Here is a 57,671-nt window from a genome sequence, read left to right as displayed (position 1 = left end):
GCATGTGAAGATTGGAGTACAATGGAAAAACTGGCTAAAGAAAAAGAGGTTGTCGGAATCTACATTTCTGGACATCCGCTTGACGATTTTAGATTTGAAATGAAATACTTCTGCAATGCTCGATTGGAAGCTTTAAAGAGTATGAATGAATATGTTGGAAAGAATTTGCACTTTGCCGGAATTATCAATAACGTACAGCATCGTGTAGCCAAAAACGGAAAAGGATGGGCGGCTTTCAACTTAGAAGGGTATGATGAAAGTTACGAGTTTAAGATTTTTGGAGAGGAATATTTAAAATTCCGCCACTTCTTAATTCAGAACAATTTTGCCTTTTTAAAAATATTGATCAAAGACGGATGGGTAAACCATGATACAGGTAAAAAGTCAGATCCTAGAATGCAATTTGTGGAGATTCGACAATTGCAGGATATTTTAGAAGCTTTCGCTAAGAAATTAATAGTTCTGTTAAATATCAAAGATCTTCATCCTGAATTTATTCATAAGCTGAGTCATTTGTTTGCTGAATACAAAGGAGAGAATTCTGTGACTTTTGAAATCATGGAATTAGAAAAAATAAAAAAATTGGTTGAGGTTGAAACTCCAACAGATTTTGATTCAGATGATGCTGTTTTTGAGGGAGAAAATGAAAATGAAGATAGTGCGATGGAAGACACTAAGATTCAAGAGGTAAATGAGGTCGAAGAGATAAAAGTAGTCACCAAATTAACCATGCCGAGTCGTCGTTTGAAGGTTAAAATTTCTGCTGAATTACTGCAGGAGTTGGAGAAAATGCAGATTAATTTTAAATTGAACTAAAAAATTAACAGTTAAAATTTAAACACATGTTAATTTTTTATGTTAAAAATATGCATGCATAATAGTTTTTTAGTAATATTGCCCCAAATTACAACGTTTTCGTTCCAAGTCTAACTTTACAAACTGTAAGAATGTGTTAAAATATTCTATGTTTGTACTAATCAATAAATCAAAATTATGAAAAAGAACCTATTTTTATTAGGGTTATTAGTTTGCTCTATGGCCACAATGGCGCAAACAGAAAAGGCAGAGAAACCAGAAAGCTGGTATTTTAAATTGGGTGGATCTTATTTCAACCAAACTGCTTCAACTGAGTTTCCAACTGTTGGGGGGAATGCAGCATTAGACAGAACTTATGTAGGAGGAAAATTGGTTTCTGAAAAAAGCATTACAGGTTCTTTTGGACAAGGTTTTAGAACTGGTATAACTGCTGGTTACCGTTTTTCTACACGTATTGGAGTGGAGTTAGGAGTTAATTACTATTCTAGTAATGATAAAAAGATGGCTCAAACAACTACAGATACGCCAATTACTCCAACAGGAGAGTATAGCTTTAAATCTGTAGGTCAAATTACAGCTTTTGATTTAGCGCCTGCAATCGTGATGTTTTTAGGAGAATCTAATGGTTTTGAGCCATATACTAAAGTGGGAGTTTTAGTTCCAGTTCATGGAGATTTGGAGATAACTTCTGATGCATATGCTCCAGTTGCCTTCAATCCAACGACAGGTGTTCCAGTTGCTTTTGGAAATGTTCATAGTGTAGACAAAGTAAAACCAAATCCAACAATAGGATTTACTGCTGCAGTTGGTACAACTTACAGACTTACTAAACACCTTTCTGCTTTTGCCGAATTAGAATACCGCAACTTTACAGTTCATGGAAAAACAAAAGAAACAACTGAATTTACAGTAAATGGACAAGATGCGTTAGCTACAAGATCTACTTCGCAAATTCACACTATTTACAGAGATCAATTAGATATTAATTCTAATAATGCTTTGTTTAACCCTAATACAGCTACCCCAGATAAGAGAGATACAACTAGACCAAATGATAAAATGGATGAATTAAGTTCTTATGTTGGAATTTCTGGATTAGGATTAACTTTAGGTATCAAATACAGCCTATAATTTTCCAATTTTTTTTATAGTTTACAAAAAGAGGATATTCGAAAGAATATCCTCTTTTTTTTGACGCATTTTTTGTCATTTCGAGGAACGAGAAATCTCCATAAGTAGCTCTACAAAGATTGGTGACAATTGGAAAGGAGTTTCTCGCGAAGATTTCTCGTTCCTCGAAATGACAAACTGTCCACTTTTATCTTTGTCAAAGTTTTAAACTTTGACAAAGATTTTTAATGTATTCCTACAACCAAAGCTGTAGGCAATTCAATTAAATACTATTTCGCATTCTCTCTAAACTCCTTCAAAACTTGATCAATAACCCAAGTGGTCCTAGCGCCAGAAGTACCTTTTGATGGAGAAGCATTTTCATTTCCTAAAAGTTCAGCAATAACAGTTTCAATAAACGGCTGTTGAATGTGAAGCGGGTTTTCTATTGTAATGCTTTCTTTTTCTCCATCGGTATATTGAATATGAACGGGATCATTTCCAAAAGTAGAAAACGAGATTTTACCTTTATCGCCTACAATTTCAGTATTATCATAACGTTCAAAACTCGCAAAATTCCATAGACCAGATCCGTGAATTCCGTTTTCAAATAAAAATGACATTGAAACAGTATCTTCGGCAGGATAAGCCATTAACTGAGAAGTGGCATGTCCGCGAACTGATTTTATCGGACCTAAAACAAAATCTAGGAAATCTAGAGTATGACAGGCAAGATCAACAAAAATTCCACCTCCAGAAATATGTGGCAGAACCGTCCAAGGAAGATTGATTTCGTCATCATAACGTGCTTCAAAAGGATGATACAAAACACAATTTACGTGTCTAATAGTTCCTAATTTTCCCTGATCGATTATTTCTTTAATTTTTAAAAAACGAGGCAAAGCCCTTCTATAATAAGCAACAAACAAAGGAACATTATGCTCTTTGCAAGCGCTAATCATTTCGTTGCATTCTTCAAATGTCAAAGCCATTGGTTTTTCTACGTAAACAGGTTTTCCAGCTTTGGCGCATAAAATAGTGTATTCTTTATGAGAAGATGGAGGAGTAGCTATGTAAACAGCATCAACTTCTGGATCATTTATTAAATCTTCAGCGTTAGAATACCATTTCGGAACATTATGGCGTTTGGCGTAATCTTCGGCAAGAGCCGCATCTCTTCGCATAACCGCAACTAAAGCCGAATTTGGAGCTTTCTGAAAAGCTGGTCCGCTTTTAACTTCGGTTACATTTCCACAGCCAATAATTCCCCATTTTATAATTTTCATGGTTTAGGTTTTAAGTTTCTCAAATTTAAAAAAGGTTTGCCACGAATTCTACTAATTTCCACGAATTTATTTTTCCTGCAGATTTAGTAGATTTAATTTTACCGCAAAGCACGCAAAGTTTTTATACTTAGAATATTTATAGAAAAACAAAGTTCGCAAAGCTGGTTCAATATAAAGCTTTGCGAACTTTGCTTTTTTTTTACAAAATCAAACTGATAAAAAAACTTTGCGTGCTTTGCGGTAAAATTCTCAAACTCAATCAAAATAAAAAGCCACAAATTCACAAAATTAAATTCGTGAATTCGTGGCTAAAAAAATTAAGCTTAAAGTCTTACTTTTTAGGCAAAGCTTTGAAACCCATATTGTAAAGCGTGAAAGCTTGAATGTCTACATTTTCCTGAATTGTAGCTGCAACAGATTTTCCTGCTCCGTGTCCTGCTTTAACATCAATTCTAATTAAAACCGGATTTTCTCCTGTTTGTTTTTCCTGTAACTCAGAAGCAAATTTGAAACTATGCGCAGGAACAACACGATCGTCATGATCTCCAGTAGTTACCATTGTAGCAGGATAATGAGTTCCTTTTTTTACATTGTGTACTGGCGAATATCCTTTTAAGTATTCAAACATTTCTTTGCTGTCTTGAGCAGTTCCGTAGTCAAAAGCCCATCCTGCACCTGCTGTAAAAGCATTGTAACGAAGCATATCCATAACCCCAACAGCTGGTAAAGCTACTTTCATTAAATCTGGACGCTGTGTCATAGTTGCGCCAACTAATAAACCTCCATTAGATCCTCCGCGAATAGCTAGATAATCAGAAGAAGTATATTTTTGAGCAATTAAATATTCTGCAGCAGCAATAAAATCATCAAATACGTTTTGCTTTTGAAGTTTTGTTCCCGCATCGTGCCATTTTTTACCATATTCACCGCCTCCTCTTAAGTTCGCTACAGCATATATACCTCCGTTTTCCAACCAAACCGCATTTGCAATGTTGAAACTTGGAGTTAAAGAAATATTGAATCCGCCATAACCATAAAGAATAGTTGGATTTTTACCGTCTAATTTTGTTCCTTTTTTATATGTAATAATCATAGGAACTTTTGTACCGTCTTTTGACGTATAGAAAACCTGTTTAGATTCGTAATCTTCGCTTTTGAAATCTACTTTTGGTTTTTGATACACTTCAGATTTACCAGATTTTGGCTCCAAAGCATAGATGCTTCCTGGGGTTATATAGTTAGTAAAGCTGTAGTATAAAATTTTATCTTCTTTTTTACCGCCAAATCCGCCTGCGGTTCCAACAGCAGGAAGTTTTATTTCACGAATTAATTTTCCGTTGTAATCATATTGCTGTACAAATGAAACAGCATCTTTTGTGTAATTAGCAAAGAAATAGCCAGCACCAGTTGAAGGAGATAAGATATCTTTGGTTTCTTTAATAAAATCTTTCCAGTTTTCTGGTTTCGGATTTGCTGCATCAACCGTTACAACACGTTTGTTAGGAGCGTTAAAATCGGTTTCTATAAACAATTTGCTTCCTTCGTTTTCGATAACATTGCTATCGCTGTTAAAGTTGTCTACGATTGTAACAATTGGACTGTTCGGTTTTGTCAAATCTTTAATGTACAATTCATTTCCGTAAGTTGAGTTAGCAGCTGTAATTACCAAATAACGATTGTCTTGAGTAACATATCCGCCCACATATCTTCTTTTTTGATCTGCTCCAAAAATTACTTTATCGTCTTTTTGAGGAGTTCCCAGTTTATGGAAATATAATTTGTGCTGATCTGTTTTAGCAGATAATTCACTTCCCTTTGGTTTGTCATAACTAGAATAGTAGAAACCTTCATTTTTGTACCATGAAACACCACTAAATTTCACATCTACCAAAGTATCTTCTACAACTTTTTTAGAAAGCGCATCTATGATGATTACTTTTCTCCAGTCGCTTCCACCTTCAGAAATTGCATAAGCCGCTTTGTTTCCGTCTTCAGAAAAGTCAAGACCGCCAAGAGAAGTTGTTCCGTCTTTAGAAAAAGTATTCGGATCTAAGAAAACTTCTTCTTTCCCATTTGCATCTTTTCTGTAAACAACAGATTGATTCTGAAGTCCATTGTTTTTAGAGTAATAAGTAAATTTTCCTTCTTTAGATGGAGCTCCAATCTTTTCGTAGTTCCAAAGTTTTTCCATTCGCTTTTTAAGTTCTTCGCGAAACGGAATTTTATCTAAATACGCATAAGTAACTTCATTTTCAGCTTTTACCCAAGCACCGGTTTCGGCAGACTTATCATCTTCTAGCCAACGGTACGGATCGCTTATTTTAGTATCAAAATAAACATCAACAGTTTCTCCTTTTTTGGTTTCGGGATATTTAGTTTGGGCAAACGAAACCCCTGCAGTTGTAAGTGCCATTAATAAAAATGTTTTCTTCATAATTAGTTTTTATCTGTTGTAACAAAAATAAAGCTTTTTGTTAGATATTAGGTTTTAACCGCAAAGTACGCAATGTTTTTAATCTCGCAAAGGCGCGAATTCACAAAGAATTTTAAAACTTTGCGTCTTTGCGGTTAAATTTAAAATTATAAATTGAAATTAACTCCCAAAACGATATTTCTTCCAATATTTGGAATACCGTCTGTTTTTAATCTAGAAAGGTGTGCAATATATTTTTTATCAAACAAATTGTTTCCATTAAGGTTAAGGTCGAAAGCCGTTTTTCCTAGTTTGACAGTTCCTCCAAAACCTAAATTCACCAAAGTGTAACCTTTAGAAGCCGTTTCGAAACCGCTTACATTATCTTGATTGAAAGTAGAAGAAACATTCAAAGAGGCAAAACCTTCACTTAACCAATTTTTGATATTGAATTCGGTTCTAAGCGTATTGTTCCAATTGTTTGCAGGAATCAAAGGAAGATAATCTTTGTTGTCTTTTTTACCAGTAACCGTTTCAAAGCTCGTTTCAAAATGCAACCAATCTAATGGATGAGGGTGAAAATGAAGACCAACTTCTCCACCGTACAACTGTGCATTATCCTGAATATAAGCAAAAACATCATTGTCTTCTAAAACCTCTCCTGTTGGCGAAGTGTAAATATAGTTGTTTACGTGATTGTAAAATCCGTTTACGAAGAACTCAAAATGCGAGTTTTTATATTCTAAATTCAAATCAGTCTGAACGTTTTGTTCTGTTTTCAGATTTGCATTTCCAATTTCGTAACGATTGGTTCCTTCATGAACACCGTTTGAAGTCAATTCTGCCAAATTCGGCGCTCTAAATCCTGTTGCTACATTCAAACGAAAAGTTAGAGGCTCAGCAAATTTTGTTTTGTAACCTAAAGAAGCGTTAAAGCTATCAAAAGAGCGATCTAAAGCTTGAAAATAGCCTTCTTCGCCTTCAATTCCGTGTGCTATCGAAGTAATGTTTCTGTTGTCAAAACGCAATCCGGCTTGAATAACGCTATTGTCCCATTCGTAATTGGCAGTTCCAAAAACTCCAAAATCATTCGTTGTGGCATCTGGAATTAAATATTCTTCTCCAGAATTTTTGTTGGTCTGGTGCATTCCTTGAACACCAAAAATAGTTTCAATTTTTCCGAATTTAGGAAAATGATATTTCGCATTATAATTGAAAGTATTCAATTTCATGTGAAGAGAAGCTTCGTTGCTATCTTCAAATTCGCTTCTATCATTGGCGATATATCCTAAATCGACATCTAGTTTTGAATTTTCAAAGAAAATCACATTATTCAAACTTAATAAATGATTGTAAATTCCTTGTCTCGGAAATTGAGTGTCTTTGCTGGAAGATTGGTCTGCAATTCCATCTTCTGGAATTCCAATGTCAAGTTTGTTAAAATTATATCTTACAACACTAGAAAAAGTAGAATTGCTGTACCCGATTCCCGTTTTAAAATCAGTTTCGTTATAGCGTGAATTGGTTACGCGATCGCCGTCAGCAATTTTGTAATCAGAATGCGTGTTGTAGCTTCCTCGTGCTAAGAATTTCCAGTTATCGGTAGAAGTTTTCAATCCGATAGACGAATTGCTTCCTTGTGTATTTGTAAAATATTTTTGACTGAAATTAGCTTTAAAATCGCCTGCATCTGCAAATTTTTCAGGATTGAAATATAAAACACCTCCCAAAGCATCAGAACCGTACAATAAAGAAGCAGGGCCTTTAATCACTTCAACACTTTCTATTCCTGCATCGTTTAAACCTAAACCATGTTCGTCTCCAAACTGCTGGTTTTCTATACGAACGCCTTGAGAGTAAACCAAAACACGATTACCGCTAAGCCCGCGAATTACAGGTTTTCCGATAGAAGTTCCTGTAGAAATCTGAGAAACTCCAGGAATTGTTGCCAAACCTTCAATTAAAGTAGAAGTTCCTTTTTGCTGTAATGTTTTAATGCTTTCGTGCTCAATCTTCATTACGTTTTGCGATTGCAGTTTGTTAAAAGGCGTTGAAACCACTACTTCATCCATTTCTAAAATAGATTCTTCAAGAACAATATCTAGTGTGTTTTGTTTCAATAATTTAGCAATCGTTTTGTTTTGATTGGCATATCCAACATAAGTAAAAGCAATACGTAGAGTTCCATTTGGAAGATTATTCAATTCGTATTTTCCGTTTGCGTCTGTTGTAGTTCCTTTATGTAATTCTGGAGCATAAACAGAAACTCCAGGCAGTGGATTATTCTGATTGTCGGTTACGGTTCCAGAAACCGAATTTTGAGCAGTAAGTATGCTCGAAAACCCTAAAATAAGGGCTATTATAAATTTTTTCATTTGAAAATGATGCTATAGTTAAATGGATTTTTTTCTTCGAATGAAAAACCAAAAGCCAACAATAAAGCATTCTGATCCCAATTGATAAAATAGGATTAGGAAACTCAATGTTATTTGAATTTTAAATTAAAAGAAATGTGCTGTTTTTTCGAATAATCGAAACTTAAGAAACTATAGTGGCAGGAGGCCCCCGTAAGAAATACGAAGTGGTCGAAATTGAAAAAATCTTCTCCGAAAATGGGAAGAAATAAGGGGTTTCTCTATCAAATGAACGAAATTCAAAAGAGAAATCTTGCGGAAGAATAAAAGATTCAAAAGCAAAATGGCAAACAAAACAAACGTCATAATCATGATGCTGATGCGTTATTTCGCCGTTCGGATCATTATAATTATGATGGCACTGTTTTTCTGAAAGCTGCCTTACAATATGCTCATAACTATGTATAGACTGAAACAATATTGAGAACAATATCGTGACAGCAAAAGATAAACTTAGTATGAGCTGTTTTTTCTTCATTTACTGCAAAGGTATAAAACATAAAAAGATAATTCATTTATTTTTGGTTTTTCCAGCCGATTTATTGAAAAATATGCAGCAATTAATTTTATTAGCAGGTAAAATAAGAATATTTGCATTTCTTAGTGTTGCTAAAAGCATTGTATTATATTTGTATATGAAATAAATAAACACATAAAAACGTTTATTTTAAAATCCTCTTTTTAAACCCAATTTACGATATGCGAATTATTTTTAGCTGCTTATTTTTACTCACTTTTTTTAACTCTTTTGCACAAGAAGACGTTAAGCCTGAGATAAAACCAGTTGTAAAAATAGATTCTTTGTATCGAGAAGATCAGTTTTATTTTTCGGTTACTTATAATATGTTTACTGATATTCCAGTTAATTTCAAACAGAATAAGTTTTCTCTTGGGCTTTCGGGAGGTTTCTTACGCGATATGCCGGTTAATAAATCGAGAACTATTGCTATTGCTACGGGTTTGGGATTGAGTTATCAGAATTATTATCAAAATTTAACGATTTCTGAGGATGCTTCAGGTGCAATTATATATGGAGTTAACAGTTATGGAGAATTTGTTTCTAATCGTTACCGACAATATTCTGTAGATCTTCCAATAGAATTTAGATGGCGTAATTCGACTTTCGAGAGCACTAAATTCTGGCGTATTTATGGTGGTATAAAATTGAGTTATGTGTTTTCAAGTTCCTCTATTCTTGATGATGGAGAAACGACATATAGAATTAAGAATAACGATAATATCAATAAATTTCAGTACGGCCCATATCTTTCGGCGGGATACAACACTTGGAATGTTTACATCTATTATGGTTTAAGCCCTTTGTTTAATTCGGCAACTACTTTGTCTGGCGAAAAAATCAATATGAAAACCTTAAATGCAGGATTGATCTTTTACATTTTATAGCCACAAATATAAAAATAGAAGCTGCGGCATTATTCCAACAAACAATCCAATTAATATTTCTCTAGAAGTATGTGCATTCATTTCTAAACGGGATGAGGCCACAATTCCCGATAATAAAATAAGTAAAGCGGGCCAATACGGATTATGAAGCTGAAGATGAATATTTAATCCAATAACAAAAATCGTTAAACCTGAGATAGCAACCATATGTAAGCTTGCTTTTGTCTTGAACAGTACACATACCAGTGCTAAAATAGTACTGAATAATGCTGCAAGAAAAAAGAAATGAAGCTCTGGATAACGCGTAATTATGATGCTTCTTTTAACTAATAAAATATACAGGAAGCATTGCAGAATAAGCGGAATCGTTCGTTCTGAAGTCTGACTTAGCATTATTGATTTTACATGCCCAGTCGATTTTAACAATAGATAAAACAAGACAGGAACAATGACGTTAATGACCAAAATCTGAATTAAGACAAAATACTTTTCGTTTGTACTGAAAATATCGTCTTTGTAAAATAGGTAAAACAAAGTTGCATATAACGATATAAAAATCGGATGTAATATATAGGAGAATATCGGAAGTACTTTTTTCAAAACATGGAAATTTGTAGTGTAAAAACAAATATAATCAATAAATTTTTTCTGCCACGAATTACACGAATCCACAAATTATTTTTTTTGCCACAGATTTTTAGGATTAAAAAGGATTATAATCAGTGATAATCTTTTAATCTGTGGCTAAAAATTTTCACGCAGATTCTGCAGATTTAGGCAGATCTAAGCCAATTTAATTAATAAAAAAATCTGCGCGCATCTGCTTAATTTTTTTTAAATCTGCGTGAAATTAATTTGTAAAAATTTGGGACATTCGTGGCAAACCTTTTTTTAAATTTGAAAAAAAGAAATTTCTAAATGAGTCTAAATTTAAAAAGCCTTGTTTCAGTTCTCAACGCCAAATGGATTGGCTCAGATGCTGATGTTTTAATCGATCATATCTCAATTGACAGCCGTTCGCTTCAAAACGGATCGCAAACATTATTTTTTGCTCTGGCTGGGGTTAACAATGATGCTCATTTGTTTATTCCAGATTTAATAGAAAACAAGGTTCAAAATTTTGTTGTGCAATATATTCCAGAAGGTTATGCCGATAAAGCTAATTTTTTGATTGTTGAAAATACGCTTTTTGCACTTCAGGAATTTGCTGCTTACTATAGAAACTTATTCCATTTTCCAGTTATTGGATTAACAGGGAGCAATGGTAAAACGATTGTAAAAGAATGGCTTAATTTCTTATTGAGTCCGGATTATAATATTATTAGAAGTCCAAAGAGTTATAATTCTCAAGTAGGGGTTCCACTTTCGGTAATTGCAATTAATGAAAAGCATAATTTAGGCATTTTCGAAGCTGGAATTTCGACGGTTAACGAAATGACTCATCTGGAAAAAATAATTAAACCTACAATAGGTGTGCTCACTAATATTGGAAGCGCGCACGATGAAGGGTTTCTAAATTTGGTGCAAAAGATTGATGAAAAATTACTTTTGTTTAAAGATTGTCCGATCATTATCTATCAAAAAAACGAAGTTGTCGAATCTTGTTTAACGCAGTTTGCAGCAGAATACATGGTGCATCCACGAAAACTTTTCTCATGGAGTTTTACCGATCAAAATGCAGATGTTTTTATTGAAAAACGAGAACATAAAAATGACCATACTTTTATTCAATATCGATACAAAAACGAAATTTTCAGTTTAGAAATTCCCTTTAACGATTCGGCTTCGGTAGAAAATGCGATTTCTTGTTTATTAGTTTTATTAAACTTTAATTACGATCAAGAAACGATTCAGAATCGAATTGAGATGCTATATCCTGTTCGTATGCGTTTGGAAGTAAAAAACGGAATCAATAATTGCAGTATTATTGACGATAGCTACAGTTCCGATTTTCAATCGCTTAAAATTGCTTTAGACTTTTTAGAAAGTCAGAAGAAAAAAGGTGCTTCAAAAACGGTTATTTTATCAGATATTTTTCAAAGCGGATTCAGCAATGAAGAATTGTATTCTAAAGTTGCTCAGTTAATCTCAGATAATAAAATAAACCGCGTAATTGGTATAGGGCCCACAATTTCTTCTTTTAAAGCGAAGTTTCCAAACAGTACAATGTTTGAAAACACGACCGATTTTATAGCCGAAATCGATAATCTGAATTTCAATAATGAAACGATTCTAGTAAAGGGAGCAAGATCTTTTCAATTTGAAGAAATTGTTTCGCTTCTAGAAGAAAAAACACATGAAACCGTTCTTGAAATTAATCTCGATGCGATCACGCATAACTTCAATTATTATAAGTCAAAACTAGCGCCAAATGTCAAAATGATGGTGATGGTAAAAGCATTTGGTTATGGAAACGGCGGATTAGAAATTGCAAAATTACTAGAACATCAAAAAGTAGATTATTTGGGTGTCGCTTTCGCGGATGAAGGAATTGCGTTGAAAAACGGAGGAATAAAACTTCCCATTATGGTTTTAAATCCAGAATCGACCAGTTTCCCATCTATTATTCAATACCAATTAGAGCCTGAGATTTATAGTCTGAAAGGACTAAATGCCTTTTTGAAAATAGCTCGCGAAAAGAACTTAAAAGAGTATCCAATTCATATCAAAATAGATACAGGAATGCATCGTCTGGGTTTTGAAAACAATACGATCGACGAATTGATTGCAACTTTAAAAGGAAATTCAACGGTTCGTGTTCAAAGTATTTTATCGCATTTGGCAACAAGCGATGATCCAAAACATTTTGATTTTGTGCGACAGCAGATTGCATTGTTTGAGAAATTATCTTCAAGACTAAGAAGCGAATTAAATATTAATCCAATCCGACATATTTTGAATACTTCCGGAATCAGTAATTTTCCTGATGCACAATACAGCATGGTGCGTTTAGGGATTGGATTGTACGGAGTTTCAAATGATCCTGCAGAGCAAAAGTATTTAGAAAATGTTGGAACATTAAAATCAATAATTTCTCAAGTCAGAACCATTCCTGCTGGCGATAGCGTGGGATACGGACGCCGTTTTATGGCCGATGTAGCAACTAAAATTGCCACAATTCCGATTGGATATGCAGACGGAATTGCGAGATTATGGGGAAATGAAGTGGGTTTTGTCACCATCAAAAATCAAAAAGCCAAAATAGTCGGAAGCGTCTGCATGGATATGTTGATGGTCAATGTAACCGATATAGATTGCAAAGAAGGCGATTCGGTAATTATTTTTGGCGAAAGCCCGACTGTGATAGAGATGGCTGTAGCCTTGAAAACGATTCCATACGAGATAATGACCAGTATTTCGCAGCGAGTAAAAAGGGTATTTTTCAGATAATTTTAAGAAATTCCAATAAAATTGCGTATTTTCGATAATCATTTATTATTCAACTAAACAGATCAAATATGGGATTTTTTTCAGAATTTAAGGAATTTGCAATGAAAGGCAACGTGGTTGACCTGGCTGTCGGGGTGATCATTGGAGCTGCATTTGGTAAAATTGTAAGCTCATTTATTGAAGATGTAATTACGCCATTATTGTTGAAACCAGCTTTAGATGCTGCGCATTTATCGACTATCGAAGAATTAACTGCTTTTGGAGGTGTAAAGTATGGAATCTTCATATCGGCAGTAATTAACTTTGTAATTGTGGCTTTTGTTTTATTCCTGATAATTAAGGCGATGAATCATGCTAAAAAGAAAGATGTTGCACCACCGCCTCCAGCTGGACCAACTCAAGAAGAATTATTGACACAGATTAGAGATTTGTTGAAAAATAAATAAAAATATAATACCGCTACACTAAGTCTAACTTAACCGCCTTTTAACGAGGCGGTTTTTTTAAACGATAAGGAAGCTTATAAATAAACAAAGATTGGAAAGTTTAAATTTAAATGATTTATGGCAAGTGGATTTATAGTATTTAAGGACGGTAGATGTTTTGGAAGAAGATGGACAGGTTATGATGAAATTTTAAAAATTGTGATCAAAGAATTGCTGTTGATTGAAGATGGAAAAGATCTAGCGAAATGGTTAGAGACTCAAATTCCAGATTTAGATGATGAGAGCGGAGAGTGTGGCTGGGGATTTTATAAAACAAGTACAGACGAATTTGTAAATAGACATTTAGACTTAAGAAGTCTTACAGTAGAGAATCAACAATTATTTGGGGAGTCAATTATAATAGGAAGAGCTAAACTATTAGATTTGAGAGAAGAATATTCATGCTTAAATATCGATTATTTTGAAATATTTTACACAATGTTTATATTATCTGAAAATGGTGAGCCACCTTTGGAGTTTTCTGATTGGGGAGCTATTAAGCCTTGTATAGAAAAAAATGGTCCAGGATGGAATTGAAAAAACTTAAATTTAACCGCCTTCTAAAGAGGCGGTTTTTTTACAAAATGTTTATTTTGTAACATTTTGTTATTTTTTGTGAATCACCTTGCGGAGACTTTTATTATACTTACTTTTGCGTAACAAAATAGATTAATTGATTATTTAAAAATATAAAAATGAGAATTGCAGTTGTAGGCGCTACTGGAATGGTAGGCGAAGTAATGCTTAAAGTATTAGCAGAAAGAAATTTTCCTGTTACAGAATTAATTCCTGTTGCATCAGAAAGATCAGTTGGAAAAGAAATCGAATATAAAGGAACGAAATATAAAGTAGTAGGTTTACAAACAGCTGTTGATATGAAAGCAGATATCGCTGTTTTCTCTGCTGGAGGAGATACTTCATTAGAATGGGCTCCAAAATTTGCTGCGGCCGGAACAACTGTTATCGACAACTCATCTGCATGGAGAATGGATCCTACTAAAAAATTAGTAGTTCCAGAAATCAACGCTTCTGTTTTAACTAAAGAAGATAAAATTATTGCAAATCCAAACTGCTCTACTATTCAAATGGTAATGACTTTGGCTCCTTTGCACAAAAAATACAACATTAAAAGAATCATTGTTTCTACTTACCAATCTATTACAGGAACTGGTGTAAAAGCGGTTAAACAATTAGAAAACGAGTACGCTGGAGTTCAAGGTGAAATGGCTTACAAATATCCAATTCACAGAAATGCAATTCCACATTGCGATAGTTTTGAAGAAAACGGGTACACTAAAGAAGAAATGAAATTAGTTCGCGAAACTCAAAAAATCTTAGGAGATAACACTATTAGAGTTACTGCAACTGCTGTTCGTGTTCCAGTTGTAGGCGGACATAGTGAGGCTGTAAACGTTGAGTTTACTAATGATTTTGATGTAAATGAAGTTCGTGAAATCTTACACAATACAGACGGAGTAACGGTACAAGATAATTTAGATACCTTTACTTACCCAATGCCATTATATGCAGAAGGTAAAAATGATGTTTTTGTTGGAAGAATTCGTCGTGACGAAAGCCAGCCAAATACATTAAACATGTGGATTGTTGCCGATAACTTAAGAAAAGGTGCTGCAACAAACACGATCCAAATCGCTGAATACTTAATCAAAGCAGGTTTGGTATAATCTAGAGATTAAATTAAATTGTTATAAAGAGAAAACCGTAATTGCAGCAATGTAATTACGGTTTTTTTGATTTAATAGAATTATAATTCTAGAATATTTATTCTGCTAGTATCGATTTTCCTATTTTGTCCTGATTTTTGGTAAGCCATTCCTGAGCACATTCTTTAGCAGCCTGTTTTACTTTTGATTCATTTTCAGGTTTTTTAGTGTCATTAGGTAAAATGTTTTGCTGTTTGAATTTTTGAACAGAACAATCAACAATATAATCCACCTGATCTTCTGAAAGCATTCCTTTCCCCTTTTTTAGCATTCCTTCTTTTGCATCAATTTTAAATTCAGCTTCTACTTCTGGCGTCCATTCATTTTTGCTGCATGAAAACAATGTCAAAGCAATTAATGTAATACTGATGTAATTTAGAAACTTTTTCATATTAGAATATTTTTGCTGATTAATATAAGGATAGGTTTAGTCCTTAATTTTTTACAAAAGTATTTTCAAAAGAGTCTATGGGTAGCCTGTAAAAGTCAGGATAATAATATAATAAGCTTAATGTGGTGTAAACTTATTTAGTTTTTGTCTAATTGCGGGAACAAAATTATTTAAAAACCCGAGGGAGTTTATGAAAGCTTTGTAAAAGAGAGTTTAATAATTCTGAAGAATGAAACCGTATATGAGAGAAATAGAATCTATTTCGAAGTTATATTGCTAATGAGAACTGATAATAAAAAAGCGAGAATCAATAAATCCTCGCTTTTCTTTTATTTTTAATATTCCGGAGCCAGTTCTAATTCTAGTCCTTCTAATTCTTCAGTAATTGGTATCTGACAACCCAAACGGCTATTAGACTTAACATAAAATGCTTCCGAAAGCATAGCTTCTTCATCGTCTCCCATTTCTGGTAATGCAACATCATTTAGAACATAACACTGGCAAGATGCGCACATGGCCATACCTCCGCAGGTTCCTTCAACAGGAAGTTCGTATGCTTTGCATAACTCCATTATATTCATTGCCATATCAGTCGGAGCCTGTAATTCGTGTATAACTCCTTCTCGATCTTTAATTTTAATTAATACATCCATTTTAATTATTGGAATTTTTGGCAGGATTTTATAACGTGAAAAAATCCTAATTTATATTAGCTAGTAGGTTTAGTACTAAAAGCGTATTCTTTTCTATCATTCTCTTTTAAGTGCATTTTTACACCAAGAACGTTATCGTTTTTTTCAAGAATTGTAACCACTGCGATTACAGAATAATAATCTCTATCAGACTGGAAAATCAATGTTCCTTCGTAAGTCGTGTTTAATACTCCTTGTTTGTCAGTTGAAGCAGAAAGCTTTCTCGGATTTGAGAATTCTGCTGAACTGTAAGTTGATTTTACTGTAAATTTTGCTTTTCCTTCTACAAAATCGTATAAGAAATCGTAGTTTCCAATTCGCAATGTTCCAGGTGCTTCGTTTGGATTGATTGAAAAGATAATCTTACCTGAATATTGAAAGTCAGACCATTCTTCAGATTCACTTACCCAAGCCTTGTCAACCACAACATTCTTACTTTGGGCATATCCTACAGAAACAAAAAACAATAATAAAAAAAGAGCGTAATAGTTTTTCATAAGTTTAAGATTTAAGGGTTTTGTGACAAATTTAAGTTAAAAATGTAACAATTCCTTAACAGAAACTCTTAAATCTTTGCGTTGTTTTTTGTGAATGTGGCAAAAAACGTCTTTTTTTAGGTGTTATTTTATGATTTTTTCAATCAAACAATAATTTACCTATTATTCTTGTTAAACTTTTAGGGTTTAATTTGGAAAAAAAGATGCTGTTTTTGTTACATTACATTTACCACAGTTTCAATTTGTGGCGCATATTTTTTTATGGTAGTTTCAACACCAGCTTTTAGTGTCATTTGATTAACGCTACAGCTAATGCAAGCTCCTTCCAAACGAACTTTTACATGTTTGTCATCTTCGATAGAAATTAATGAAATATCTCCACCGTCAGATTTTAAGAATGGTCTTATCTCATCTAAGGCCAATAAAACATTACTTGTTAATTCTTCTGTTGTCATAATATTAATGTGTCAATTAGAGAATGTTTTTTAATTCGAAAATGTGCCAATTAGAAAATTAGAAAATTTACTTTGTTGCGTGAAATTATCTCATTATCTAATTTTCAAATTATCTCATTAGTTTCATCATCTCAATTATCTAATTATTTTTTAACTGCCGAGCAACCTGCCATTGTTGTAATTTTGATGGCTTCTGTTGCTGGTAAGCTTTCGTTTCTGTTTACTGTTTCTTGTACAACATTTCTAGTAATTTCTTCAAAAACTGTTTCTATTGGAGAACCAGTCTGCAATGCTGCCGGACGACCGTAATCTCCTGCTTCGCGAATAGATTGTACAATTGGAACTTCTCCTAAAAACGGAACTCCTAAATCTTCAGCAAGGTTTTTAGCACCTTCTTGTCCAAAGATATAATATTTGTTTTCTGGCAATTCTTCTGGTGTAAAGTAAGCCATATTTTCTATAATTCCTAAAACAGGAACATTGATGTTATCTTGCATAAACATTGCCACACCTTTTTTTGCATCTGCAAGTGCCACCGCTTGCGGAGTACTTACTACAACCGCTCCAGTAATTGGAAGTGACTGCATGATAGAAAGGTGAATATCTCCAGTTCCAGGAGGCAGGTCAAGAAGCATGAAATCTAATTCTCCCCAATCTGCATCAAAAATCATTTGGTTTAATGCTTTTGCAGCCATTGGCCCTCTCCAGATTACAGCTTGACTTGGCGCTGTAAAAAATCCGATTGAAAGCATTTTGATTTCGTAGCTTTCAATAGGTTTCATTTTTGATTTTCCGTCAACTGTTACCGAAATCGGTTTTTCGTTTTCAACGTCAAACATAATTGGCATAGAGGGACCATAGATATCAGCATCTAAAACACCAACTTTAAAGCCCATTTTTGCAAGTGTAACAGCTAAGTTTGCAGTTACAGTAGATTTTCCTACTCCTCCTTTACCAGAGGCAACTGCAATAATATTTTTAATTCCAGGAATAGCACGGCCTTTAATTTCCGGTTTCTCTGGAGCTTCTACTTTAATATTTACCTTTACTTTTGCATCTGGCGATATTAGTTCATGAATTGTTCTTCTAATATCATCTTCAGCTCTTTTTTTGATGTGCATAGCAGGCGTATGCAATACAAGGTCTACAACAGCTTCATCTCCAAATGTAATAACATTGGTTACAGCACCGCTTTCAACCATATTTTTTCCTTCTCCAGCAATAGTGATTGTCTCTAAGGCTTTTAGAATTTCTTTTCTATCTAGTTTCATTGTAATGGGCTATTTTTTTATTCTCTAAAAACAGTCTTATAAGATTATATTTATTTAAACTGATTTCAGGGTGCAAAGATAACAGATTAAGTTCGGAAATTAAGCGTTTTTGGATTGTAATTATTGATATTGAGATTATTCAAAATTATTCAACATAACTTTTCATTAAAATGGAATTTATGTAGCATTATCTATTTTGATGCATTTAGAAAAGTTTTTCCAATTTAAAAGAATGTTCTTTTATGTAAGTTTTCTTTCAAATAAATAAAATTCTCACAAAACTTCGTTATATTTGATTACCCAAATCGATTGATTACCAGACAGGAAAAAAATATGTGAAAACTAAGGTTTTTTGAGTAATTTTTTGGGTTTTCGGTATTTTTTTTAAAGTTATTTCTACCAATTTAAACTTTAAAAATATGCGAAATTTTACTTTTTCTTTAATTATTGTTACAGTCAGTTTTTTTGCATTTTCATTCAATTCATTGTCAAACAATGCTAAAAGCAATTCTGATCTGTCAAATCGAAAAGATGTTGCTGTCATTACAATCGATGCGGCTTCCATCAATGCCTTCTTCAAGAAATATCCAAAGCTTAAAAAATATCAGAAAGATGTTGATGATATTTATAAAGCCAAACAGTACAAATCTATTTGGTATGATGATAAAAGTATCACTGAATTTGGATCCTTATTGTATCAGAAAGTAAATGTTCTGAAAGATCAGGGAATTGAAGAAAAAATGCCTTATAAAGAACAAATTGATGAGGCATTTAATGAAAGTTCTTCAAATAAACCATCTCAGCTTGATACCGAATTACTGTTGACCAGCATGTATGTGTTTTATGCGAGCAATGTGTATTCTGGAGTTGATCCTGCGACATTGAAAAAAATAGGATGGTATCTGCCTGCAAAATCCATTTCGTATTCTCATATTCTAGATTCGTTAATGGTAGATTCCAATAGATTGGATAAAGACGATAATCTGTTATTCAGCCAATACTACAGATTGAAAGATGCGCTGAAAAAATACCGTAAAATTGAAACCGATAATCTATGGCAGAAAATTGCGATTGACAGTGCGACTTTTAAAGATTTAAGACCAGACGATACAGCTATCGCCATTAAACAAATTAGAAATCGCTTATTTGTAGTAGGAGATTTAAAACAAGATTCTGGAAGTGATATTTATGATGAAGAATTGATGGCGGGAGTTTTAAATTATAAAAAAAGATATAATTTAAAAATAAATTATGCCCTAACGAGAGATATTATCAATCAAATGAATGAGCCGATTAGCAAGAGAATCAGAACCATTATGTTGAACATGGAAAGATGCAGATGGATTCCGACCAAATTGGCAAAAGCAGACGAGTACGTTATGGTTAATATTCCTTCATTTAGACTGTTTTATGTTAAGGACGGAAAATATGATCTGGTTTCGGACATTTTTGTGGGTAACAGACTTAGTGAAACAGTGATTTTTAGTGGAAGTATGGATCGAATAGTATTTAGCCCGTATTGGTACGTACCCAATAGCATTATTCAAAACGAATTAAAACTCCAGATTGCAAGTGATAAGAACTATTTGGAAGAGCATAACATGGAATGGAATGGAGGTAAAGTGCGACAAAAACCAGGACCGAAAAATTCGCTGGGATTAGTAAAATTCATGTTCCCAAATCCAAACGATATTTATATGCACGATACGCCTGCAAAAAGTTTATTCGAATTTGAAAAACGCACTTTTAGCCACGGCTGTATCAATGTGAAAGAAGCCAAACAGCTTGCATTGCATATTTTAAAAGACGATCCAGACTGGCCGGCAGACAAAATTGAGAGTGCTATGAATGGCGGAAAAGAAACAACCTGCATGCTTAAACGTAAAATTCCGGTTTATATAGGTTATTTTACCTGTTGGGTTCAGGACAATGGAGAAGTTAATTTTTTCCCAGATGTTTACGATCGAGACCAAAGTCTGGATAAGTTGATTTATAATGATGCCATTACAATGAAAGATTAAAAATAAAAGCCCGACGGATTTTACTGAAATCTGTCGGGCTTCTTTAAAAAAAATGGTCTACAAGCTTATTCGTATTTTAGATATTTTAATACATCTATTCTAGTTACCTGAAATGCTTTTGTTAAAACAATTACTAATGTTAAAAACAAAAGTGAAATCAGGGCAATTATAAACGGAACTGTCGATATTCCAATTCTAAAAGCGAAATCTTCAAGCCATTTCTGTAATAATATATAAGCAGGAACAATCCCGATTGCAAATCCTATAAAACAGAAAACAATATATTGTTTCGACAATTCTTTTAAGAGTATATCTGTTTCGGCTCCTAATGTTTTTCTAATGGCGATTTCTTTCAATCTTCTCTCCATCGAAAATGATGCCAAAGCGAATAATCCGAATATAGCAATTATGATTACGACCAAATTTAGGATGAAAAAGAGGTTTTTTTGTTTGACTTGCTCTTCGTAAGTTTTTGCGAATCCTTTGTTAACGAATTCGTAATCAAATGGATAGTCATGGTTGACGTTTTTCTCCCAATATAATTTCAATTTTTCTAACGTTTCTGTTAAATTATTTGGAGAAACCTTTACAAGCACTCTATTAAAATTATTCCATTTTAGCGTTTTTAAACTAATAAAAACCATTGGCGGAACCTTATTCTGTAAATTGATTAAATTAAAGTCTTTCACAACTCCAACAACTTTAAACTTCAAATTATCACTGTTTCCAATACTCCAGCCCGATGTTATCATGGTGTTTACTGGATTCTTAAGATTTAGTTCTTTGGCAAGTGTCTCGTTTATAAGCATGCCGTTTACAGTGTCTGAAGCAAATTGAGCAGATAAGTCGCGTCCTTCAACGATTTTAATCTTCATCATTTCAAGAAATCCAAAATCCATTTCGATGTTTTTTGGCTGTACAAAAATTCCATTATGCTTAAATCCTGAACTTGATCCCGAATTGCCTCCAAAAGTGCCGGCAAATGTAGTAACATCTACAACTCCTGGAATTTTTTTAATTTCTTGTTTCTCTGCTAAATATTTATCTGTTCTGCTTAATCGGTCTTTTGTGTTGTAGGTAATAGAAAGTACCTGATCACCGCTAAAGCCTAGATCTTTGTTCATCATGTAACTAACTTGCGAATTAACAATCAAAGCTCCAATGATAAAGAAGGCAGCAATTCCGAATTGAAAGATAAGCATTGAGTTTCGAATCCAAATACCGCTTTTACTTCTTGAAAAATTCCCTTTTAAAACCTTTAATGTTTTAAAATTTGAGATATAAACAGCAGGGAAAATACCCGCAAGAACGATTACTAATCCAAATATAAAAATAAGCTGCAGGTAAAATTCGCCGCCATTCATAGTCAAAGTTTTTCTCAAAAAGGTATTGTAATAAGGCAATGAAAGTTCTACAATTGCAAGTGCAAAAACAATTGCAAGCGTTACGATTATAGAGGTTTCAAAAATAAACTGCGTAACAATTTGTTTTTTTGTTGCACCCACAATTTTACGCACACCTACTTCTTTGGCACGTTTGATGGCCGATGCAGTTGCCAAATTGATATAATTTACGATAGATAAGAATAAGATTAGAACAGACAAACCGCCCATAATGTAAAGCAATTTTAAATTGCCCTGTCCTTCAGGAAAATTTTGGCCTCCTGAACTTATTGTGCCATATAAACGAGACGTTTTCAATTGATCTAGGATCACTTCTACCTGTCCGTTTTCTTTTAAATATTGCTCTACGGTCTGACCGCTGGCTTTGGCATCTTTTACGGTTCTGTTAACAAAAATTACATTTTGCATTTTCTTTATAAGAGCAGCAGAATTGGTTCCTTTTTTAGCTTTGACCATTAAAGCATAATTAAAATTCCCCCATTGATCTCTGTCGCCCTCGCGTTTAACCCCGTTAAAGACATAATTTGGCTCGATTGAAGACGGTTTAGTTACGCGAAAAACCGCTTTTACGATATAATCGCCATTACCATACGTAATTGATTTACCAATTGGATCGTCGTTTTTGAAAAGCAATTTTGCTTGATCTTCGGATACGGCAACACTATTTTTTTCTTTTAAAATGTTCTGTTTATTTCCTTTTATAATTTCAAAAGGGAAAAAATCAAAAAAGTTTTCGTCTGTACGGATAACTTTTTTATCTAATATTTTTAGATTTTGAAATTTAACAACGCCATCTTCGTACCAATTGTAGAGAAAACAAATTTTGTCAATTTCAGGGATTGTAGCTTTACAAGTCTCGCCAAAAGGGATCGAACTAGTCGCCCAGATATCTCCCGAACCAATTTTGTTTAGAACAAGATAAGCATTCTCTTTTTCAGGATTCCATTGATCGTATGCGTTTTCATTGTTCCAATATAAGATCGCAAAAATGACAGAAGCAATCCCGATGCTTAGTCCTAAAACATTTAAAAACGAAAACAATTTGCTTTGTTTTAAATGATATATAAATATTTTAAACCAGTTAAAAATCATTTTGAGGTATATTTTTTATAGTTGATATGGTTGTTTTTAGTAAACCTTTCGGTTTTACATCATAGTAAATATTTTGCATACTAGTTCTACCAGAACTACAAGTGCAGTAACAATAATTTTAATCATCACTTTATTATTTAGCGTCCATAAAAACATCAACATTGCGTTGATTTAATTTCTCAGAAAATATAACTCCGTCTTTCATATGAATGGTTCTTTGCGAAAAAGAAGCGTCATAATCAGAGTGGGTAACCATCAAAATGGTAGCGCCTTTAGCGTGTAAATCGGTTAAAAGTTCCATTACTTCATTACCGTTTTTACTGTCTAAGTTTCCTGTTGGCTCATCGGCCAAAATAATTTTTGGATCATTTACCAGAGCTCTTGCAACGGCAACCCTTTGCTGTTGTCCTCCAGAAAGCTGTTGCGGAAAATGTTTCAAACGATGAGAGATATTAAGTTTCTCAGCAATCGCCTCAATTTTCTGTTTTCTTTCAGAAGCTTTTACATTGTTGTAAAGCAAGGGCAATTCGATATTATCGTAAACAGAAAGCTCATCAATTAAATTGAAATTCTGAAAAATAAAACCAATGTTTTCTTTTCTCACTTGCGCTCTGCCTTTTTCTTTTAAGCCAATCATTTCTTGGTCTAGCAGTTTGTAGCTTCCTGTGCTTGCGCTATCCAAAAGCCCGATAATATTTAATAAAGTCGATTTTCCACATCCAGAAGGCCCCATGATGGTTAAAAAATCTCCTTTTTTTATTTCTAAATTGATACCGCTCAAAGCAGCAGTTTCTATTTCTTCTGTTCTAAAAACTTTGGTTAAATTCTGAATTGTGATCATAATTTTTTTAGGTTTTGAAATGTTATTTAAATACGTTTTTTGATTGATGATTGATGTTTTTATAATTGTAAACTGAGACTGAAAACTGAAAACTTAAATACTGAACACTGATTACTGTGACTGCGACTCCAGAGAAAGCTCTTCGATATCCTTATAATCGCTGTAAGAAGAAGTAACTACAGATTCGCCTTCTTTTAAGCCTTCCAGCACTTCATAATACGAAGGATTTTCGCGGCCTAGTTTGATATTTCTTCTTACTGCTTTGTTTCCGTTTACGACAAAAATCCATTTTCCTGCTGCTTCCTGGTTAAAAGCTCCTCTCGGAATTACCAAAGTTCTATTCTTTTCAGACAAAATCAGTTTTACGCCAAAACTAAGTCCGTCCTGCAGAACAATATTTTCTTTACTTACAAAAGCAAGCTCCACAGTAAATCGTCCGCCTTTTACTTCAGGAATTACTTTGGTCACGATAATTTCAAGATTTTTCCCTTTAAATTCTACCTGTCCTTTTAAACCTTCTCTAAGTTTTTCCAGATAAAATTCGTCTACTTCGGCAATCAGCTTGTAACCTTTGTTAGAATCGATTCTTCCAATGCTTGCACCTGCCTGAAAAGTCTTTCCTAAAACAGGTTCAAAAGAGGTTAATCGTCCTGTTTCTGGTGCTGTAATTAAAAAGTTCTTTTTGTTGTTTCTAAGAATATCCAAACTTTTTTCCATAGTCTGGATCGAACGGTTTATTTGCGAAATCTGAACCTGATTGCTTTGTTTTTCTTTTTGAATACTCTGCTGAATTGTTCTTTTGCGTTCTTCCTGAAAACGAAGGCTTTCTTTAAAAGTATTCCAGTCATTTTTAGAAATTACATCTTTCTCATACAACTTCGCATTCATATCATATAATCTCTTCGCATCGTTATAATCGTGCTCTATCAAAACCAAATCTTTGTTTAAGTTTAATTCTTGATTTCTGATATTTAATTTCCCTGTATTCAAATTGTTGATTTGCTCGATAATAGCGGTTTCCTGAGTCAGATAATTCAATTCTGTATTCGGATTGTACAAACGAGCCAACGATTGTCCTTTGGTAACCATTGCGCCATTTTCTACAAAGATTTCTTTTACAGAACCTCCCTCAGTAACATTTACAAGCATAACATTCAGAGGTTCTACTTTTGCCTGAAAAACAACAAAATCTTCAAAAAAGGCTTTTTCTGCTTTTTGAATTACCAATTCGTCGGCTTTTACATTTAAAGTTCTTTTGGTGTTAAATGCAAAAAGGACGATCACGAGCAAAACTAAAAAAACAGCAATTGCTATTGCGAGATATCTAAATTTTTTACTTTTACGAGGAATTATCGTGTCCATTTTTTAAATTATTTTACTGATAATCAATAGGTAAATATTGTGCCATAAAATTTATTATCTGTAAAGTATTGATTTTAAAGAGACTCTAAAAAACACTTCTAAAAAGCAGTGTCCGATAATGAACAGTTGACCGTTCGGAAGCGGACAGAAAAAAGACCAAATGAGAAAAAAACTAGCCCAAATATTAGTTGTTGACGATCAGGAAGAAATTCTTTTTTCTGCAAAAATGATTCTTAAAAAACATTTCGAGACGATTTTTACAACTAATAGTCCTAAAAAAATCATTTCAATCTTAAGCGAAAATGACATAAATGTGGTGTTGCTGGATATGAATTACCGAATTGGTTTTGAAGATGGGCGTGAAGGAATTCATTGGTTGAAAGAAATTAAAACGCTTTCTCCGAATACAATTGTGATCTTAATGACCGCTTTTGGTAAAATTGAAACCGCTGTAGAGGGTATTAAAATTGGAGCTTTTGATTATGTGCTAAAGCCCTGGAATAACGAAAAATTGATAGAAGTTATTGATAAAGCTGTTACCGAAAGCAGAAAAAACAGTAAAAAAACAGCTTCAGAAAAAGCAGAGAAGACCGAAAAGAAATATTTTGTCGGCACTTCAGCAAAAATAAAGCAAGCTTATTCAATTGCCGAAAAAGTCGCCCGAACAGATGCCAATGTTTTGATTTTGGGCGAAAATGGAACGGGAAAATATGTTTTTGCCGAATTTATTCATCAGCATTCTGAAAGGAAAAACGAGCCTTTTGTACATGTAGATTTAGGTTCTCTAAGCGATAATCTGTTTGAAAGTGAACTTTTTGGTTACGCCAAAGGTGCTTTTACGGATGCTAAAATCGATACCGCTGGCCGTTTCGAAAATGCATCAAACGGAACTATTTTCTTAGATGAAATTGGAAATATTCCGCTGCATCTTCAAGCTAAATTATTGCACGTTTTACAAACCAAAACCGTAACGCGTTTAGGCGAAAGCAAACCACGATCGCTGAATGTTCGTGTTATTGCCGCAACGAACAGTGATATTAAAACAGAAGTCAAAAATAAAACGTTCCGTGAAGATTTGCTGTACCGAATTAATACCATGGAAATTAATCTGCCTTCTTTAAGAGAAAGAAAAGACGATATTGTACCGATGGCCAATTTTATTCTGGAACAGATTGCTGAAAAATACAATCAGGAAAATTGGCATTTTGAAGATAATGCTGCGTCCTATCTTGAAAAATATCCATGGAAAGGGAATGTTCGAGAAATGGAAAACAAAATTGAACGCGCTTTGATTTTAGCAGAAAACAATACCATTTCTGTAATGGATCTGGATATTCTGAACTTCGAAGAAATTCAGGAAAATGATGAAAATCCGTTATCGGAAATGGAGAAAGGCGCAATTGAAAAAGCACTTTTTAAGCATAACGGAAACATCAGTAAAACGGCTGAAGAATTAGGATTGTCGCGGGCTGCGTTGTACAGAAGAATAGAAAAATACGATTTGAAGAATTAAAGAGGAAGAAGCAAGAGGCGAGAATCAAGATTTTTGCTTTGTCTTAAATTTTAGTTTCACGCAGATTTTGCAAATTCAGCAGATAAAAAATCCCTTTAATCTTTTTAATCTGAGGCTAGAAAAAAACGTGACAAAAAAATAATTAAATGAAAAACTGGAAATTTTATAACGCGTTGTTTGTAAGAGTTGTGTTTGTAATGGCGCTCTTTATTGGCAGTGCATTATTGTTTTACAAAGGATTTCAATACAACGCTTTATTAGTGGGTGTTTTTGTTTTGATTTTTCTAATCGAAATGTATTTTTTTGTCAAAAACCAGTTGCTGTTTTATGACAAAACGATCAACTCTATTTTGCATGACGACTTTTCTGCCCATTTTCCAGAAGAACATAAAAAAGACAATTTTAATAGTCTCTACCTTTTGTATGATACTTTAAAGGTTCAGAAACAAGAGCAGATCTCTAAAGAATTAATCTATCGTTCGATTTTGAATAGTATTGATACCGCTGCTTTAATCTTAGAAAAAGAAAATGAAGATTGGTCCATTTTTATAATGAACGACTGTTTTTCGAATCTTTTCAAAGTGCCAAAAGTAAGTCATTGGAAATACCTTAAAAACTATCTTCCGAGTTTGTGCAGTGAAATTGAAAAGGTTGGTTTTGCAGAATTAAAAACCGCTATTTCAATCAAAATTGAAGATCAGGACCTGCAGACTTTTATGTTGCAAACTTCTCTTACGCAGACTTATGACAAAGAGTATTTTATCATTTTGCTAGATAGTATCCAGCGCGTTATTGAGAAAAAAGAAAAAGAAGCATGGATTAATCTGATGAAGATTATTTCGCATGAACTAATGAATTCTTTAACGCCTATTCGTGCGCTTTCGCAGAATTTGCTCCACATTGTAGATCAGGATGAATTGGAAGATGACGATTTTGAAGATATCAAAAGCAGTATTTCGACCATCATAAATAGGAGCGATCATTTACAGTTTTTCGTGGAAAATTATCGCAAACTGGCAATGCTACCAACGCCAAATAAACAAATGACACCAATCAATGCGCTGTTTGAAGATTGTCTTAGAATTATGAGTCCGATCTTGAAGGAAGAAAGAATAGAATTGATGAATGAAATACACAGTTCACGTTCTATTATGATTGATAAAAATCAGATGGAGCAGGTCATAATCAATTTGATTACCAATAGTATTCATGCTTTAAAAGAAAAGATAGAAAAGAAATTAATGATCTCAAGCTATACCGAAAATAATCGTTTTTTTATTGTGATTTCAGATAATGGAAAAGGAGTAGATGCTGAAATTAGAGATAAAGTTTTCCTTCCGTTTTTCACCACCAGAAAAGATGGAGCTGGAATAGGATTAACGCTTTCTAAGAATATTATAGAAGCTCACGGAGGTTATCTAAGCTATCAAACTGATGAAGATAAAACAAGTTTTGTGATTTGTTTGATTTGAAAATAATAAGGTGAGGTTGTCTTTGTCAGGCTGAGCGGAGTCGAAGCCATTCTTGCGCTAAAGGGCTTCGACTCCGCTCAGCCTGACAGACGAGATATGACTGTTTTTAAATCTCAACTTCCGGTTTCCAAAAGTGCTTTTCTAAATCTACAATCTGATTGTTGACCACTTTTATTCCTTCATTTTCTAAAAGTTGCTGCATTAAATTGGTTCCGTCAAAGTGATGTTTTCCTGTCAAAAGCCCTTTTTGGTTAACCACTCTGTGCGCAGGAACATCATCCATATTATGACAGGCATTCATTGCCCAGCCGACCATTCGAGCGGAACGAGCTGTGCCTAATGCTTTTGCAATAGCGCCATAAGAAGTAACTTTTCCAAACGGAATTTGTCTGGCGATTACATACACTCTTTCGAAAAAATTTTCCTCTGCCATTTTAAAATGTTTTTCTAGTAAGATATGAAGTTAATAAAGATAAAAACTTAATTTTTCTTAATCTCTTAATGGTTCGTTTTATTTATCCGAAGTAGTAATTCAGGATATTAAAAAGTGTTGCTAGAGCTACTAATCCAGTAATGGTCCCGATAATAGTATTCATGTTTCTCATGAAGTAATCGGTTTTCTTTTCTATTCTTCCGAAGAAAGCAATATAGCTGTATAAAATTCCGAAAGCCCCAAGAACAGAACCTAATACAAATGTTAGTATAATCGGGTTTTGAAATGTAAAAAGATTGTATGAGGCCAGAGTAACACTTACGACAACATAATACGGAATCGGAAAGAAGTTTAATCCAGAAAGCAACATTCCGAGAAAGAAACTGCTTTTTTTACTCTTTTTGATTTTCGTTTTTTTCTTTGCTATCGGATCTTTTGCAAAAAACAAAAAGTAAATAGTTAAGATCGAAAAAATGACAAAACCAACTTCACGCAATAAGGTTACAACATCTGGACGATTGTCTATGACGCGAGCAAACAATACGGCAACATAAGCTTGAAAAAAAATAACTAAAACAGCCCCGATTACAAACCATAAAGCATTCTTTTTGCCTTCTTTCATTTTTATTTTGGCAGCTGTCATATTGAGCAATCCTGGCGGAATAGTCCCGATGGCTGCAGCAATAAAGCCTGAAAGTAATGGGGTAAGATAGGTCATTTAGTTATTAAAATCGGTTAGATAAAGGTTTTAAAATTAAAGTTAGTCTTTAATTTTGAAACGAATATACGTAATTGCCTTATTAATTTCTAAATATTGTTTTTCGTAAAAAGTCTGGATAGTAGTTACAACTTCTGGGCTTCCTTCGTTTTTATAGACGTTATGGTTGGCATACAAAACTTCGTGACCTTCTCCGTGAAGTAATCCAAGAGTATATCCGTGCATAAATTCGCTATCGGTTTTAAGATTTACGACACCGTCTTTTTTCAGGATTTTTTTGTACAATTTCAAGAACTCAGAATTGGTCATTCTGTGTTTGGTTCTTTTGTATTTGATCTGCGGATCTGGGAAAGTAATCCAGATTTCGTCTACTTCGCCTTCAGCAAAAATATGATTGATCAATTCGATTTGTGTACGAACGAAAGCAACATTATGAAGTCCGTCTTCAACAGCAGTTTTGGCACCACGCCAGAAACGTGCACCTTTAATATCAATTCCGATAAAATTTTTGTTTGGGTATTTTTCTGCTAATCCAACAGAATATTCTCCCTTTCCACATCCTAATTCTAAAACTAATGGATTATCATTTTTAAAGAAATCAGAGTTCCATTTTCCTTTTAAAGGCATTAAATCGCCTACAACTTCTTCTCTGGTTGGCTGAAAAACGTTTTGAAATGTTTCGTTTTCTCTGAATCTTTTTAGTTTATTTTTACTTCCCACTTTTACAAAAATTTTCGGCAAAATTAAGGAATATAAACGAATGAAAATAGCGTAATTAGGTTTAAAAAGTTTTCAGCCACGAATTCACGAATTATTTTAAAAATAAAATTCATGAATTCGTGGCTGAAAAAAATATTTTTAACCGTAATGTGGCTCAGTAATTGGTTTTGATTTCGGATCTAATGTTTCATCATGTTGTGATAAATCCAATCCGATGTGTTCTGATTCTTCTGAAACTCTTAGCGGAATAATGAAATTGGTTACTTTGAACAAGAAATAAGCTCCGAAGAAAGTAAAGACTGAAACCAGAACCAATGCCATCATGTGATGTCCGAAAACATTCCATCCGCCGTGAAGTAAACTTGCATTTTCGCCGTGAGCGAAAATAGCGGTTAGGATCATTCCCATAATTCCGCCAACACCGTGACAAGCAAAAACGTCAAGCGTATCGTCGAATTTTTTAGAATATTTACAATTTACAGCGGTATTAGAAACCAAAGCTGTAATGAATCCAAAGAACATACTTTCTGGCACCGAAATAAATCCTGCAGCAGGCGTAATGGCAACTAAACCTACAACAGCTCCAATACAAGCGCCTAAAGCAGAAACTTTTCTTCCGTTCATTCTGTCAAAGAAAATCCAAGTTAACATCGCTGCAGCCGATGAAGTTGTCGTTGTAGCAAAAGCCATAGCCGCAGTTCCGTTGGCAGCAAGAGCAGATCCAGCGTTGAATCCGAACCATCCAAACCAAAGCATTCCTGTTCCTAATAATACAAACGGAATATTGGTTGGAATATGCTGGCTGTTTTTTCTTTTTCCTAAAACAATAACTCCGGCTAAAGCTGCAAAACCAGAACTCATGTGCACCACAGTTCCTCCAGCAAAATCTTTAACACCAAAATAACTTCCTAAAATGCCCGTTGGGTACCAAACCGCGTGACATAAAGGAGCATATATAAAAATGGTAAATAAACTAATGAAAACTAAATAAGAAATAAAACGAACGCGCTCCGCAAACGAACCCGTAATAATCGCAGGACAAATGATGGCAAATTTCATCTGAAACAAAGCAAAAAGCATAAACGGAATCGTATTGGCCAATTGTTTATGAGGCAGAACGCCAACATAATCCATAAAAGCAAAAGTGGTCGGATTACCAAAAAAGCTGTAAAAATGGTCGCCAGAACCAAAACCAACCGGTTCTCCAAAAGCTAAACTAAAAGCAACAACAACCCATAAAAGCGTAACGACACCTAGACAGATAAAACTTTGAAGCATGGTCGAAATAACGTTTTTCTTTCCTACCATTCCGCCATAAAAGAAAGATAGGCCAGGAGTCATGATTAAAACCAGACAGCTCGAAGTAAGCATCCAGGCAACATCGGCAGGAACGATATGATCTGTCGTTCCAAATTCTGATAAAACATAATTATTTTCGGTAACTGTTGGCCAAAAAGCCCCTATCGTACATACGACGCTTATCATGATAAAGGAGATAATCCAGCGTTTTTCTATTTTCATTTTTAAAATACTTTGTTTAACCCTATTTTTTTTGGGGTCAAAGTTAGAAAAAAATAAATATTCTTATTTTTAAGGCTGATAAAATAGAGGTATAGGTTTTATTTTGATGAATTTTGTAAAATACCGCTCGTTTTTTTGACAGTATCTTATTCTAAAGTTACAAAAAAGCACTGTTTTTGCCGAATTAATTAAAAATAATCTGCTAACAGTGCTTCTAAAGTGCTCAAAAAGTTACGTTTATAATAAGAAAACCGTAAAATGTTTTATTTTTTCTGAAGTTTTGCGATCAAAGCGTCTTCAATTGGAGCTTTTATCTTTGTTACAGCATCAACTTCGTCATTTGGAACGGTCATCGATAGAACATAATGCTGAATTTTCCATTCGTTCCCCACTTTAACCAAAACTCCAGAACCGCGACAGATTTTCATTTGTGTGTCTAGCAATTCATCAAACCAAGCAATCTTTCCGCTTTTATCAAAAAAGATATGACGCTCTAAAGCTTTAAAATTCCATGTAGTTCCTTTGTCGAAAAAGGGTTTTGCCCAAACGGCAAATTCTTTTTTAGTCCAATTCTCGGTTGCATCGGTTCCAATGTAAATTGCGTCGTCTGCCAATGTATTAAAGTAAGCATCAAATTTTACTTCGCCGGCAGCTTTATGCCACGCATCTAAAGTCTGATTGATTTTGTTTTTGTCTGTTTGTGCATTGGCAAAAGAAGCAACGAATAAAAGAAGTAAAAGTGTTTTTTTCATGAGATATAGTATTTGAGTTTAAAGTTATAATTTTTTTTGAACCATGTAAGTGATATAAGGAAATGGAAGTTTTCAAAACAATTTAAAATCCTGTGTTTAATTATCATTAACATTACTCATGTGATTTAATCTCTCAAAAAACCACTATATTTGATTCATCAATAAAAATACCCCCAGTCATGAAGGCAAAATTACTTATAAGTTCACTCGCTGTAACTTCTCTATTGTTCGTTTCCTGTAAAAAGGAATTAGAACCGCAAGCAAGCACAGCAACTTCTGAATTAGTAAGATTAGGACTTGCAAAAGATACCACAAAACCTGCTGCACCACTGGTGCAAGCACCTGCAACAAACCCAAATACAGTTTTAAGCGATACAAAAGGAATTAACCCTGCTCACGGACAGCCGGGACACCGTTGCGATATTGCGGTTGGCGCACCTTTAAATTCTGCACCAACACAGCAAGCGCAGGCAACTCAAGCACAAACCGTTCAGGTAAATCCGACTCAGCAGAAAATGGTTACGACTACAACTGCTGCGCCAGTTAAAGTAGCAAAAGGAATGAATCCGCCACACGGACAGCCAGGACATAGATGTGATATTCCTGTTGGAGCACCTTTAAATTCTGCTCCTGCAAAAACTACAACAACAACAGCTTCAAATACCGCTCAAAGCGGAACAGTTACGCAAAACTTTACGGTTACTCCGCCAGCATCAAACCCAGTTCCAGCTTTGTTAAGCACAGAAGGTACTGAAGCGACAGTAGCAGACGGAATGAACCCGCCACACGGAAAACCAGGTCACCGATGCGATATTGCAGTTGGTGCACCGCTGCCAAAATCATAAGTTAAAGAGACAAAGTAATAAAGTAACAAAGTGACAAAGATTCCAAGAAAACTTAGAATCTTTGTCACTTTGTTACTTTGCAACTTATTATATTAATGCTCTTTTATCTTCTCGAAAGTACTCGTCAATGTTTTTTTAGCTTTGGCCAACGCACCGCTAAAAGCTTTTTCAAGACTTTCGGCGTGTTCTGTAACCGTAATTGGCTGTAGTTTTACAGGACGAACTTCAATCACACACTTTTTGTCATGCAAGCTGAACTTTTCTCCATTTTCATCTCCAAAATGTATTTCTACGCGAGTAATTTTATCTTGAAAACGGTCTAAGCTTTTTTCTACTTCTCCAGAAAAATAACTTTCTAATCTTGCACTTCCCTCAATGTTTTTGTCGGTGTTGATTTGTACTTTCATAACAAATAAAATTTAATGATTCATTCTCAAACTTATTTATTTTAAAGGAAAAAGACAAGTGAGTTAAGGAAATATTATGAAATTTTAAATTGATTTATTTTTCAATTTTGTAATTTCGATTTGGAGAAAATATACTTATAGTATTTTATTTTTAAATAAAGAAAAAACTTACAATTTATTTTTTGTTTTCGTATGTTTGTAATTCCTAAATGCAAAAAATATGAATACAAAAAAACTTCTTGCCCGTGTGGTATGGTGGCGGTATTGGAAACAATCGCAACGCTCTTTGCAGCGTAGGACACCTAAGCTATGCGGGTTTTATAATTCCTAAATGCAAAATTATGAGTACAAGCACCCTTTCCAAAGAAACCGAATTGAGATTAACTGAATTCTTCAACAATTCTATCGATTCCAAAAGTATGGCAAAAACCATTAGGCAAGTAAATTTTCTAATTGCGTTAAACGCAATACGAGAAGACGGATTTATGAAAACTGAAACCGTAAATGTTGAAGATGGTTTCTTTTGGCTAAATGAATTAGCAGAAATTCTTGATCCTTATTTGGGGATTGAGTAGATTTTAGAAATGGAAAAAGCCACTGAAAAGTGGCTTTTTATATTTATTGTTTAGAAATTACTTTATGAATCTAATTTGGAGATTCAGTTTAAAAAATAAATCTCCATCTTTTTTGTATAGCATACCAAATCCGTGTCTGCTTGAACTTGCTGTTTCCAGTTTAGTGTTATTTAATAAATAATTTTCAAACTCACTTTTATTATAAATATGATAACAAACTATTTCTCCATCTTCTTTGATAACTAAATATCCTCCTGTGGCATCATATTCTCCATTCCATACTTTTGAAGGAGTCATTCCTAATGCAACATCAGTTAAAAATCTTTTAATTTTATAAGAATAAAATTTATGCTTATTTGTTATGTCAAAATTCAATGGATTTGTTTCTTCAATCTTCGAGACTAGGTCTAAAAGCTTAGAATGAGCACTAGTATAAAAATCAATTAAAATGTTTGAAATAATTTGAGGTAGCAAACTGTCAATCAATATAAGATTGTTTGAAAAAATTTGTTGTTCAGTTTCTGAAAAATTGAAATACCCGCCTCTGTTTTTTATATACTCAATTCTATCTTTTATTTTACTTCTCGAATCAATCGAATTAACAATATCTATTTCTTCTTCTGATAGATTTAGTCCTGAAATACTAAAAATAAAGTTTGTTGTTCTACCTGCATTCAGAAGTGTAGAGGGATTGCCTAATTGCGATTTTATGCTAAATCCAAGAACTGGTTGCTGATTTGTTCTTTGATCATGAATAACTATTGTTATGTCTGTTTTTGCTGAAGAGCTTGCTTTTATTGATATGCAATTAATAGTCTGCATGAAATCTTCAATCTCAGGGACAGAAAAATTTCCGTCTTGATTTGACTTTATAGCCTGCAATAAATAAGTTGCTTTTTCTTTAAAAACAGAAACAGGAATTCTTAAAAGCTCTTCTTTTTCAGATATTAAAACAATGTCATCTAGAATTGAATATTCGAAATTTCCATTCCTTTCTGAGCGTAAGATTTTAATTATGGGGTAAAGGATATCTGGGATTTTTTCAATTTTTTCATTTCCAGAGGCGAGCACTTTGTCGCCAAGTAATTTGAAAAGCGCATATATTTCACTCCATTCCCCTTTATTACCCGTCATTATAATTTATCTTTAATTAAATCAATTATTTTCTCAGCAGTTGCTTGAATTGCAGGAATAGCAACAGAATTTCCAAATTGTTTATATGCAGAAGCATCAGCAACTGGAATTACAAAATGATCAGGAAATCCTTGTAATCTTGCCCATTCGCGCGGAGTCATTTTTCTAATTCCCTCACGATTTACTTCTCCTTTAATATGTGTTGATGGAGTATAGTCTGTAATTCTATCATCTAAAACTAAATTTCTTTCTCTTCCCATTCCTCCGACTAAGATAGAATTTGATATTTCGTCATCTTTAATGATTTGATATCCAAATCCATTTCCTTTGCTGGCGTGTCTTTCTTTGTGATTTTTTAAAGTTTGAAGATATTGAGATGATAAATAATATTTTGTAGGTACAACATCCTTCTCTTTTACATCTTTGAATGTAACTTTTTCATCTAAAGTTTCTGGATATTCAAATGAATTTATTCCTAAGTCACCTCTAAAACCAACAATATAAATACGCTCTCTGTTTTGAGGTACACCAAATTCTTTAGCGTTCATGATTTCAGGATCAGGCACGTAATATCCTAAATCATTTCTAAGAACATTTAAAATTGTTTCTAAAGTTTTTCCTTTATCATGACTTTTTAAACCTTTTACGTTTTCTAAGAAAATTGCTTTTGGTTGTTTGTCTTTTATAATTTTAGCAACATCAAAAAATAATGTTCCTCGCGTATCTTCAAATCCGCCTCTTTTTCCTGCAATTGAAAAAGCTTGGCAAGGAAATCCTGCGCATAAAACATCAAAACCTTCTGGAATATAATTCTTTGTTCTTTCTTTTGTTATATCTCCAAAAGGAGTTTCTCCAAAATTAGCTTTGTACGTTTTTTTTGCGTTCTCATCCCATTCAGAAGTAAAAACACATTTTCCTCCTAAATTCTGTAACGCAATTCTAAAACCTCCAATTCCTGCAAAAAGGTCGATAAATTTAAAAGTATAATTTTCGGGAGTAGGAAACGGAACATCTTCCACTTCAAAAAGTAATTGTTGTAATGCAGAATCAGAAACCATATTTAGTTTCTCTTCTTCATTTTTGTATTCAACAATTTGTTTTATGTATTGAGCAGCTTCTTCTTCAAAATGATCTTTAACGCCATTGTGATAATTGTGCAGATAATGTGTAACAACGGCTTTTCTATTATCGTCTTCTTCTACAAAGCGATTTTTAAATTTTTTACCATCAAATTCGTCAATGTTGATCTTTTCTTCTCCCGTCATTTTGCGCTAAAATTAGTGGTGCAATTTATGAATAATAATCCAAAATCAGGAATTATGTTTTCCACAAACTGGATTTGATGAATAGTAATTATTTGTTTACCCCTTATCCTTCTTCCCCCACTTAACCTTCATTTTTCCTTCATTATCATAAGCAATCAAATGCAGGACAATACCGCGTTCGCGAACGGCTTTTCGTTCTTCTTTGGTGGCTAGTTTGGCGTCGTTTTTAGAATTTCTTAGCGGGATGGTAAGGGCGAGATTGGTACCTCGTCCGAAAGAGTAAATGCCATTTATGTCAAAATTTAAGACACTGGAACTTATGGTAAGTTTATTGACATCGACTTGTTCTCCGCGCAGATTGAGTGAACCCGACAAATCGCTGAAAGTAATATTCTCTACATCGCGAAACGGAAAAGCAAATTTTCCGACTTTCATAATCGGTTCAAAATTGAGTAATGCACCTTGATTGACATTAAAATCCAGTTTTCCTTTCATCGAATTGACAATCAAATCGCCTTTACTGCTCATTAAACCCGCAACATTGGCATTGCTGGTTAATCGTCCGCGAATGTTTTTTGGACTGAAAGATTTGATTCCGAAATTATTAAAAGACCTTAAAAAACTTGCAATATCAACTCGGTTTACCTGTGCGTTTGAAGTAAAAACATAACGATTTCCGCTTGGTTCGACAGAACCGCTAAAGTTTATGCTTCCGCCAGAAGTATTTAACGTTCCGTTTTTGAGCAGAATCTTAGAATTTAGCATCTGGATTGTGGCCTGAGTGTTGGTTGCGGTAAGCGATCCGTAGGTAATGTTATCAGCTTTAAGATTAATTACAGCCGTACATTTTTCTATTACCGATCGCAACTGATTCGTAAAATTAACATTCTTTTTAACTGGTTTTTTCTCTGCCACTTTTTGTTTTGGAGAATTTTGTAGAACGCCTAAAAACTGTTTCACATCAATATTCGGACAGTAAATATTCCAGTTTACCACCATTTTTTCGGGCGCGTCGTAATAGAGATTCAGGAAATTATCGATTTTTCCGTCAATGCGAATAATGTTCTTTTTGTGTTTGTAAGCTATTTTTTTAATGTAAAGCGCTTGTTGCGTAAACGACAATTGTACAGCCGTTTTTTCGGCGTGAATCTTTTTCGGAAGATAATCGAATGTGGCATCAGCAATATCTACGTCGCCCGTAAATTTGGGTTTATTGATGTACAAATCGACAATGTCAAACTGAAATTTCAAATTGGCTTTGGCATGACCGCTTTCAAAATGAAGAATTTTCTCGTTCATCATTCCGTTGAGTTTCGAAATATCAAAATCAGAATTTACAACTCCTGTCGCAATCGGTTTTTCGAGATTGTTAATTACGGCTTGCGCAATTTTCAGCGGAATATTTTCGTATTCAGCTTTAAAATTGGTTAGAATAATGGCAGAATTTGGATCGCTGGATTCTTCTTTGGGTTTAAAAGTGTTAGTAAAAATTCCTTTGAAACTGCAATTGGTAAACAAACCGTCAGGAATACTCACTTCGTTATCGCGAATGTCTGCCTGCACCACAATTTTCGGATCGCCCTCAACATTCAAATCGCCTTTTATGTCGCAGTTTACCTTAATCGGTTTTTTGATGTCGAATTGGTTAAGTTTAGAACTAATATTTGCCGATAATAAATTGGAAGCATTTCGCCATAAAATATCCGTTCCGATATTGATTCCAAAAAGCGAATTGTTTTTTCCGATATTAAAATAAGCGATAATGTCAAAAACGTCAGAACCAATTTTAAGTCCTTTGGTTTTAATATCTATTTTCTGATTGGCTTCGGCATACGAAATATCAAAATTGCCTTCCAGAACTTTTTCCTTCGCAAAACTTCCGTGAACGGTATTAAAGGCTAGACTGTTAATTTTGGTTTTCAAATACAGATTCGTCTGCCAGCTGTCGTCTTCATAGTTTGCTTTAGATTCTAAACTCGCCACATCAAAATCAAACAATTTATGTCCCAAATGATTGTCAATAATTACATGAACATCGTTGAGGTTTACTTCGTCAATCGTAGTTTCGGGTTTTTCTTTATCGGTCTGCGTTTTTTTCTGTTTAGGTTTAAAAATATTGACGTTAGAATAACCATTTTCGGCTTTATAAATATAAATATCGGCGTCGTTGATTAAGATTTTATGAATGTTGATTTCGTGCTGCAATAAACTCAAAATGTTCAAACGCGCTTCGATTTCTTTTGCTCTCAGCAAAGTATGTTTGTGACTCTGCCATTGATTATCCTTTATCTCGACATCATTTAGCGCCAATGTAAAGTTTGGGAAACCAGTAAGAAACTTATAATGAAAATCTCTAATATGGAATTTGCCATTTATATTTTCGTTGATTTTAGTATTGACTTTAGCAATAATCTCGGCTTTATTTCGATTAAAATAAATCGACAAACCTCCGCAGGCAAGCAAAAGTATTGCAATTAAGCCCAAGATAAAATATCCAAAACGTTTGGCATATTTTTTAAAAGAATCAGATTGCAGAAAGGATTTGGTTTTGGATATAGCTTCTTTCATTGTAGCCGAATTTTGAATGTATTAAAGATACTACAAAAAACATTAACTTTTTATTGGTTTGATTTTCAGATAAATATGTTGTAATTTTAAAGTTATCTAGCTTATAATTAATGATAATACATTTATAACGAAAACTAATTTAGTAATGGTGTTTGATTTATTTTAAATTTTTAAATTTGTACTGTAGTTTGAAAGTTAATATTTCAGACCTAATTTTAATCTTAATATATTATGGCATTAGCAATAACAGATGCTACTTTTGATGAAGTAGTTTTAAAATCAGATAAACCAGTAATGGTAGATTTTTGGGCAGCATGGTGTGGTCCTTGTAGAATGGTTGGTCCAATCATTGACCAATTAAGCGAAGAGTACGCTGGTAAAGTAGTTGTTGGTAAAGTAGATGTAGATGCTAACCAAGAATTTGCTGCAAAATATGGTGTGCGTAACATACCAACCGTTTTGGTGTTTCATAACGGTGAAGTAGTAGGAAAACAAGTAGGAGTAGCTCCGAAACAAACCTACGCAGATAGTTTAGACGCTTTATTGTAATCTTAGATTACGATTGATATAAAAAAGGTCCGACGAAAGTTGGACCTTTTTTATTGTTTTTTTTGCCACGAATTTCACGAATTAACACGAATTAAATTTGTGAAAATTTGTGAAATTAGTGGCAGAAAAACTTTGTATTTTAAAAGAAAACGGCACTCTAAATCTAGAGTGTCGTTTTTATTTTGTTTTAAAATCAATTAGTGGCTGTGAGTTTCGCTGTTTTCATAACCTAAAACCGTAATCATATATGGCGTGCTAGAAACCTTAGTCTTTTTGATTGCCAATGTAGAAAGGTTTACTTGTATTAATTCTCCAGTTGTTGGCGAAGTGATATAAGCAAAACGATCTGTAACTGCCATTTGAGGTTTTAATGTAGCATCTGTAGCCGTTTCAGCAGTTGCTTTAGTTTCTTTTACCGCTTGTAAACTGCTGATGTCGTAAAGTTTAAATTCTCCTGAATGCAATAAAACAGCCAGTTTTTTATGATCGTAACTAACTTTACATTGCATAATGGTTGTGTTCGCAATAATTGGTTTTACAGTATTAGCCACAACATCAATTAAATAAGCGCCTTTTGCAGCGGTATACCCAATAAATTTTCCTGCCGAAGCCGTTTCTAAAATGCTTCCAAACCAAGCCGTTCCAAAATCTGCTGGGTGATCGATTAACTTTTGATTTCCGTTGCTTTCTACAACCAAAATTCCGCTTGACGAACCAAAAACAGCATAAACACCGTCTGAAGCATTTCCGTGAATTCCTTTTGTCGCAATTTTAGCATCAAAAAGCGTTTTTCCAGTGTTGTCAATAATTTTTACTTTTTCTGGAAGCGTTCCCGTAACCGAATTGTCTTTTACTGTAATCGCATAAGTTCCGTTTGTAAAAGTCGCCATGGCACCGTGATGCGCCAATAAACCTGCGTTTACAGTTTTGAAAGTCGAGCCAGCTTTGTTTACATCGGCTTCTTTACCAACAGAAAGTGTTCCGTCGCCGTCATTAAAAGTCAGGATTTCGCCAATTTTACTTTTAAAATGCGTTGGTTTTAATGCGCTTGTTGCTAAAACTCCAAATTTCGGAACATCATCAACATCAATATGATCACCGTGTAATTCCAATCCGCTGTCGAAAGTTTCTACAAAATTATTGTCTCTGTGAACAATTCCGGCAAAACGTCCAGATTCTGTTGTGTACAAAGATGATTTTGGAAATTTAGCCGTAAAAGAACTGATCTTATCTTCATGCGGATCAAAAAGGGTTAACTCCGTAGTTTTTTCGTCAGAAAGTAAAACTCGAACAAATGTATGTTCTTCTGAAGCGTCGTGATCATGATCATTATCGTCGTGGTTGTCATCGTCGTTGCTGCACGAAACCGCAAAAAGCGATAAAGCAAATAAAAATAGTAGTTTGTAAAACTTGTTTTTCATTGTAATAAAGGATTTAAAATTTGTAAATAATTGATTTTTGAATGGTCGGACTTATCTTGAAACCGAAAACGGAATCTTCATAGAAACAATAATGTTTCGTCCCGCTTCAGGAAGTTCGATAAGTCGATAAAAGCTGGTGTGATTTAAGTATCTTGTATTAAATAAATTTTGGATCTGAATATTGAGGCTGATATCCTGTTTTCCTGTTTTAATTTTTGAGCCAAAAGCCAGATTAAAAACATGACTTTCTGCCGTTTTTTTCTCAGGCGGAACAATATTGTTTTGTTGTGCCGTAAAGCGATAATCAACAGAAAAATAAGGTTCTTTTAAAAAGCTAATTTGAGGTTCGTAATTCAATTCAAACAAAACAGAAGGCGGCGGAGAAAACGGAAGTGTATAACCTTTTTTACTGCCGGATTTTTGTTCCGAATAAAGATATTCGGCACCAATTTCTGCACTTAAAGATTTCAGGAAATAATAGCGAGTCTGAAATTCTGCGCCATAACGAAAGACTTTGCTTTGTTCATATTCAAAAACCTGATTTCCTGCACCATAATAAATATCATGAGCGGAAGTTGGATTCAGATAAATGAAATTCGGAAAATAGTTGGCAAATGGAGTAAACTGAAAAGAGAAGTTTTGCGCTTTCCATTCCATTCCCAAATCCAATTGATACGAACGTTCTGCATCCAGATTCGAATTCCCTTTTTCGAATCGGAAATAATGATAATTTACACCGTTTGAAGCCAGTTCTTTGGCAATCGGCATTCTAAAACTCGAACCCAAATTGGCTTTCAGTGAAAGCTTTCCGGGATTGTAATTTGCTCCAACCGACCATGTAAAACTGTCAAAGTTTTTGGTTAGATCTTGAGAACGCTGTAAATATTCCAACTCCGTCTGATTGTTTTCAGAAACGGGACTTTGAAACCAATCGTAATACGATTTCATTTTAATTTTTCCGTAATCGTAACGAACAGCGCCATTTAAAAACCATTTTTCGTTTAGTTCAATTTTGTCATAAGCAAATAAACCTGCATTAAATTGAGTGAAAGCAGGAATTAAAAAACTCCATCCGCCGATTTCATTTTGCTGAAAAGCTACATTAGAACCAACCGTAATTTGATGATTTTGAATTCTAAATTCGTCTTTAGCAGAAAACGACCAAACATCTTTATCATATTGACGTTCCAAATCTTGTGGAGCGTACATATCTTCCGGATAAATCGGTGGCATATAACCGTGATTTACATAATGGCTATATTCTCTTCTGAAGTTATTTTGAAAACCAATTTGCATCTCAAAAGCATGATTTCCCAATTGAAAAGAAGTCGTATTGCTAACCTTTAAATGATTGACTTGCTGATACGGCATCAAAATATCACGGCTCGATTTATCGTGTAATTCGAGATCTACATTTCGAGGTTCGAGCCCATGCGCATTCGCGAAAAAACCGCTTTTGGTATGCACATTGCTGAAATAGAAAACCGATTTAAAATGTTCTCCCGAATAACCTGTGCTCACATGAAAATCAAGTTCTCGTCCAGCCGTATTTCGTAAATGATTTTTGTATAATGGAACAGCATAACTATAGACATGAACCACATCGGTCGGAACGCGATAATCGCCGTAATCCATTGTGGTTACTCGAGAATCAAAGAACCAATTTTCGTTTCTTCCAAATAAATTAATGGAACTTCCAAATTGTGCATTATTACTTTTTCCGGTAAGATCAATACTTCCGCCAAAACTGTTTTGCGACGGAAGTGGCAAAGGTTTAATATTGATTGCGCCCCCCACAGCATCAGATCCGTAAATAAATGAAGAAGGACCTTTTATGATTTCTACCCGATTGACAGCATATTGATCGATTTCCAAACCGTGATCTGCGCCCCATTGCTGGCCTTCGTGTTTCAAGCCATTCTCCACCACAATAACCTGATTGAAACTCAAACCACGAATAAGCGGTTTTGAACCTCCAGAACCAATCGAAATAGTTTTAACGCCTGGCAATTTCTGCAAAGACTGCATCAAACTCCCGCCAAGATTACGCTGAATGAAACTATTGTTTACCGTTTCGACATTCAGCGATTCTTCTTTTTTGCGTTTTTCAATAGAATTTCCGTTAACTAAAACTTCGTTAAGTTCTTTGATTTCGGTTTTTTTTTCTGATGGCTGATTTTGAGAAAAAACTTCGGCTGTAACCAATAAACTGAGGAGTAAAAAACAATATTTCCAATACATGGATAGGGCATTCTTCATTAATCTGATCTTATAAAATTTTAATACTTAAACCTTTCAGCGTTTGCCAGCCTTCTTTATCCGTCAAGCGAATCATAAAATGATAATCTCCAGGATCAACATCGGCTGGAATGGTAATTTGTGTCGTCGCTTCGTAGCTTTTTACCCCGTTCGGAATGGTGTAATTATTGATGAAAAGCATTGGTTTTACAGGCTTTTTTACAGCTTCCATCTCACAGCTCGTCACTTCTGTACTGTGTGTGTGATGATCGAAATTGTGATGAATATCTAGGCTGTAAGAACCAAGCGCGACATTATCATTAAAAATGGCTTTAAAAGTGATGGTTTGACCGCGCTCGATTGTACTGCATTGAATCGGAAAAGCATTTTGTGTTATGTCAATTACAGGATATTCGGTGTCGATTTCGGCATTATCGCTCGAGCAGGACGTTGCAAAAGCAAGTGCCACAACACCAATTAAAAACTTTATTTTTTTCATATTTTTTGATTTGAATTAAAGTGCAAATGGAAGCTCAAGAGATTGCGAAAAGTTGATATTGTACGTCGTATTTTTATACAAGACCAGAAAAGTATAGTTGCCAGAAGTCCAAGATTTATTAGCAACCAAATCTTGTGGAACTGGTAAATTGTTATCTTTTGCGGCACCAATAGTAAGCTTTGGAGTTTCTCTCAGAAATTTTGTCCCGTCCCACGGAATATTAGAAAATTGACCTGCATCTGCCACGTTTTTATGTTCGAAAACATCATATGCAATCACTTTGCTAAAATCAATCTGATCTACACTTTCTGGATTGTGTTTGGCATTTTTATTAATCAAAAGCAAATACATAATTCCGTCGCCTTTTACGCCTTCAAGTGTTACTTGCGAACTGAAAATATCGTTGTTTTTGTATTTAGCCGTCTCATCAGAAAACTTGCCTTTTCGATACATAAAAGTGTCATTTATAAAAAGCGTAAATACCGAAGCAACAGGGTTTACAGGAATGTTTTCTAGTTTATAAATCGTTAGGTTTTTCTTTACTTCTAGCTTTGTTCCGTTTTGATCGTTTATGATAATGATGAAATCATATTTTCCTTCTGCAGCATCTTCGGGAATATCAAAATGTTTGTGAACCGTTGCATTTTTTGCACCCGCATATTGCGTCCATGTAATTTCATGCGACCAGATTTTAGAATACGTTTCGGTACTTCTTTGTACAATCTTAACTTGTACATTTTCGATTTTATCAGCAGCTGTCACTTCTGCATTAAAATGGAAATCCTGACCAATAGTTGCTATTTCATTATTGCCAAGACCGAGTTCGATTTTGTCAATAGCGGGAATTGCCTGTTCTTTTTCGGAATCGTCATTACTACAGCTTGAAAAAGCCATTGCAGCAAAGAATGAAGTCAGAATGAGTTTTGTTGTTTTCATTTTTTCTGATTTGATTTTGATCATTTTATAAAGGGTATTTGGGTTGCGAAAGACAATGCCTACCGATTTTAGCAATCGGATAAACAGAATAAAAGCAGTTCATTTCAGACTAAAACTTTTGGATAAAGCTTTGTTCTAAATGAAAAAAGAATAAAATTTTGAGGTGATTTTTTTGTGTAGAAAAGCTATTTCAATATCAATATCAATATCAATATCAATATCAATATGTTGCATTAAATGCTTAAAATGAATGAAATAGCCTTTGAATGTTTTAAGATTTTGAAATCATAAAAACAATTAAATAGCCGAATTGCAAAACAATAGGGAATACAAAAAAAAACTAAAGTGTAAAAGGCGGGGCTCGAAGGGAAAATAAAGAGCCCTTAAAAAATGTAAAATGTGGTTTGCTGTAAAAACTAAGGTGTTTTACAACAGGATTATTCTTGAAAAACTGAAAAACAGTAAACTCAAAGGTGCCAACAGCACTGAATTTAAAATCACAAATCGAACATTTATGAAATGAATGCAGTTTGGCTTTAAATTGCGGTTTTTCGGAAACAGAAAACTCTAATTTCTCTTTGCAATTATGAGTGTCTAAAATATGTTCGTACGAATGGACAGCCGGAAAAAGTATTGCGAACAATACAATTAAAGGCATTAAAAGATTAATAAGTTTAAGTTTCTTTTTCATTCGTTGAGATTATTTCCGACTCATTTAAAGTCAGAATTAATGCAATAGTGTTGCAAATATAGAAATCTTATTTTTAAATGCAATGTTGTTGCAGTAATTGTTTGCGAAAAATCAATGCTTTTGCTAATTTTAGCAAATCTTATATTCCTTAAAAATGAAAATTTTCTACAGCTTTCTTTGTTTTTTTATCTTGATTTTCAATGGTTTTTCTCAGTCAAAAGAAATGCAGGTTTATCTTTTGGATAAAGGTGTTTCAGAATCATTGGCTAATTATAGAAAACAGGAAATCTCAGATGTCACTTACGGACTTTCATTTGAAATTCCGAATAAAAAAGAAGAACAAATTAAAGCCAATTTGGTTTTAGGAGTAACTTTGCCAAATCATCCTTATCGTTATATTTATTTAGATTTTAAAGAGAAAACGGAAAACATACAAGCAATTGAAGTCAATGGGAAAAAGGTTTCAATTGTACACGAAAATGGACATATTGTGATTGATTCTTCGGCTTTAGTTTCAGGAAAAAATAGCATTTCAATTTCTTTTATTGCAGGTAATTTATCATTAAATAGAAATGATGATTTTCTATACACTTTATTAGTTCCAGATCGCGCAAGTACATTGTTCCCGTGTTTCGATCAGCCAGACATAAAAGCGACTTATAAACTAAGTCTTTCTGTGCCCAAAGAATGGTCAGTTTTGGCTGGAGCCCATGTAAAAGAAAAAACCGAAAAGGGAGATTTTACACTGTACACTTTTGGAGAATCAGACAAAATGAGTACGTATTTATTTTCTTTCGTTGCAGGAAAATTCAAAAGCGCGACACAAAAGCCAGGTTTAGAAATGACAATGTTGTATCGTGAAAACAGTCCGGAGAAATTTCGCGTAAGCGCTGATACTATTTTCAGTTTACATCAGCAATCTTTAGATTTTTTAGAAAAATATACTAATTATAAATTTCTATTTCAGAAATTGGATTTTGCTTCGATTCCCGTTTTTCAATATGGCGGAATGGAGCATGTTGGTGCGATTCAATACAGAGAATCGACTTTGTTTCTGGACAACAGTGCAACCGACAGCGAGAAATTAAACCGTGCAAAACTCATTGCTCATGAAACCTCACATATGTGGTTTGGCGATTTGGTTACGATGAAGTGGTTTGACGATGTTTGGATGAAAGAGGTTTTCGCCAACTTCATGGCCGATAAAATCATGAATCCGATTTTTCCAAAAGTCAATCATAATCTGCAATTTTTTACGGCGCATTATCCTAGCGCTTTCGCGGAAGATCGATCTTTAGGAACACATCCGATCAAACAGCATTTGGCGAATTTAAAAGATGCGGGTTCGTTGTACGGAGCCATTATTTACAACAAAGCGCCAATTATGATGCGTCAGTTAGAGGCTTCTATGGGAAAGGAAGCTTTTCAGAAAGGAATCGAAAAATACATTCAGAAATATGCCAACGACAATGCAGATTGGAATAATCTCGTAGAACTTCTTGATGCTGAAACTCCGCTTGACATGAAAAAATGGAGCGATGTCTGGGTAAATAAATCGGGGAGAGCCATTTTTACGGATCAAATCGAATATGATGCTAAAAACCGAATTAAAAGCTTTGAAATTCAACAACAAGCCGAGGATAAATCAGAGAATATTTGGCCTCAGGTTTTTAAGGTTGGTTTAGTTTATGCTAAAGATGTAAAAGTTTTATCAGTTAATATTAATGATAAAAATACGGTTGTAAAAGAAGCTATCGGACTTGAAAAACCGCTTGCTGTTGTTTACAATTATAATGGTTTTGGATACGGTGTTTTTCCGCTTGACGGAAATAATTTAAATTATATTGCTGGTTTAAGAGATGAAATGGCAAGAGCTTCTAGTTATAGTAATCTTTATGAAAACACTTTGATTGGCAATGTTTCGCCAGAAAAAGCTTTTGATTGTTTTTTAAAGGGAATTCAAACAGAACAAAACGAATTGGTTTTGAGAATGGCGACGGGAAGTTTAAATACGATTTATTGGAGATTATTGACTGAAAAACAACAAAGTAAAGTTCAGAAACAGCTTGAAGGTGTTTTATACGAGCGTTTACAGGCCAATTTATCTGCGAATATCAAAAAGACATTATTCGGATTATTTAGCTCGATTGCCTATTCTGATTCGGCGAAAGCCAGTTTGTATAAAGTTTGGAACAGAGAAATCTCGATTCCGAACTTGAAATTAAACGAAGACGATTATACCAATATGGCAATGAATCTGGCAATTTTCAAACATTCAAAAGCAGATGAAATTTTGGAGAAAACCAGAACATCCTTTACAAATCCTGATAAGCAAAAGCGTTTTGAGTTTCTGCTTCCCTCTTTATCAAAAGACGAATCGGTTCGAAATGCCTTTATAGAATCATTAAAAGACGATGCAAACCGTGAGAAAGAATCTTGGGTTTCGGTAGGTTTGGCAAATGTAAATCATCCGCTTCGTCAAGAAAGTGCACAGAAATATATTAGATTTTCATTAGATTTGGTTGATGAAATCCAGCGCACGGGAGATATTTTCTTTCCGAAAGATTGGCTGGATAATACCGTTGGAAAATATTCGTCGAAATATGCTTTTGATGAAGTACAGCGATTCTTAAAAGAAAACCCTAATTTTAGTCCGATCTTGAAACGTAAATTGTTTCAGGCGACAGATTTGCTTTATAAAGCACAAAATATTAAAAAAGAAACCGAATGAAAATCGAATCGGAAATAGAGAAAGTCTCCAGTTTTCAGCATCTAGAAATGCTGGCCAATCAGGTTGTGGAAGGTTTTATATCGGGAATGCACAAGAGTCCGTTTCATGGATTTTCGGCCGAATTTGCCGAACATAAAGTCTATAACGCAGGCGAAAGCACCAAACATATCGACTGGAAATTGTTTGCCAAAACGGATCGTTTATACACGAAACGTTTTGAGGAAGAAACCAATTTACGCTGTCATCTTATTGTAGATAATTCGTCATCAATGCATTATCCTGAACTCAAATCAAATCAGCCTTTTTACGAAAAGAAAATCGGATTTGCAGTTTTGGCTTCTGCGGTCTTGATGAATATTCTAAAGAAACAGCGCGATGCAGTTGGGTTAAGCGTTTTCTCAGATAAATATGAATATTATGCACCAGAAAAAGGAAGTGATCGTCACCATAGAATGCTTTTGAACAAACTGGAAGAATTATTGGTTCAGCCAAAAGTCAAAAAAACGACGGATACGATTACCTATCTGCATCAGATTGCAGAGAAAATGCATCGCCGTTCGATGATTATCTTGTTTACAGATATGTTTCAGACAGAAGATGACGAGAAATTATTCAACGCTTTACAGCATTTAAAACATAACAAACACAAAGTAGTTTTGTTTCATGTGGTTGATAATGAAACCGAATTGAAATTTGATTTTGATAACACGCCAAGAAAGTTTATTGACTTAGAATCAGGAGAAGAGGTTTCGATTTTTGCTGACAATGTAAAAGAAGAATATGAAAAAAGGGTAGAGGCCTACTTTAAAAACTTGGCTTTAACCTGTGCGAAGAACCAAATTAAGTACGTTCCAGTAAATGTTGGCGATAATTTTGAAAAAATATTAACTACATATTTGGTTGAAAAACAAAACTTTGGATAAATATTTGAAAATTTATTTCATTTTTTTTACAAAAACACTTGCAGAAATGAAATTCTGTACTATCTTTGCAACCGCAATAACGCAGAGGTTTGGTAGTTCAGTTGGTTAGAATACATGCCTGTCACGCATGGGGTCGCGGGTTCGAGTCCCGTCCAGACCGCAATATTGGGGAAGCCTTTCTTAACAGAAAGGCTTTTTTGCCCAAATACGGTATCTAAGATTAGTTGTGTTGTTTTGCTACGACTTTGTAACTCGTAGCTGGTTTAGTAGTTAGACCAATGAAAAGCTTTCCACTTTTGTGGATGGCTTTTTTGATTTAAAACACTTTTGTTTTTTTTTATTTAACCGCAAAGAGCGCTAAGATTTACGCAAAGTCCGCAAAGTTTTTTTAAGCTTTGCGGACTTTTCTGTTTTTGTTGTAATTCTAATTTTAACGCATTGTTTGTCATTTCGACGAAGGAGACTCGAGCGATAGCGAATAGGCGAAGCAAATCTTTGCGAGTAACTCTACAAAGATTTTCTATTTATAATATTAAAATATTCCTATGCAATTAAGAAAAAGAAAGAAAGTTCTTCTTTTTTGGTTTAGAAGTCGATTTTTAAAATATTGGAATTTAGCTAATTAAAAATTTCTTAAATTTTATTTGAAAAAACGCTTGCAGAAACGAAATTCTGTTGTATTTTTGCACCCACAATAACGCAGGGTTTGGTAGTTCAGTTGGTTAGAATACATGCCTGTCACGCATGGGGTCGCGGGTTCGAGTCCCGTCCAGACCGCCTAAGTTTGTAAAAAGCTTCTCTTAATGAGAAGCTTTTTTGTTTTTATACAGTTTATGAAATTTAACCGCAAAGAGCGCAAAGGTTTACGCAAAGCACCCAAGGTTTTTTTAACGAGATTTATAGTAGTTCGCAAAACTATATGATATAGCTTTGCGAACTTTGCGTTTGTAAACATAATCTTAGAAGAAATCTTAGCGCTCTTTGCGGTTAAAATTCTATTATCTTTATAATATGGAACAATCCCCTTTTAAAGTAGACAAATATTACATCAAGAGAGTAGATGCCGATAAAAAAAGCATTTATTGTCATCATGATATAATGGGCGAATTACTGGTTCCTACACATAAACACAACAAAGCTCAGATGCTGTATGCAGAAGGCGATGTGGTTTTTGTGACAACTGAAACGAAATCATATTTTTTGCCTGCAAGACATTTTATTTGGATTCCCGCGGGAGTAGAGCATAGTATCGAGCCCAAGTCGGAACATGTGATGATGAGAAATTTGTATTTTCCGGTTGAAAAAGATGAGGATGATTTCTATAAAAGCGAAGGTATTTATCCAGTGAATAATCTACTGCTCCAAATGATGATGTTTACCAATCAGTGGAACGGCGATTTAAAAAAAGGAAGTCCGAGTTTTGTGATTGCAAAAGCCATAAAAGCGATTCTTCCGCAGATATGTCATACGAATTTGCCTTTAGAACTTCCTCAGCCTAAAGATAAACGATTAGGAAAAATTCTTCGACATATCGAAAATAATTTGGGAGAAACGATTCTTTTTGCCGATGTGGCGCATGAATTTGGGTTTAGCGAACGCTCTTTGTATCGCTTATTTCAAAAAGATCTCAAGATGTCTTTTATTCAATATTATACCATTCGAAGAATCCTCAAAGCAATCGAACTTTTGTTAGAAAGAAAACTTTCGGTAAAAGAGGTAGCTCTAGAAGTTGGGTATAATAGTGTTCCGACCTTTAGTAACACTTTTTTCAAGATTTTAGGCCAAAGACCTTCTGATTACTTAAACGGAGAGGAAATTTTGGAAAAGAACTAGATAGTTTTTGTTTCACGCAGATTTTAATAGATTTTAGCTGATTTTGCAGATTCTTTTTTTCCATGCGTAAAAAAAAATCTCTCGCAGATTCCGCAGATTTGAGAGATTTTTTTAAATGCTTTATAATCTGCACAATCTGCCAAATCTGCGAGAACAAAAAATAAAAATCTGCGCCTTCTGCTCAAATCTATTAAAATCTGCGTGAAATAGCACAATCCAAACCTATTTTGTAATAAATTGTTTTTCAGTGTTTTAATATAACGTTTTCGAAAAATGGAATTTTAACATTTGTCCGAAATGAATATGTTATTGACTTTTTAGAATCATCCGCCAAGCAAAAAATGAAGGAACTTTGCAGCATAAATTATTCAAATATTCATGTTCCTTACAAAAACAAACTCTAAAGAAGATTGTTTTCCCAGAAGCTTATTGATTTTACTAATGATATTAGTGTTCAGTAGTTTACAAGCTCAGGAAGTTCATACGGTTTCTTTACAAGAAGCGATGAAACTGGCGAAGGAAAACAACAAAAAAATCCTTAAATCTCAACTGGAGATTACGCTCGCTGAGCAAAACATCAAAGAAAGAAAAGAACTTAGATTACCGGATGTACAACTGAACGGAATGTACTCCAGAATTACCAACATTACAGAATTTAAAGGAGATGGTTTCTTAAATGGAAAAGAAGTTACGAAAGCAATTCCTGAAATCTATGAGGTAAATTCAACTTTTAAAATGCCAATTTACGTTGGAAACAAGATTAATAACGCAATAAAAATTGCGAATCAGGAAAACGAAATTGCAAAAATAAAATCGGAAAAAACAGAAAATGATATTGAACTGGAAGTTGTGGCAAACTATCTGGCGATTTATAAAATGATGGAACTTCAAAAGATATTTGAAGAAAACATCAAAGAAGAAAAAAGCCGATTAAAAGAAGTGCAATCGCTTCAAAAACACGGAACGGTAACCAAAAATGAGGTTATACGTGCCGAATTACAGCTCTCAGATCGTGAGTTGAACGCGCTTACAAACTCCAAAAACATTAAAATTGCGCTTCACGATCTGAAGACTTTAATTCAGATTTCGGAAAACGAAGAAATTTCAATCGACACAACTGCAAGTCTGGACGAAATGAACGGTTTAGATCCGTATGATTTTTATCTGAATAAAGCGATGCAGAACGAAGAAATGCGAATTGCAAGTCAGGAATTAGACATCAGCAAAACTGAAATGCAATTGGTAAAAGGGAATTATCTGCCTAGCGTAAACTTCTTTGGGAATTATGGCTTTTATTATCCAAACTACAAATTCTTTCCGCCAAATCCGTATTTGTATACTCTAGGTCAGGTAGGAATCGAGGCGCGTTTTGATCTTTCGGCTTTGTATAAAAACAAGACGAAAGTGGCAAAAGCAAGCACTAAAATCGATATGCAGAAAATGCAGACTGAAATCATAAAAGAAGAAATTCAAGATCAGTTATATAAAGAACATACACAGTATCAAGAAATCCTTGAAAAATTTGTTGTGGTTGACAAAGCTTTGGATTTAGCTGAAGAAAACTACCGAATTGTAAAGCTGAAATACTTAAATCAATTGGTTTTAATTACCGAAATGGTTGATGCTGATAATGCGTTGCTTCAGGCAAAATACAACAAAATCTCTACCCGATTGGATGCTGTTTTGAAACATTATGAAATGATGCATACGGCTGGGATCATGCCTCAGAGCTAAATGCTGATTAAAGATTAGGCTAAAGCCTTAGAGGAGAGAAGCAAGAGGAAAGACTTGATAGAAGACTTAAAAGAAAGAACTAAGATAAAGAGATAAAAAAGATGGTTAAGATAAAAAATGAAACTAAGAGAAATAAAACGTTTCATATATTAATAACAATTATTGCGTGTACGCTGGTTATAAGCGGGGTTATTTTGGGAATTTGGTTTTATGTATTTAACCGAAACCATGAGGAAACCAATGACGCGCAGGTAGAACAATATGTTACACCAATTATGTCGAGAATTACAGGTTATGTGCAGGAGGTTCGTTTTGACGAAAACCAATTTGTGCATAAAGGAGATACTTTGGTGGTGATCGATAATAGAGAATATAAATCGAAATTGAATGTGGCTCTTGCCGATGTTCAAAATGCGCAACAAAATAGTGTTGTGGCTCAAAAAAATGCCATTAATACAGCAAGTGCAACGGCAATTAACGAATCGCAATTAGAAGCAGCAAAATCAAATCTTTGGAAAACCAAACTAGAATACGAAAGATACAAAGCTTTGGTGAGTGAAGAAGCAGCAACTTCTCAGCAATTGGAGAAAGTAAAAGCAGATTACGAGTCGGCGCAAGCACATTTTCAGGAAATGAAAAACAGAATTCATTCGGCTACTTTAAGTACTTCTGTCGCTGAAGCGAATGTTCCAACAACGCAAACGAATATTACTTCAAAACAAGCTGTTGCAGATAATGCGGCATTGTTTCTTTCGTACACTGTAATCACAGCGCCTTATGATGGCTGGGTCGGAAAAAGAACTTTACAGCCAGGACAAATGGTAAAAGAAGGACAATCTTTGCTTTCTATCGTAAGTAAAGAAAAATGGATTACAGCGAACTTTAAAGAAACGCAATTGCAATATTTAACTGTTGGGCAAGAAGTAGAAATCAAAGCAGATGCAATAAGCGACAAAGTTTTTGTGGGAACAATTGCTTCGTTATCGCCTGCGAGTGGTGCGAGATTCTCGTTGCTACCTCCAGATAATGCGACTGGAAACTTCGTAAAAATTGAACAAAGAATTCCAGTTAGAATTCAGTTAAAAGAGCAAGACAAACAAACCGATTTTTTAAGAGCAGGAATGAACATTACGGTTGTTGCTGCGCACAAATAAAATGGAAGATAAAAGTATATTTAAATCATGGGTTCCAAAATGGGCGATCATTATTATTTTGTTCGTTTGTTTGTTGCATTCCATGATTTTATTGGGAGTTTACACGTCAAACGTAACGTATGCGGCGAGTTTTCTGGACATTGAGCCAGAAGATTTGCAGTTTGCAATGTGCGTTACGTACGGAACTCTGCTGGCAACCATTTTAATAGAAAGCCGATTTTCGAGTTTTTTCCCTGCAAAAAATTACTTGATGGCGGTTTATTCCTTAATCGGAATTACAATTATTTCATCTGCTTATATTACTAATTTTTCGGTTTTTCTATTAATGAGAGTTGCCGAAGGAATCCTGATGGCGCTTCCTGTAATCACGATCAGACAATTGCTTATTGAGCAGTTCAATACTAAAAATGCCATTATTATCGGGTTTTCATTTTACTACGGCGCGCTGTTGTTGTCTACGCCTTTTATTATGAATATCGCCGTGTGGTTTCTCGATCATTACGACTGGAAATATATGTTGTATGTTTCTGGCGGACTACAAGTTTTAAACGTCTTTTTAATCTTAGTTACTTTCAGGGGGCACCGAATTACAAAGAAGATTCCGTTGTATCAAATCGACTGGATGAGTTATTTTTTGGTTTTAATTTCGATTCTTTGCGGTGCCTACTTTTTTGTTTATGCTGAGAAAAAATATTGGTTACAGTCTTCAGAAATGGTTTTAATCTTGATGATTTCGCTCATTACAGGCGGATTATTCATTTTTAAAGAACGTTTAGTAAAAAGACCAAGTTTTAATTTTGAAGTTATAAAATACGCCAATCTGCGAATAGGATTTTTATTGTTTTTCCTTTTCTATATCAGCAGAGCAACACTGAGTCTTTGTCATTCGGCAATGTTTTCAATCTGGAATTGGGATCCTTCTCGTGTTGCAGGCGTTCAGTATATAAACGGATTAGGAAATGTAATCGGACTTATTTTAGCCGCATTTTTTCTGATGAAATCTGTTTCGACAAAAATTATTTTTATGATTGGTTTTACGCTTATTGCTATTTTCCATTTCTGGTTTACGTTTCTTTTTGTGCCAGATATTGCATTGAGCGATATAATCATTCCCTATATTTTGCAAGGAATCGGTGTTGGATTTTTATTTGTTCCGCTCATCTTATTTACCACATCATCGGTTCCGGCAAATATGGCGGTTTCTTCAGGAATTGTTGGGGTTTCAGGGCGTTTTTGGGGAAGTACAATTGGCTTCTGCGTCATGCAGAATGCAATGGTTTTCTTGAATAAAAAACACTTTCTTAAATTAAGCCAATTTGTTACTGGTGAAAATCCAGAAGCACAGCAAACCATTGCAAGCACAACTCAAAGTTTTATTGCCAAAGGATATTCGGCAGATAATGCAAATGTTTTGGCTATGAAAAAAGTTTTCAGCACAATCTCTAAACAATCGACTTTATTGGCCGATATGGAAATTTATACGATTGTTGGTTATGGTTTAGTGGTTTTGATTATTCTAATTGCGTGCAATCAGCATTTGAGACAAACTATGACTTTGGTTAAAAGTAAGATTTGGATCGGCTGATGAGTTAATCTCGCAAAGTCACGAAGTCGCAAAGTTTTTATTTCACGCAGATTTTAAAAGATTTAAGCAGATAAGCGCAGATTATTTATTTCTAAAATCTTAAAATTAAATCTGCTAAAATCTGCCGAATCTGCGTGAAACAAAATCCTTTTAATCTTAATAATCTGTGGCTTTAAAATAAAAACCTTGCGACTTCGTGACTTTGCGAGATTCAAAAAAAATCTTAGCGAATCTCTGCGAAAAACCTCCGCGCAACTCTGCGGAAAAACTTATCTTGCAACCGTTAAAACAACAAAACAAAATTATGAGCCAGCAATGTGTAATTTTTGATATGGACGGCGTGATTTCGCACACCAATCCGCATCATGTAATCGCTTTTGAAAAGTTTTTCGATAAATATAATGTTCCGTATACTCAGGAAGAATTTGAAGAACATATGTACGGAAAACACAATAGTTATATCATGACGCATTTCTTCAAACGTCCAATTGAGGGAGAAGAATTGATTAAACTTGAAGACGAAAAAGAAGGAATGTTCCGTGAGATTTATAAAGACAAAGTCGAAACGATTCCGCATTATATGGATTTTTTAAACGAATTAAAATCTCGTGGTTTCAAAACTGCAGTTGCCACATCAGCGCCGCGTGCGAATTTGGATTTGATCGCCAATTTCCTGAAACTAGACGAAAAAATGGATTCGATGATGTCCAGCGAAGACGTAACGTTTCATAAACCGAATCCCGAAGTATATCTAAAATCGGCAGAACGCGTGGGAGTTTCTCCGTCTGATTGTGTGGTTTTCGAAGATTCTTTTTCGGGTATTACAGCAGGACTAAATGCCGGAATGAAAGTCGTTGGAGTTTTGAGCACGCATACCAAAGAACAGCTTCCGCCATGTGATTTTTATATTAATGATTATAGTGAAATCAATGTGGATAAGATTATTGAAATATTAAATTTCAATAAATAAATTTCAAATTCCAAGATTAAAGAATTTTTATTTCACGCAGATTCTGCAGATTTTAGCAGATTTATTTTGATTTTAATAATATCTGCGTTTATCTGCTTAAATCATTTTAAATCTGCGTGAAATAAAAAACGAATCAATACCTCTCCTTCAAAAAAGCAATCCAGCCTTTTTCAAATTCCAAGATTAAAGAATTTTTATTTCACGCAGATTCTGCAGATTTTAGCAGATTTATTTTGATTTTAATAATATCTGCGTTTATCTGCTTAAATCATTTTAAATCTGCGTGAAATAAAAAACGAATCAATACTTCTCCTCCAAAAAAGCAATCCAGCCTTTTTCGAATTCCTCTTGCGTTACGTTCAATGTTTTTTCAATGTTGCCGAAAGAAGCAATCAGTTTGGGCAGAATGTCTTTTCCCCATTTTTGGGTCATATATTCGATTATCGTGTAGCCAATATTGTAAATCTGATTGCCGTGATTTAAATCTTCTAAAGTCAAGTTTTTGCTTTTAGCATATTTCACGCTTAACGAATTTACTTCTTCTGCTTCAAACATACTAATCGATTCCCAAAGCCAACGCGGATATTCGGCTTTGAATTTTTTATCAAATTCTCTTTCAAAAGTCAGTCGATCTTGCGTGATGATGGTGTCTTTTGCTTTATAGATTAATATGTTCAGTTGAACGCAATGCGTAAACTCGTGCAAAGCCGTTTTGAGCGGATCGTCTGGAAAAATAGAATTAAACCAATTCGTCCATACAAAATGAAATTCGTTTGGACCACGACTTGTGCCTTTTGTATTTTCTTTTAAACCCGTAGCGTCATTAAACTTGAATTGCGAACCGTAAACAAAAACCTTTATCGGGTCATGTTCTACGTCTTTTAGATTTTCTCTTATTCTAGAATAATTTTCCTCGAGATGTTTGCTGACTTTTTCGGCCTCGCTTTTATAAATTCCGTTATAGGAAACAATAAAATGCTCCGATTTAAGGGTTTTGGTTTCGTGCTGAACGGTAAAGCTTCGAATCGTTCTCGCAAAGTAAAAAACAGCAATAATTGCTAATAGAATAACTAATAATCTGTATTTTCTCATGTGTTCTAATTGTTTTTTGAGATTAAAAACAAGCGAAATTTTGAGAATTAGGTTTTTGGTATTTTAAAAATAAGAATATTTAAATACTAAAGCATAAAATAATTAAAGAAATTTCTGAATTTATAGTTTTTGGTGGTTTTTAATCTCGCAAAGTCGCAGAAGCGCAAAGTTTTTTTTTAGCCGCAGATTATTAAGATTAAAAGGATTTTTTACGCATTGTAACCATAAAGGATTGTCATTTCGATTTCTATGATAAAACCAAATCTTTTTCATAAAAGGTTTGGTTTTTTATTACTGCAAAAACTCTATGGATTATTTTGTTTCT

46 protein-coding genes and 2 tRNA genes (1 of these 48 running past the window's edge) are annotated in these 57,671 nt (G+C 34.2%); 22 read left to right on the top strand and 26 right to left on the bottom strand.

What is annotated here, in order from left to right; genetic code table 11:
• Together dnaE and SOM12_RS23695 are read left to right on the top strand one after the other, a co-directional pair.
• Positions 1–816 carry the final stretch of a DNA polymerase III subunit alpha gene (dnaE, locus tag SOM12_RS23700; RefSeq protein ID WP_320495816.1) on the top strand. Its footprint begins 3,720 nt before the window's first position, so the window shows 816 of its 4,536 coding nt (coding positions 3,721–4,536); the start codon falls outside the window, past its left edge; the stop codon is at positions 814–816.
• A gap of 177 nt (positions 817–993) precedes the next feature.
• On the top strand, positions 994–1,947 hold the full coding sequence (locus tag SOM12_RS23695; protein ID WP_320495815.1) for an outer membrane beta-barrel protein: 954 nt from the start codon (positions 994–996) through the stop codon (positions 1,945–1,947).
• A 269-nt stretch (positions 1,948–2,216) separates the two neighbouring features.
• On the opposite strand, the gene SOM12_RS23690 is transcribed toward SOM12_RS23695, so the two are convergent.
• From SOM12_RS23690 to SOM12_RS23680, 3 genes are all read right to left on the bottom strand, one after another.
• Positions 2,217–3,212 carry a Gfo/Idh/MocA family oxidoreductase gene (locus SOM12_RS23690; RefSeq protein ID WP_320495814.1) on the bottom strand — a complete coding sequence of 332 codons (996 nt, stop codon included), beginning with the start codon at positions 3,210–3,212 and terminating at the stop codon, positions 2,217–2,219.
• Between the two features lie 331 nt (positions 3,213–3,543).
• Positions 3,544–5,646, bottom strand: a complete 2,103-nt coding sequence (locus SOM12_RS23685) for a prolyl oligopeptidase family serine peptidase (RefSeq protein WP_320495813.1) — start codon at positions 5,644–5,646, stop codon at positions 3,544–3,546.
• 146 nt (positions 5,647–5,792) lie between these two features.
• A complete protein-coding gene (locus tag SOM12_RS23680; RefSeq protein WP_320495811.1) occupies positions 5,793–8,000 on the bottom strand; it encodes a TonB-dependent receptor in 2,208 nt (735 codons plus the stop codon).
• Between the two features lie 738 nt (positions 8,001–8,738).
• Here SOM12_RS23680 and SOM12_RS23675 point away from each other — a divergent pair.
• On the top strand, positions 8,739–9,443 hold the full coding sequence (locus tag SOM12_RS23675) for a porin family protein (protein ID WP_095929724.1): 705 nt from the start codon (positions 8,739–8,741) through the stop codon (positions 9,441–9,443).
• Here SOM12_RS23675 and SOM12_RS23670 read toward each other — a convergent pair.
• Positions 9,438–10,043 carry a hypothetical protein gene (locus tag SOM12_RS23670; RefSeq protein WP_253251814.1) on the bottom strand — a complete coding sequence of 202 codons (606 nt, stop codon included), beginning with the start codon at positions 10,041–10,043 and terminating at the stop codon, positions 9,438–9,440. The genes SOM12_RS23675 and SOM12_RS23670 overlap by 6 nt on opposite strands.
• Before the next feature lie 318 nt (positions 10,044–10,361).
• Here SOM12_RS23670 and SOM12_RS23665 point away from each other — a divergent pair, with 318 nt between their 5' ends.
• From SOM12_RS23665 to SOM12_RS23650, 4 genes are all read left to right on the top strand, one after another.
• A complete protein-coding gene (locus tag SOM12_RS23665; protein ID WP_320495808.1) occupies positions 10,362–12,833 on the top strand; it encodes a bifunctional UDP-N-acetylmuramoyl-tripeptide:D-alanyl-D-alanine ligase/alanine racemase in 2,472 nt (823 codons plus the stop codon).
• A gap of 68 nt (positions 12,834–12,901) precedes the next feature.
• A complete protein-coding gene (gene mscL / locus SOM12_RS23660; RefSeq protein WP_320495807.1) occupies positions 12,902–13,279 on the top strand; it encodes a large conductance mechanosensitive channel protein MscL in 378 nt (125 codons plus the stop codon).
• A gap of 117 nt (positions 13,280–13,396) precedes the next feature.
• Positions 13,397–13,855, top strand: a complete 459-nt coding sequence (locus SOM12_RS23655) for a hypothetical protein (protein ID WP_320495805.1) — start codon at positions 13,397–13,399, stop codon at positions 13,853–13,855.
• 158 nt (positions 13,856–14,013) lie between these two features.
• Positions 14,014–15,003: an aspartate-semialdehyde dehydrogenase gene (locus SOM12_RS23650; RefSeq protein ID WP_320495804.1), complete on the top strand. Its 990-nt coding sequence runs from the start codon at positions 14,014–14,016 to the stop codon at positions 15,001–15,003.
• 97 nt (positions 15,004–15,100) lie between these two features.
• Here the strand turns inward: SOM12_RS23650 and SOM12_RS23645 are convergent, their stop codons facing one another.
• The 5 genes from SOM12_RS23645 to SOM12_RS23625 form a co-directional block, all read right to left on the bottom strand.
• The gene (locus SOM12_RS23645; RefSeq protein WP_320495803.1) at positions 15,101–15,433 is read right to left on the bottom strand and encodes a hypothetical protein; all 333 of its coding nucleotides are present in this window, start codon (positions 15,431–15,433) and stop codon (positions 15,101–15,103) included.
• Positions 15,434–15,768: 335 nt separating this feature from the next.
• Positions 15,769–16,086: a 2Fe-2S iron-sulfur cluster-binding protein gene (locus SOM12_RS23640; RefSeq protein WP_095929730.1), complete on the bottom strand. Its 318-nt coding sequence runs from the start codon at positions 16,084–16,086 to the stop codon at positions 15,769–15,771.
• Positions 16,087–16,142: 56 nt separating this feature from the next.
• Positions 16,143–16,622: a hypothetical protein gene (locus tag SOM12_RS23635; protein ID WP_095929731.1), complete on the bottom strand. Its 480-nt coding sequence runs from the start codon at positions 16,620–16,622 to the stop codon at positions 16,143–16,145.
• A gap of 215 nt (positions 16,623–16,837) precedes the next feature.
• The gene (locus SOM12_RS23630; protein WP_095929732.1) at positions 16,838–17,077 is read right to left on the bottom strand and encodes a NifU family protein; all 240 of its coding nucleotides are present in this window, start codon (positions 17,075–17,077) and stop codon (positions 16,838–16,840) included.
• Between the two features lie 143 nt (positions 17,078–17,220).
• Positions 17,221–18,348, bottom strand: a complete 1,128-nt coding sequence (locus SOM12_RS23625; RefSeq protein WP_095929733.1) for an Mrp/NBP35 family ATP-binding protein — start codon at positions 18,346–18,348, stop codon at positions 17,221–17,223.
• Between the two features lie 419 nt (positions 18,349–18,767).
• Here SOM12_RS23625 and SOM12_RS23620 point away from each other — a divergent pair, with 419 nt between their 5' ends.
• A complete protein-coding gene (locus tag SOM12_RS23620; RefSeq protein WP_320495801.1) occupies positions 18,768–20,369 on the top strand; it encodes a L,D-transpeptidase family protein in 1,602 nt (533 codons plus the stop codon).
• A gap of 65 nt (positions 20,370–20,434) precedes the next feature.
• Here the strand turns inward: SOM12_RS23620 and SOM12_RS23615 are convergent, their stop codons facing one another.
• The 3 genes from SOM12_RS23615 to SOM12_RS23605 all read right to left on the bottom strand — a co-directional run bounded on the left by SOM12_RS23615 (position 20,435) and on the right by SOM12_RS23605 (position 25,067).
• A complete protein-coding gene (locus SOM12_RS23615) occupies positions 20,435–22,864 on the bottom strand; it encodes an ABC transporter permease (protein WP_320495800.1) in 2,430 nt (809 codons plus the stop codon).
• Between the two features lie 133 nt (positions 22,865–22,997).
• Positions 22,998–23,705 (bottom strand): ABC transporter ATP-binding protein, encoded by a 708-nt coding sequence (locus SOM12_RS23610; protein ID WP_248729096.1) that lies wholly within the window; start codon positions 23,703–23,705, stop codon positions 22,998–23,000.
• Positions 23,706–23,816: 111 nt separating this feature from the next.
• Positions 23,817–25,067, bottom strand: coding sequence for an efflux RND transporter periplasmic adaptor subunit (locus tag SOM12_RS23605; protein WP_320495799.1), 1,251 nt, complete (start codon positions 25,065–25,067; stop codon positions 23,817–23,819).
• A 160-nt stretch (positions 25,068–25,227) separates the two neighbouring features.
• Between SOM12_RS23605 and SOM12_RS23600 the strand changes: the two genes are divergently transcribed.
• Together SOM12_RS23600 and SOM12_RS23595 are read left to right on the top strand one after the other, a co-directional pair.
• Entirely contained in the window at positions 25,228–26,580 is a 1,353-nt protein-coding gene (locus tag SOM12_RS23600) for a sigma-54 dependent transcriptional regulator (RefSeq protein ID WP_320495797.1), read from the top strand.
• A 146-nt stretch (positions 26,581–26,726) separates the two neighbouring features.
• Positions 26,727–28,052 (top strand): HAMP domain-containing sensor histidine kinase, encoded by a 1,326-nt coding sequence (locus SOM12_RS23595; protein WP_320495796.1) that lies wholly within the window; start codon positions 26,727–26,729, stop codon positions 28,050–28,052.
• Between the two features lie 106 nt (positions 28,053–28,158).
• On the opposite strand, the gene SOM12_RS23590 is transcribed toward SOM12_RS23595, so the two are convergent.
• From SOM12_RS23590 to SOM12_RS23570, 5 genes are all read right to left on the bottom strand, one after another.
• Positions 28,159–28,485 carry an MGMT family protein gene (locus SOM12_RS23590; protein WP_320495794.1) on the bottom strand — a complete coding sequence of 109 codons (327 nt, stop codon included), beginning with the start codon at positions 28,483–28,485 and terminating at the stop codon, positions 28,159–28,161.
• A gap of 82 nt (positions 28,486–28,567) precedes the next feature.
• Positions 28,568–29,203 carry a LysE family transporter gene (locus tag SOM12_RS23585; RefSeq protein ID WP_095929741.1) on the bottom strand — a complete coding sequence of 212 codons (636 nt, stop codon included), beginning with the start codon at positions 29,201–29,203 and terminating at the stop codon, positions 28,568–28,570.
• 42 nt (positions 29,204–29,245) lie between these two features.
• Positions 29,246–29,923 (bottom strand): tRNA (guanosine(46)-N7)-methyltransferase TrmB, encoded by a 678-nt coding sequence (gene trmB, locus SOM12_RS23580; RefSeq protein WP_320495819.1) that lies wholly within the window; start codon positions 29,921–29,923, stop codon positions 29,246–29,248.
• A gap of 138 nt (positions 29,924–30,061) precedes the next feature.
• Positions 30,062–31,444, bottom strand: coding sequence for an ammonium transporter (locus SOM12_RS23575; protein WP_250834390.1), 1,383 nt, complete (start codon positions 31,442–31,444; stop codon positions 30,062–30,064).
• Between the two features lie 263 nt (positions 31,445–31,707).
• Entirely contained in the window at positions 31,708–32,196 is a 489-nt protein-coding gene (locus tag SOM12_RS23570; RefSeq protein ID WP_095929744.1) for a nuclear transport factor 2 family protein, read from the bottom strand.
• Positions 32,197–32,375: 179 nt separating this feature from the next.
• On the opposite strand from SOM12_RS23570, the gene SOM12_RS23565 reads away from it, so the two are divergent.
• Positions 32,376–33,041 (top strand): hypothetical protein, encoded by a 666-nt coding sequence (locus SOM12_RS23565; RefSeq protein WP_320495791.1) that lies wholly within the window; start codon positions 32,376–32,378, stop codon positions 33,039–33,041.
• 92 nt (positions 33,042–33,133) lie between these two features.
• Here SOM12_RS23565 and SOM12_RS23560 read toward each other — a convergent pair whose 3' ends face one another.
• Entirely contained in the window at positions 33,134–33,448 is a 315-nt protein-coding gene (locus SOM12_RS23560; protein ID WP_095929746.1) for an HPF/RaiA family ribosome-associated protein, read from the bottom strand.
• A gap of 341 nt (positions 33,449–33,789) precedes the next feature.
• Here SOM12_RS23560 and SOM12_RS23555 point away from each other — a divergent pair, with 341 nt between their 5' ends.
• Entirely contained in the window at positions 33,790–34,023 is a 234-nt protein-coding gene (locus SOM12_RS23555; RefSeq protein ID WP_320495790.1) for a hypothetical protein, read from the top strand.
• 57 nt (positions 34,024–34,080) lie between these two features.
• Here SOM12_RS23555 and SOM12_RS23550 read toward each other — a convergent pair whose 3' ends face one another.
• From SOM12_RS23550 to SOM12_RS23540, 3 genes are all read right to left on the bottom strand, one after another.
• The gene (locus tag SOM12_RS23550; protein ID WP_320495789.1) at positions 34,081–35,157 is read right to left on the bottom strand and encodes an HpaII family restriction endonuclease; all 1,077 of its coding nucleotides are present in this window, start codon (positions 35,155–35,157) and stop codon (positions 34,081–34,083) included.
• Positions 35,157–36,422 (bottom strand): DNA cytosine methyltransferase, encoded by a 1,266-nt coding sequence (locus SOM12_RS23545; RefSeq protein ID WP_320495788.1) that lies wholly within the window; start codon positions 36,420–36,422, stop codon positions 35,157–35,159. The genes SOM12_RS23550 and SOM12_RS23545 overlap by 1 nt, the downstream gene beginning before the upstream one ends.
• 96 nt (positions 36,423–36,518) lie before the next feature.
• Positions 36,519–38,990, bottom strand: a complete 2,472-nt coding sequence (locus tag SOM12_RS23540; protein ID WP_320495786.1) for an AsmA family protein — start codon at positions 38,988–38,990, stop codon at positions 36,519–36,521.
• A 231-nt stretch (positions 38,991–39,221) separates the two neighbouring features.
• On the opposite strand from SOM12_RS23540, the gene trxA reads away from it, so the two are divergent.
• Positions 39,222–39,539, top strand: coding sequence for a thioredoxin (gene trxA, locus SOM12_RS23535; RefSeq protein WP_068844792.1), 318 nt, complete (start codon positions 39,222–39,224; stop codon positions 39,537–39,539).
• A 197-nt stretch (positions 39,540–39,736) separates the two neighbouring features.
• On the opposite strand, the gene SOM12_RS23530 is transcribed toward trxA, so the two are convergent.
• From SOM12_RS23530 to SOM12_RS23515, 4 genes are read right to left on the bottom strand one after another with little or no spacing between them, the layout of a single operon-like run.
• Positions 39,737–40,960 carry a hypothetical protein gene (locus SOM12_RS23530; RefSeq protein WP_320495784.1) on the bottom strand — a complete coding sequence of 408 codons (1,224 nt, stop codon included), beginning with the start codon at positions 40,958–40,960 and terminating at the stop codon, positions 39,737–39,739.
• A 51-nt stretch (positions 40,961–41,011) separates the two neighbouring features.
• A complete protein-coding gene (locus tag SOM12_RS23525; RefSeq protein WP_320495783.1) occupies positions 41,012–43,219 on the bottom strand; it encodes a TonB-dependent receptor in 2,208 nt (735 codons plus the stop codon).
• A gap of 10 nt (positions 43,220–43,229) precedes the next feature.
• A complete protein-coding gene (locus SOM12_RS23520) occupies positions 43,230–43,697 on the bottom strand; it encodes a DUF4625 domain-containing protein (RefSeq protein ID WP_320495782.1) in 468 nt (155 codons plus the stop codon).
• Between the two features lie 15 nt (positions 43,698–43,712).
• Positions 43,713–44,633 carry a DUF4625 domain-containing protein gene (locus SOM12_RS23515; protein ID WP_320495781.1) on the bottom strand — a complete coding sequence of 307 codons (921 nt, stop codon included), beginning with the start codon at positions 44,631–44,633 and terminating at the stop codon, positions 43,713–43,715.
• A gap of 845 nt (positions 44,634–45,478) precedes the next feature.
• Here SOM12_RS23515 and SOM12_RS23510 point away from each other — a divergent pair.
• The 9 genes from SOM12_RS23510 (at position 45,479) to SOM12_RS23470 (ending at position 56,254) form a co-directional block, all read left to right on the top strand.
• On the top strand, positions 45,479–48,055 hold the full coding sequence (locus SOM12_RS23510) for a M1 family aminopeptidase (protein WP_320495780.1): 2,577 nt from the start codon (positions 45,479–45,481) through the stop codon (positions 48,053–48,055).
• The gene (locus SOM12_RS23505) at positions 48,052–48,978 is read left to right on the top strand and encodes a DUF58 domain-containing protein (protein ID WP_248729114.1); all 927 of its coding nucleotides are present in this window, start codon (positions 48,052–48,054) and stop codon (positions 48,976–48,978) included. The genes SOM12_RS23510 and SOM12_RS23505 overlap by 4 nt, the downstream gene beginning before the upstream one ends.
• A gap of 86 nt (positions 48,979–49,064) precedes the next feature.
• Positions 49,065–49,138 (top strand) — tRNA-Asp (locus SOM12_RS23500).
• 543 nt (positions 49,139–49,681) lie between these two features.
• Positions 49,682–49,755 (top strand) — tRNA-Asp (locus SOM12_RS23495).
• Between the two features lie 234 nt (positions 49,756–49,989).
• On the top strand, positions 49,990–50,811 hold the full coding sequence (locus SOM12_RS23490; RefSeq protein ID WP_320495778.1) for a helix-turn-helix transcriptional regulator: 822 nt from the start codon (positions 49,990–49,992) through the stop codon (positions 50,809–50,811).
• 441 nt (positions 50,812–51,252) lie between these two features.
• Positions 51,253–52,545, top strand: a complete 1,293-nt coding sequence (locus tag SOM12_RS23485; protein ID WP_320495777.1) for a TolC family protein — start codon at positions 51,253–51,255, stop codon at positions 52,543–52,545.
• A gap of 101 nt (positions 52,546–52,646) precedes the next feature.
• A complete protein-coding gene (locus SOM12_RS23480) occupies positions 52,647–53,699 on the top strand; it encodes an HlyD family secretion protein (RefSeq protein WP_320495776.1) in 1,053 nt (350 codons plus the stop codon).
• Between the two features lies 1 nt (position 53,700).
• The gene (locus tag SOM12_RS23475; protein ID WP_095929763.1) at positions 53,701–55,284 is read left to right on the top strand and encodes an MFS transporter; all 1,584 of its coding nucleotides are present in this window, start codon (positions 53,701–53,703) and stop codon (positions 55,282–55,284) included.
• A 304-nt stretch (positions 55,285–55,588) separates the two neighbouring features.
• Complete coding sequence (locus tag SOM12_RS23470) at positions 55,589–56,254, top strand: HAD family hydrolase (RefSeq protein ID WP_095929785.1); 666 nt, start codon at positions 55,589–55,591, stop codon at positions 56,252–56,254.
• A 300-nt stretch (positions 56,255–56,554) separates the two neighbouring features.
• On the opposite strand, the gene SOM12_RS23465 is transcribed toward SOM12_RS23470, so the two are convergent.
• Entirely contained in the window at positions 56,555–57,346 is a 792-nt protein-coding gene (locus SOM12_RS23465; RefSeq protein WP_320495774.1) for a hypothetical protein, read from the bottom strand.
• Positions 57,347–57,671 lie beyond the last annotated feature (325 nt).

Source organism: Flavobacterium sp. CFBP9031 (genome assembly GCF_034044945.1).
In the GTDB taxonomy this organism is placed as follows: domain Bacteria; phylum Bacteroidota; class Bacteroidia; order Flavobacteriales; family Flavobacteriaceae; genus Flavobacterium.
This window is presented reverse-complemented; position numbering and strand designations above follow the sequence as displayed.

Coding starts and splice junctions, on each gene's coding strand:
- SOM12_RS23520 (WP_320495782.1), bottom strand. CDS start 43,697: ATGAAAAAAATAAAGTTTTTAATTGGTGTTGTGGCACTTGCTTTTGCA.
- SOM12_RS23605 (WP_320495799.1), bottom strand. CDS start 25,067: ATGGACACGATAATTCCTCGTAAAAGTAAAAAATTTAGATATCTCGCA.
- SOM12_RS23565 (WP_320495791.1), top strand. CDS start 32,376: ATGAAGGCAAAATTACTTATAAGTTCACTCGCTGTAACTTCTCTATTG.
- trxA (WP_068844792.1), top strand. CDS start 39,222: ATGGCATTAGCAATAACAGATGCTACTTTTGATGAAGTAGTTTTAAAA.
- SOM12_RS23600 (WP_320495797.1), top strand. CDS start 25,228: ATGAGAAAAAAACTAGCCCAAATATTAGTTGTTGACGATCAGGAAGAA.
- SOM12_RS23690 (WP_320495814.1), bottom strand. CDS start 3,212: ATGAAAATTATAAAATGGGGAATTATTGGCTGTGGAAATGTAACCGAA.
- SOM12_RS23635 (WP_095929731.1), bottom strand. CDS start 16,622: ATGAAAAACTATTACGCTCTTTTTTTATTATTGTTTTTTGTTTCTGTA.
- SOM12_RS23570 (WP_095929744.1), bottom strand. CDS start 32,196: ATGAAAAAAACACTTTTACTTCTTTTATTCGTTGCTTCTTTTGCCAAT.
- SOM12_RS23465 (WP_320495774.1), bottom strand. CDS start 57,346: ATGAGAAAATACAGATTATTAGTTATTCTATTAGCAATTATTGCTGTT.
- SOM12_RS23530 (WP_320495784.1), bottom strand. CDS start 40,960: ATGAAAAACAAGTTTTACAAACTACTATTTTTATTTGCTTTATCGCTT.
- SOM12_RS23585 (WP_095929741.1), bottom strand. CDS start 29,203: ATGACCTATCTTACCCCATTACTTTCAGGCTTTATTGCTGCAGCCATC.
- SOM12_RS23610 (WP_248729096.1), bottom strand. CDS start 23,705: ATGATCACAATTCAGAATTTAACCAAAGTTTTTAGAACAGAAGAAATA.
- SOM12_RS23525 (WP_320495783.1), bottom strand. CDS start 43,219: ATGAAGAATGCCCTATCCATGTATTGGAAATATTGTTTTTTACTCCTC.
- SOM12_RS23680 (WP_320495811.1), bottom strand. CDS start 8,000: ATGAAAAAATTTATAATAGCCCTTATTTTAGGGTTTTCGAGCATACTT.
- SOM12_RS23480 (WP_320495776.1), top strand. CDS start 52,647: ATGGTTAAGATAAAAAATGAAACTAAGAGAAATAAAACGTTTCATATA.
- SOM12_RS23655 (WP_320495805.1), top strand. CDS start 13,397: ATGGCAAGTGGATTTATAGTATTTAAGGACGGTAGATGTTTTGGAAGA.
- SOM12_RS23625 (WP_095929733.1), bottom strand. CDS start 18,348: ATGAAACTAGATAGAAAAGAAATTCTAAAAGCCTTAGAGACAATCACT.
- SOM12_RS23545 (WP_320495788.1), bottom strand. CDS start 36,422: ATGACGGGAGAAGAAAAGATCAACATTGACGAATTTGATGGTAAAAAA.
- SOM12_RS23515 (WP_320495781.1), bottom strand. CDS start 44,633: ATGAAAACAACAAAACTCATTCTGACTTCATTCTTTGCTGCAATGGCT.
- SOM12_RS23470 (WP_095929785.1), top strand. CDS start 55,589: ATGAGCCAGCAATGTGTAATTTTTGATATGGACGGCGTGATTTCGCAC.
- SOM12_RS23615 (WP_320495800.1), bottom strand. CDS start 22,864: ATGATTTTTAACTGGTTTAAAATATTTATATATCATTTAAAACAAAGC.
- SOM12_RS23475 (WP_095929763.1), top strand. CDS start 53,701: ATGGAAGATAAAAGTATATTTAAATCATGGGTTCCAAAATGGGCGATC.
- SOM12_RS23650 (WP_320495804.1), top strand. CDS start 14,014: ATGAGAATTGCAGTTGTAGGCGCTACTGGAATGGTAGGCGAAGTAATG.
- SOM12_RS23505 (WP_248729114.1), top strand. CDS start 48,052: ATGAAAATCGAATCGGAAATAGAGAAAGTCTCCAGTTTTCAGCATCTA.
- SOM12_RS23575 (WP_250834390.1), bottom strand. CDS start 31,444: ATGAAAATAGAAAAACGCTGGATTATCTCCTTTATCATGATAAGCGTC.
- SOM12_RS23485 (WP_320495777.1), top strand. CDS start 51,253: ATGATATTAGTGTTCAGTAGTTTACAAGCTCAGGAAGTTCATACGGTT.
- SOM12_RS23685 (WP_320495813.1), bottom strand. CDS start 5,646: ATGAAGAAAACATTTTTATTAATGGCACTTACAACTGCAGGGGTTTCG.
- SOM12_RS23595 (WP_320495796.1), top strand. CDS start 26,727: ATGAAAAACTGGAAATTTTATAACGCGTTGTTTGTAAGAGTTGTGTTT.
- SOM12_RS23490 (WP_320495778.1), top strand. CDS start 49,990: ATGGAACAATCCCCTTTTAAAGTAGACAAATATTACATCAAGAGAGTA.
- SOM12_RS23630 (WP_095929732.1), bottom strand. CDS start 17,077: ATGACAACAGAAGAATTAACAAGTAATGTTTTATTGGCCTTAGATGAG.
- SOM12_RS23620 (WP_320495801.1), top strand. CDS start 18,768: ATGCGAAATTTTACTTTTTCTTTAATTATTGTTACAGTCAGTTTTTTT.
- SOM12_RS23695 (WP_320495815.1), top strand. CDS start 994: ATGAAAAAGAACCTATTTTTATTAGGGTTATTAGTTTGCTCTATGGCC.
- mscL (WP_320495807.1), top strand. CDS start 12,902: ATGGGATTTTTTTCAGAATTTAAGGAATTTGCAATGAAAGGCAACGTG.
- SOM12_RS23550 (WP_320495789.1), bottom strand. CDS start 35,157: ATGACGGGTAATAAAGGGGAATGGAGTGAAATATATGCGCTTTTCAAA.
- SOM12_RS23645 (WP_320495803.1), bottom strand. CDS start 15,433: ATGAAAAAGTTTCTAAATTACATCAGTATTACATTAATTGCTTTGACA.
- SOM12_RS23665 (WP_320495808.1), top strand. CDS start 10,362: ATGAGTCTAAATTTAAAAAGCCTTGTTTCAGTTCTCAACGCCAAATGG.
- SOM12_RS23640 (WP_095929730.1), bottom strand. CDS start 16,086: ATGGATGTATTAATTAAAATTAAAGATCGAGAAGGAGTTATACACGAA.
- SOM12_RS23540 (WP_320495786.1), bottom strand. CDS start 38,990: ATGAAAGAAGCTATATCCAAAACCAAATCCTTTCTGCAATCTGATTCT.
- SOM12_RS23675 (WP_095929724.1), top strand. CDS start 8,739: ATGCGAATTATTTTTAGCTGCTTATTTTTACTCACTTTTTTTAACTCT.
- SOM12_RS23510 (WP_320495780.1), top strand. CDS start 45,479: ATGAAAATTTTCTACAGCTTTCTTTGTTTTTTTATCTTGATTTTCAAT.
- SOM12_RS23560 (WP_095929746.1), bottom strand. CDS start 33,448: ATGAAAGTACAAATCAACACCGACAAAAACATTGAGGGAAGTGCAAGA.
- SOM12_RS23555 (WP_320495790.1), top strand. CDS start 33,790: ATGAGTACAAGCACCCTTTCCAAAGAAACCGAATTGAGATTAACTGAA.
- SOM12_RS23590 (WP_320495794.1), bottom strand. CDS start 28,485: ATGGCAGAGGAAAATTTTTTCGAAAGAGTGTATGTAATCGCCAGACAA.